We start from the raw sequence: 57671 nt of genomic DNA on the forward strand, positions 1-57671 counted from the left end.
TGTAGTGGTTTAATGATCCCGGACACCAAATTAGGTGGTAAAGTCTCCACCATAAATGAGGTGTTCCATGACAAAACGACAACGACGTACATTTTCTGCTGAATTCAAAATGGATGCTGCAAGCTTGGTGCTTGACCAAGGATATTCGGTACCTGAAGCAGCACGCTCCATGGATGTTGGTGAAACAGCTTTACGACGTTGGGTCGACCAACTCAAGATTGAGCGTGGTGGTACAACTCCGGCGGCCAAGGCCCTTACGCCTGAACAACAAAAAATCCAGGAATTAGAAGCCAGAATTAGTCGATTAGAAAGAGAGAAAGCCATACTAAAAAAGGCCACCGCTCTCTTAATGTCGGACGAACTCGAACGTTCTCGTTAATTGATCAGTTAAGGGAGCATGAGTCGGTCAAGATGCTTTGCGAACTGTTCAATGTGGCTTCTTCCTGTTACTACGAGTTTAAACAGAGAAAGCCGGACGCTAATCGCATTCGGCTAGCAAGCCGAATTAAAGAGCTCTTCAACATGAGCCGAGGTGCTGCTGGCAGTCGTGCCCTTGTATCCATGTTACGTTCAGAAAACATCGACATCGGGCGATTTAAGGTGCGGAAGATAATGCAAGAAGCCGGTCTGATGAGCAAACAGCCAGGCTCGCATCGATATAAGCAGGCCAAATCAGAGCGGTTGGATATCCCGAATCTGCTGAAGCGTGAATTCTCTGTGGTTGCTCCAAATCGAGTGTGGTGCGGTGACATTACTTATATCTGGTCAGGTTCTAAGTGGAGTTATCTCGCCGTGGTACTTGACCTCTTTAGCCGGCGCGTCGTGGGTTGGTCTCTATCGGATAAGCCTGATGCTAAATTAGCTTCTAAAGCCCTAGATATGGCCTGGGAGCAAAGGGGGCGGCCTCAGAACGTGATGTTCCATTCAGACCAGGGATGCCAGTACAGCAGTCGTAAGTTTCGTCAAAGACTTTGGCGATATCGCATAACCCAAAGCATGAGTCGTCGAGGTAACTGTTGGGACAACGCTCCAATGGAGAGGCTATTTAGAAGCCTAAAAACTGAATGGGTACCAGCAACGGGTTACTTGACCCAAACTCAAGCGAAGAAAGATATCAGCTACTATTTGATGGACTACTATAATCGGCAACGGCCTCATCAAGCCAATGATGGGCTGTCGCCAGTCAATGCCGAAAATCGGCTTAAATCTGTGTCCGGAATTTGTTGACCACTACAAAATCGGTTCTTGGCTTCCAATTTGTACTATGCTATTCGCGCCAACACCCACCCTATTGGATTTTGGTTGTATTCTCATTTCTAAACCTAGTCCCTCTGCATGATGCCTTATAGTTTCTCAAATGCAGATTTCCAAACTTCTTCGGATAATTTTTGATAGGGAAAAGAACTAGGAAAGAAGTGGGCAAGAGCTTTTGCTCTGAATTGTTTTGGGGCACAGGCTTTTCAACGGTGGAGAAAAGCCTTTGTGTGGAGAAAAGCCTGTATCAATGCCTCTAGCAGTCAGTTTGCTCTGAAAGCCTCAAAGCGTCTTCCAGTTCAACTCCAAGGTAACGAATCGTATTATCTAGCTTCGAATGCCCGAGTAAAATCTGTACCGCCCTAATGTTTTTTGTTCTGGCATAGATCAAAGTAGCTTTGGTGCGACGCATTGAATGAGTCCCATAATAGTCTGCATTCAACCCCAGTTTTACAGCCCAACACCTGATAATCGAACGATAAAATGAGTAACTGATAGGTTGCCCTTTGCGGCGACAACTTGGAAACAGAAAACTGCTTGCTTCTAAGGATGCAGAGTAGATCCATCGACTGATACTTTGCTGCGTTCTAGGAGTAATTTCATAGTGTACATCAGTGCCCGTTTTTTGCTGGATGCATTGAACCCTTTCATAAATCACTCCTTGCGAAGAAACATCGTATACGTGCAGCTTTAGTAAATCACTCGCTCTCAGCTTACTATCAATGGCTAGGTTTAGCAGAGCAAGTTGCATCAGGTCGTTCTCAAGCTCAAGTCTGGTCCTGATTCGCCAGATTTCTTCAAGCTTAAATGGCCTTTTTATACCGCTACATTTTCCTGAAGTTAACTTTCTCATGTTGACCTCCTCTTAGATGCTATTGGTCAACATAAAGTCTGGCTATAGACTACAACTGTTACAGTTTCGATCACTACCGGACAGGGCGTGTTGGAACACCCATGGACAAAAGTGAGTCAGTATCTTCACTAAGTTAGGAGCGCACGGATAACAATACGTCTTGTAATTTACATTGTGACGACCAAATTTCATTGCCCACTACTCTTTGGGAATGACTCTATAATTTCAGAGATACTCTGGTTCTCTTGGGAACCCAGGGATCACCTTTAGAGGAGAGGTAACATGAGGATTACTATAATTGCTCAATTCCTACTCTGGATAGGAATTGTTTTTAGTTCATTATCTGTTTCATTTGTCTTTGCTGAAGATGAACAGGTTCTTTATGGTCTGTCTAGCCATCAAGATTTGTATACTATTGATGCTCCTTCTGGCGCGATAACCTATGTCGGCAGCATAGGCTTAAATCAGAATAACGCCATTTCACTAGCATACAATCCTCTTGATGGTAGCTTACTCACATACGCTCGAGGTGGAGACCAATTTCTAACATTGTCCCCAACCAACGGCAATAGCTCTGTTTTGAGTTCGTCTAGTATAGATTGTGGCATTGGCGGTCTAGCTTTTGATAGCATGGGCGTTCTCTATTCGGTCGACTCCCTGCTAGATGCTTTGGCCATATTTGACCCTAGCACAAGCCTTCGAACATTTATTGGTAATAGCGATTTCCCATTTGGTGGCGGCTTGTCCTTCAATAGCAATGACGAGTTGTTTGTGATTGCCGAAGGTCGCGATCTACACCAGCTGGATTTAGATAATGGTGCCAGCACAGTTATCGGCAATATTAATGATGGCCAGCCCCATGCCAGTACATGGCTGGGCCTTGCGTTTGATGGGCAGGACGTTCTTTACACCACACGAAGAGAATTTACCCCCAATGGAGTAATTACCGACCTGTATACCATTGATTCGGCGACTGGTAATGCGACTTTCGTGAGCAACCTTTCAGGCTTTGTCACAGCGGGAGATTCAATTATCAGGTTGGTCTTTTTTGGTCAAGCATCGAACACTGTTGAGCAACAGATTAATATTCTTATTGAAGAAATAATTTCAATGAATATTAAGTCAGGCATATCTAATTCACTAGATGCAAAACTTAGCTCAGCCATACAAGCCCTAGATGATAACCTGGACAGCAATGATATCGCTGCTTTGAATTCGCTGTACGCATTCTGCAATAGCGTTAGCGCCCAATCCGGCGGCGTGATTTCTACGGAAGAGGCAGCAACATTGATTGCAAAGGTTAATGCTATCATTGATAACCTAGATGACGCCGCCGCGTCATGCGAGTAGGTTACTGTCTCGTAGCAATCGCCCACACAAGGTAGGCGGTTGAAGTTTGGTCCAGACCTTCTATTCGTAATCGGTTTTGTCTGATCCGAGCACCAACGCCTACCTTCCATAAGAAGAACCATATTAGGTGTGTAATATAAAAGAACTTGGTCCATTGTAATTCATCATTGTCGAACTATTCGAGATGAAACAATTTAATAATTTGAATTGTTCTTTTACTCGAAAGTGTAGGGGCAGCTTTGAGTTGCGCTGCCCTACTAGTACTTGTGCACTGTGAAGGCTCTGGACAAAGCCTCGTCAGGCCATACATTCAAACGCTGTCGATCCAAATGAAAAGTATCTTAAAACCTCAAATACTTGTTGTGTTCGTTATATTTCGTCAAATTTTAAGGAGTAAATGTACTTAGCTAGACGATGTAACGAAAATTATTCAATATAGTGCTAAAAAGTTGCCCTTTTCTCTGCTCTATTTGAAGCAGAAAACTACTTGCTTGCAAATCAGCAGTATATCCATCGAGTGATACTTTTGCTGTGTTCGAGAAGTGATCTCATAGTACACATCCATCCCCTCTTCTGTTGGATGTAATGAAACCTTTCGGATATAACTCCATATGAAGAAACTTCTCTTACATGTAACTTGAATAAAACGTTCGTTTAAGTTTGCTATCAATGCCTAGGTGCTGTATCGCACCTTTGGTCTTTGCCGCTAATTAAAACTCAACTTTCTTAACTCTTCGACTGTTACAACTCTAGTGTGAACAGACCGCCAAAGCATTTGCTGGAGCCCGCCCCTCCGGACGGTTTTACTCTTACGGAGGGGCAAGTATTTATTCCATCAATAGCCCATATAGGAGGCCGCCACCATCATTATCCAGCAAATGACGTACATGGGAACCATGATCGGCAGAATGACCGGTAGCCAGCGAGCGTAGGATACGCGCCCCAAAGCCAACATGGCCAGAATACCGCCAGCGGTAGGGATAAACAGATTGGTCAGGCCGTCGCCAATTTGGAACGCGGTGACCATCAACTGGCGACTCATGCCGATCAAATCAGCCACCGGGATCAAGATCGGCATAGTAACCAGTGCTTGTGCCGAGCCGCTGGGAATGAACAGGTTGATCACCCCCTGAATGACGCTGGTCATAACGGCAGCCAGAGCCACAGGTGTCCCTTCAAGGATGGAGCTCAGGGAGCTTACTATAGTATCGACAATGTGAGCATCGTTAAGAATGACCTGTATCGATGCCGCTAGGCCAATCACTAGTGCTCCCGAGGTCACGGATGCCGCACCGTCCATCATTTGACGGACTAATTGATTGGCGTTCAGACCTGAAGCGAGACCGATCACAATCGCCATCATCAAGAAAATTGCAGTGATTTCCTTAATATACCAGCCAAGCATGAATACCCCGGTTAGCATGATCGCCAGCCCGGCCAAGAATATTGCTAGAATGATCACATCCTGACGTGATATTCGGTACTCATGCAGTGCCTTGCTCATTTCTACCGGTTGATCATCATGGAACTCCATCTTGACTACACGGAAACAAATATAGGCCGACAGGATTGCCAGACAGGTCACGACCATCAGCATACGTAGCTCCCAGCCAGAGAAAAGCGGCAATTCACCTATGCTCTGGGCTACACCCACGGTATAAGGACTGATTGGCGACAGGGCAAATCCCACTCCGATCCCACCAACTGCCATGGTGACCCCAACCAGTCGTGAACAGCCAATGGCGGAAGCAATCAGCGCCCCTATCGGTACTAGAGCGATATTGTTTTCACCGCCTACCGCAACACCGAAAAAACCGTAAATGAAGGTCCCCAGAGTGAGAATTAGGTTACGGCTTTTGGTACTGTCGTTGGCCCCCAGATTATTGGCGGTCACACCGATCATATTTTCCAGTGCACCGGTTCCCTTGAGAACATGGAACATACCGCCGGCGATAAACACGATGAACAAAAACTGAGCTGCATTAATCATCCCTTGAGGAATAGCCAGGAACAATTGGAAAAAACTCAGCGTTGCAACGCCCTCCAAGTACTCGAAAGAGCCGGGAACCACCCGGTTGTAGCCATCCACTAGCTCTCGTGTGAATTGACCCGCCGGAATGATAAAAGTCAGTAGGTACACGCCGACCAGCACAAGAAAGATTAGAACCATAGGGTCAGGAAATTCGCTGAACCAGCGGCGTTTTTTGACGTATCCACCGTGCTGCGGCTGGGGTGATTTGGGGTTCATGGTGACCTCCTGGATGTCGGGTATAATCTTCATAATATTAATTTACGCTTAAGCGTGGGGGCTGTCGCTAAAATAGCGAGATACCAGGCCGACCAGGAAATTGGCCGCAGCTGCCATGCAGTCGTCGTTGAAATCATAATGCGGATTGTGCACGCAGCATGGTCCCGTCCTGACGCCGGCGTTGTGACCGTTGTCGCCGTTACCGACTAGGAAATAACACCCGGGCACTTGCTCCAATAGATAGGCACAGTCCTCGCTACCAGTTAGGGGGGGTATGGACGCATCGACACAGTCGTCACCGAATAACTGCCTGGCTGTATCGATAGCCAACCGGGTCATCTCTGAGTCATTTTTCAACACAGGATAGCCACGGTCGTATTCAACCTCACATTGGCAGTCGAATGCTTCAGCCTGTGACTGGGCTAGGGTGTGAATTCGGCGTTCGAGGGCATCGCGAACCTCGGGCGCCAAGGTACGGATGCTGAGCTCCAGCTCAGCCGTGTTGGGAATTACATTGGCCGAGGTACCGGCTTGAATCCGACCCACGCTAATCAGCGCCATCTGATTGGGATCTACATTGCGCCCAACAATACTCTGAAGCGCCAACAAGGTAGCAGCAGCAGGCAAGGTTGGATCCTGCGCTAGATGCGGTAGAGCAGCGTGCCCCCCTTTTCCGGTAAAGGTTAATTTGGCCGTGTCCGATGAAGCCATAAAGGCTCCTTCACGGAAACAGAGTTTGCCCGTGGGGATACCAGGGAAGTTGTGCAGAGCAAATAGTCCATCACAGGGGAAACGTTCGAACAGACCGTCCTCTATCATTCGCTCAGCTCCACCACTAAATCCCATCTCCTCAGCAGGCTGGAAGATTAAGTGAAGGGTGCCGCTGCCAGGTAACTGCTGAATACGGTGTAAGCGTGCGATTGTCTCGGCCACCCCTAGCAAGATGGCGGTGTGACCATCATGACCACAAGCATGCATTTTGCCCGCGACCTGGCTGGCCCAAGGCAGTCCGGTGGCTTCTTGAATAGGCAGCGCATCCATGTCCGCACGCAGTCCCAAGCGTAGTCCCGGCTCCTCTCCCCAGCGCAGTACACCTACTATTCCAGTACCCGCTATACGGGCATGGACCTCATAACCCCAGGCCTTAAGCTGCTCAGCCACCAGCTGACTTGTGGCGAACTCTTCAAACCCCAGCTCCGGGTACTGATGGATTTGGCGGCGCCAATCCCTCATCTGCTCAATATTTGGTGTGATTTTTGAGTGAGTTATCAAAATAACCACCTGTTAATATATATTTTCATCATCGTTGCGTAATAGTATCCGTCTATAGTGATAGTAAAAAGGCAGAAATTTTTGCCTGGTGACAACCTATGGTGTTCACATAATATGAAAGATCATCAGCTAAAAGCTTTATTGAAAGTCGCTGAAGAGGGCTCGATTCGCGCAGCTGCAAAAGCGCTTCATCTAAGCCAGAGCGCGCTAACCAAGGCCTTGCGTGAATTAGAAGCAGAACTGGGTGCACAGTTGCTGATTCGCAGTTATCGCGGTGTCGAATTCACCCCAGCGGGAAAAACGTTATTGACTCGGGCGCGCCTAGCGATATCAACCCTAGATAAAGCACGAGACGAGATACGCTGGTTACAGGGCGGCATCGGAATGCGGGTAAACGTAGCTGTGACCTCTTCCGTTGCCACAACCGCACTGGCAACGGTGCTGAATGAGTTTGAGAAAGAGTTACCCGATGTCAGCCTTAAATTTGTCGAGGGTATGCTGCCTACAGTGCTACCCGGCTTGATGGAAGGAGACCTTGACTTTGCCATTGCCGTCGCAGAGCCGGGGCAGTTACCATACGAGATCGTCTTCGAACCCTTGACCCAAATTTTATCTGAACCTGTGGCTCGGGAGGGGCACCCTCTACTAGGAGCCACTGACTGGTCGCAGATGTTAACTGCCCGGTGGGTACTCAGCCTCGCAACTGGCAGCTCGGCCCAGCAGTTGGTGAGCTGGCTTGAATCTGCAGGTGTGCCTTTATCACAGCGTATTGTCCACTGTGACTCTCCTTTCCTGATGACTGAACTTATCCGCCGCACAGATCTGGTGGGTTTTGGTCCCCGTATCTTCTTTACCGACCCCCTTTCCGGTTGTGGTTTGGCGGGTTTTGACGGATTGCCCACCTTTCCGTCGCATGCCTTGGGCTTGCTCAAGCTCAAGGGAACACCCCTGAGCCCGGGGGCTCAGAAACTTGCCAACCTGTTCCGGCGTCATATTAGCCAGTAGGCACTGAAGGTTTGAATGACATTTATTCTAAAGAACGTTGGGGGATAATTTCTTTACTGATGGCGCTATCCACATTTATTTTGTATCAATAGTAATTATTTTTTAGGGTCAAAGCCAAAAACTAACTCATGTTCAACATATCCACGTTGATTTGTATGCAAGTTTATTTATTCATTGCAATCATGATTGTGCCCATAGCACCAAACTGCAATTTTATTAACAATACTTTCAAACTCGCCCATAGTGTGACGCAAAAGCGGGAGCAAGTGGGCTTTCGAGGTATGAATAGCCACCAACTTGATAGACGTCTTTTAGTTAGGCATTAGCACAAGTAGGCCGATTAGTGGAAAGAGAAACGTGCCCTAACTCTATGTTTATCCATCATGTTAACGGCATCGAATGGCTTGTGATCACAGCTTTTGAAGAACTGAAAACTATATTTATCGAAGAAGCTGGTGCGATCCCCTTTTGCTTCTCTAGCTCCAGCGAATTGAACCTGATTGATCAAGCCAAGCGCACTTATAGATATTTACCTACACTCATCGGCGTAATCACCGATACCGGCAGTTTTCAAAGCCAGGATAACAAAGAAGACTTGAACCCACAGCTTGCCTGCTTAGTTGGAGGGCGTGGTCGGGTTTTTATCTATCACGGTGGCTTTTGTGGATGACGAGCAAACCTTTATTACCCAAATGGACTGAAAATCATTCAGTAAGTTAAAATCGGCAAATTGAATGGAGCCGGATATTAGCTTTTGGCTAGTCTGCGCCCTTGCCATTCGGATTATCTTCCCCTCAGTCGGGGCGATTCGGGGCTCTTTCAATCCGACGGGTTTGCCAGATTCGTTGGGCAAACAAAAAAAGAACCGCTAACTGCGGCTCTTAACTATTCGAGTTTTCTGTTGATACAACCATAAAGTGATATTTATGATTTCTTTAATATTAATGCATTAGCAAAAATACAAACATAAGTTGATATTTTTGTGACAATAATATTTAAGATTTCAAAGCGCAGTAAGAAACTTTCTTACAAGAAAATAGTTCCATCACTTCCCCTGGTAATATGTAAGTCGACAAAATCGGTTGGTAGTTAAGGTACGACAGAGTCGCTCACTTTCTTGATGAGCACAATAATTGTTGTGGTCTATACATTCGCTAACTGTCATAAACAGAAAACAAATACAAACAAAAGCCTGGCTACGTTCAACAACTCAATTCTATTTTTTACTTGGTATATCTTTCACTGTAACAGAACCAACACCTTCGTTGTCAGACAATTCCTTGGCAGGATCAAAATACACCACGGATCCCAATTGCATCCCAGCTTCGGCCATAGGGTTCTGAATAACCTGAATCACTAGTCCATCAGCTGGGCTGGTATATTGTTTGACAGCATGTCCAAAAGCATCATACTGAGTAAACATTAAGTCGCCTTTTTTAACCTTATCGAGTACCTCGATCTCCGGCACGACAAATCCACCGAACTCAGCCGTTACATCCAGCCATGCATTCGTATCTACGATGTCTTGATAGGTCTGGAACTCACCATCTATAACATCAGCGAATCGCAATAAGTTTATTGCCCCTTGCAGCGCCTTTTCTACCCATTCCGGTTCATATACTTCACGAGAGCCAATTTCCAGTGTAAATGCTGGTACGCCGATAGAATTATATGCGCCAGAAACGGACGTGGTTCCCGAACTATTGATCGTCGCATTAAGAGGGAACAATCGTGTCAGTTGTTTCACAGCAGGAATACTCAAATCTGAATAGGCAGCCAATGGAAATGTTGTCGGGTTAGCGGTATGCATATCTAACGCATAATCAGCATTATCTTTTAGCAAATGGTTCCAAAGTGTATATGAGTAACGTTGACTGCTGCTAATGACCGAGTCCAATGCAACTTGACGATTAAGATTACTGTTTACTTTTACTGGACCAGAGGGTACGTACTCACGAATATTATTTATCAAGCCAGGGATATTGTATTGATGAACGATTGTCACTGTTCCTGACATTTTTTCAGTATCGAGTTGTTGTTTGATTAAATTTGCCGTTAAGTAAGGGTTCATTTCGTTGGCATGTACCCCAGCGACAAACATAACAGCCTTACCTGGAAGCTTACCTTTAATCACAGTTACCGGAACATAATAATACTGGCCTGTATTAATTTGGTCGCCGGCCCGAAAAAACAGTTCTGAGACACTATTATTATCAAAATCTTTCACATCCAACTTTGTAATAACTTTTCGCCCTTGAATGACATCTCCGTTATAAATAGTTTCCGCCATTAGAGAAGTGGAAATAATGGCAGTCATTAATACTGTGAGCGATAATTTTTTCATTCTATCTTCCTTATAAAATTCCGTTTATGGAATAGGCATTGCTGTTTATATAAAAAAGCATCACTATTTTTATGTTAATAATTTAAAAACTTACCCATAGCCTTTATTAACCGACTATTTACGCAAATTAAAATCACTGAAATATTTAGGAATAAAAACTTATTCCTTCACCTTGAGTAATTCGAGTACCTGATTCACCATTAATCACTGCGTCCAACTGGTCTAACGCACCAATCGCTGCATCACCATGCCCCCGACTGACAAAGCGACATACTGCATCGATTTTTGGCCCCATAGATCCTGCCGGAAAGTCATAGTTTGATAGTTCTTTAGGTGTAGCACATTTAATAGCCTGTTGATTTTCCTTACCGTAGTTGAGGTAAACTGCACCGTCAGTCAGAATAATAAATAAGTCAGCTTCAATCTGTTCTGCCAGCAATTCAGCCGTTAAGTCCTTATCGATTACACATTCTACGCCAACCAACTTACCGTCTTGCGCTTCAAACACCGGAACGCCGCCACCGCCGCAAGCAATAACCGTGTTGCCGCTTTCTAGTAGACGGGTAATCTGTACCGACTCAACGATATTTTGAGGTTGAGGTGATGCTACAACTCGACGGTAGTAGTCGCCATCTTTCTTGTAGATAGCCGCAGGATTCTCTGCACGCAATGCTTCGATATCTTCGTCTTTATATACAGGGCCAACGAACTTGGTTGGATCGTCAAATGCACTATCTTCGATATCGACACATGTCTGGGAGAACATCGTTGTGATATGTAATTTATTATCAGCATTGAATAACTCTTGCTGCAACATATAACCAATCATACCGCAGGTTTGTGCACCCAACACATCCAATGGATACGCGGTCACTTCTGGCTTTTGTTGTTGATACTGGCTATTTTGTTCCATCAGTAAACCCACTTGTGGACCATTGCCATGAACAATAACGACTTCATGTTGCTTGGCAATTTCCGCTATCGCTGCGGCAGCTTTTTTTATATTGATACGTTGGTTTTCAGCCGTTAATGGTTGGCCGCGTTCTAATAAAGCGTTACCGCCTAGTGCTAAAACAATTCTCATTGGTACACCTCTACTGTTAGCCCCCATCAAGACATAGAACATGTTTAATGTTCTTATAATTAGCCAATGGGGATTGCGCCAGCGTCTTCACTGGCGCAGTCATTAAGTGTTATGGGACTAAGCCCCTATCTATTCTCTTAATTACATCTTATTGGCAAATGCGAGTAACGCTTTCTCAAAAGATTCGATTGGTGGGTTAGTGATACCACAACCGATCATGCCTACGCCTGGTTCTTTGTGAGCGATAGCGGTGTTGATGATAGGCAAAATGCCTGTTTCCAATACCTTACGCACATCAATACCAGACGAAATGCCTTTGAAATTAAGTAAAGGGATCGTGACGTTGGGGTTAGTGTCGGTCGTGATTTCATCCATTTGAATTGAGTAATCAATTGCTTCTCCCACTGTTCCACCAACCAAAGCAACGATTGCAGGTGCCGTTGCCATAGCAAAGCCACCAATGCCGTATGTTTCAGTGATCGCACTATCACCAATATCCAGGCCAGAGTCTTCAGGCTTGTAACCTGCAAATAGAGGACCAACCACTTTTTGCGCAGGCCCAGTAAACCAAGTAAAGCCAGGCATACCACTCATTCGAATACCAAACTCCACGCCGTTTCGTGCCATTGTGGTCACAATAGTACTGTTTTCGACACCGTGTCCCGCATCCAGTGCACACTTACACATTGCCATCCACGTAGGGCCAGAGAAGTAATCACTAGAAGCAATAAACTCAAATACTTCGCGTTTTTGCTCAGTTGTGAAGTTTGTTTGTAGAATTCGTGGCGTCAGTGCCTGAGCCAATAATGCCGTACCCGCGTTGTTACGGTTATGGCACTCGTCACCCATATGTAGTGCTTGTGCTAGCATCAGGCGTAGATCGATCGGCTCACCGATTTCCATTGCCGCTTTTAGCATTGGACCCAGTACTTCGCGCATCCAAATTAGACGCTCAACAACGCTCTCATCGTTTGCACCCATACGTAGGATTTTCGCCATCTGTTCACTGAGATTGGTGTACGCAATGTTACCGTAAGTTTGGTTCTTCACTACGTGCATGTACATAGATGCAGAAGTAACACCTGCCATTGAGCCAACACAGTCGTGCTCGTGACAAGGCGAGAAGGTAATCTCACCAGAACCAGCTAGCCTGAATGCTTCATCTAAGTTGCTCGCAAGACCTTCAAAAATCAGAGCACCAGTCACCGCACCGCGCATTGGACCATTCATATCTTCCCATGCAACCGGCGGGCCTGCGTGAAGGATTGTAGTTTTGGTCATGCCCGGAACAACATCGATCGCTCGCCCGTAACCTACCAACACTGGATGTGAATTAATGATGCGTGTTACCGCCTCTTCGTTTGCCGCCTCGATTTTGTCAGCGATTTCTGGCTGTGCCAATTTATCCAGAGCATCAATCACTGCTTTGTTACCACCAGCAATTGGCTGCCAGCTTACTTGAGTAACAGGCGCTTGTTGTTTCTGAATATCCTGTTTAAAAAATTCCAAACCTACGTTGATCACATTCAGATCTGAAAATAGTTGTGCTACTTTGCTCATTTTTATTCTCCTTTGCTCACAAAACCACGTGCCAGTAATCCGGTGTTTTGGCTACTGCTGGAGATAGTGACGCCCACTTGTGCCAGTTTCTCAATTTGTTCATTCATGTCTGGACTATCTAAATCCGTACCTAGAACATAACCAAGGATTTCTAAATGTTGGCCACGAGCTTCGGCTTTTTGTTTCGCTTCAATGATGGCAGGAATCGTCACACCGACTGGATCTTCGTGAGAACCGTAGCCAATCACAAAATCAAGAACGATAACGCCGACTTCTGGATCGTCAGCTTCTTTAAGCAAACGCTCGATGCGTGATGATGGATCAATCATTGGATGAGGACGACCATTAGTGAAATCATCGTCACCAAAATCAATAAAGGTATGTGCTTGGCTAACGTTAATATCAGTCAACCGTTGTTCTGGTTTTTTCGCGATATTGCTGTATACATCTGAGAAATATTCTCGTGCTAACATCATCGATTCTTCACACAGAGTACCGCCACAGAATAGACCGCGAATGTACTTTTGCTCTGGTTTCAGCTTCGCTTTGATTTCTTCAATTAGGGGGAGATTAAGCGTGCGTTTGTTAATGCCAGCTTCGTCGATGCCCGCAAGGATAACCGCTTGTAGCGCTGCTTCTTTGGTGGTTTTCGCAAAATGCGCTCCTGCTTCTACCACAGGCGCTTCATCGCCGCCAAGTAGACACACGACAACAGGTTTCGACATTGATTTCACCTGCTCAAGCACTTTGGCTTCAACGCTTTTCGCTGCTGGCTTAGAAACGATGAGTACAACTTCAGTGTTAGGATCGGCTTCAAGTGCACGTAAACCATCTAGCATCATGATACCACCAACGGCTTCGCTCAAATCACGACCACCGGTCCCCAGTAGCTGAGTAATACCGCCGCCAAAGTCATGGACTCGTGCTGCTACTTCCTGGCTACCTGTACCCGATGCACCAACGATACCAATTTTTCCAGTGCGTACTTTATTCGCAAAGCAAAGGCCCACGTTATTGATGATTGCAGTACCGCAATCAGGCCCCATCATCAACAAGCCCTTTTCATGAGCTAACGTCTTTAGCTCGACCTCATCTTCGACTGAAACGTTATCACTGAACATCAATACATGCAGATCATTATCCAGTGCCATTTTTGCTTCACGTTTAGCAAATTCGCCCGGTACCGAAATAATCGCAAGATTAGCTTCTGGCTGGTGCTTTAATGCACTTTTTAGAGTAGTAAATTTCTTTTCTTGCGAACCGCCTAATCCAGCAGTGGCGTTATCTCCACCTTTTAATAATTTTTCAACTTCTTCTAGCGTCTGTTCACAAACTTCTTCACTAACTGCTTTAATAACAACAAATAGGTCACCGCTGTTCGAACTGCGAATTTCATCGTCCAATAAACCTACATTGTCTAATACACCTTTATTCATGTCGGTAGCCATTGCGACAAACGCCTGCTCGACATCTTTTAACTCATTGACTTTTGTAGACAAAGCCATTAACGACACCGAATCAAAATACGTGTTTTTTTTGACTGTTACTTTAACGAACATATTCGCCTCTTTTATATCTTTACTTTATTTTTGCAATAGTGATACCAACTCTGTCACTATTGCCACAAAGTGTGAATAACGAAATAATTTTTTAAATTATTCCAATTAATAAATCGTTATTTATTAATTGAGTAGTTGACGTTTAAATTCCAATAATTCACTTTCATCATCACAAACATCAATTGCATAATTTACGAGTATTAATGCTTGTTGATTTTCGCCAATTAACTCGAACGACTTTCCTTTATGTAAATAATACAGAGCATTGGTGGAATCATGAGTAATTGCATTTTCGATCGCGCATATCGCTTCGCTATGTCGGCCTAATGAACGCAAGCTATTCGCCAAATGGAACGAGTAATCGTACCGATTTGGATCCGCCGCTAACAATTGACGCATCGTGTCGACGGCGACTTCATGCAAGCCTAACTCACGCAGGTAGTTCGACTTGTGATAACGCACAAACGATGAGTTAGGATCCGCTGCGATCCCTAGATCAAACTCCGCTAATGCTTGCTCACTCTGTTTTGCCAGTCGGTAGCTATTAGCAATATACAAATGAAATTCAGCAGGGTTATCACTCAACGGCAAAGCTTCGCGGTAAGCATCAACTGCTTCTTGATAACGGCCCAATTCCATTAGCACGTAGCCGTGGTAGTAGTGATAACCTACTTTGTCATAAAAGTCAGATGGGTTCGCAACCAATATACCTAGAGCTTGCTCGTATTCAAAAGCGGCTATATGTGCTTTGACTTGACGCAATAAGTCACTTTGGCGTTGACGCAGTGCTTCAGCGTCAGTCATTAGCTCGACAATTTTCGTTTGCTTTCGCGCATGTGCATGTTGTAGCGCACTAATACCGTCACGATCTTTAAGGTGTTGATCTGCGCCTGCACCTAATAGAACCTCAATCACATCACCATATAAATAACCACCATCACCAAGAATGACCGCTTCTAGCAACGCAGACCAACCGAGTTTATTTACGTGGTTGACCGGAATACCAGCCTCTAGGCTGACTTGTACAGTACGCAAAAAACCTTTTTCACTTGATGGTAGCAGCGGAGTACCACCAAAACGGTTAACACTAGTCACATCAGCACCATATTTGAGAGTTAGTGACAACAGCTCGTGAAAGCCATTTGCACCCGCACACAGATAAGGCGTTAGCATAGTCACATCGCGTGCATTAGCATCTGCACCCTTTTCCAAGAGCAACGCAGCCATAGCAACATTGTTATTTTGCACTGCAATCATCAGTGGCGTGCAGCCGTTGTCATCACGGGCGTCAATTAAGGCACCATTCTCTAACTGTCGCATCACATCGTTCGGTGAATCTGCTTTGACTAGGTCGTGTAGTGATATTGAAATATTACTGTTCATAATGCTTCCTTTACGCCGTTTCCGACTTTAATTTCTGTGCTTCTAATTCAGTTACATTTTCTTTCACGTTGGCAAAGTGCTTGATGCCGAACAGCCCAGCAAGCATTAAGTAGGAGTACACAAACATCATTGATTCGGGTTGAGCGAATCCAACACCATTTGCGTGAATGAAACCGATGATTGAAAGGAAGGCCGCGATCAGTGCCGCTACCACAGCGCGCAGAGGCGTGTTATTGATAGCAAAGACCACCATACAACCCCATAGCAAGCTGGCAAGCGGTGCACCGTTACCTAAGCCGACCATACCTTCGTAGTAGATACCTTTAGCTGCCAGTGCATCAATTCCCACTTCATACGCGTTCGTGCCTGCCGTTGCCAATGTATTTTTGAACATGGTAAGTGCCCAGTATCCAACCCAAGGAAACAAACAAACAAAGATAGCTGGAACTTCGAGTTTTGGTGACTCACGCACCACTTGGTTGGCAGTAACGATGCCGATGTAAACAAGGATTGGAGCTATAGCCGCACCTGGGATCAAGCTGAGTAGTAATGCGCCCAAACCAAGCAGAGACACCACAAACATGATCACGCCGTTAAACAAGGTGTAACCAATACCCGCGCCCATTTCTTTGTATGCCGCGTGCCCCACATATACCGTCACCGGGAATGGGTTACCTAAAAACGCACCAACCATTGAAGACAGGCCATTAACCGACATGACTTTACGTGTTGGGTACGCATCGCCTGCCGCATCCGCACTTTCAATGTTCTCCAAGTCAAATACATAGTTCGCCAGACCTAGCGGTACTGCTGATGCCAAGTAAGGCAGTGCATGAGGGATGCCTTCAATGAAATCATCTATGTGCAAACCCGGAGGGTTAAAGCCCATGTCAGACAACGACGCAACAATGGCTTCTGGCGACTGTAGACCAAATACCCAAGCCAGTACCGTACCGACAAGAATCAGTAGCAGACCAGTAGGAATTTTAGGAAACAGTGGCTTTGAGCCAAACCAGTTAATGAAAATCAAACCAAGAACCACAAACGAAACAACCGGAGTGGAAAACGCTTGCAGCATCGGGTTGAGAGCCAATAATGTTAGACCAAGGCCCGCAAGACAGGACAGCAAGACGGTGCGAGGCACAATACGGCGAATCGCATCACCAAAGAAAGAGCCTACGAGTAGGATCATCGCCTCGACAAAACACCAAACCAATGCAATCTGAATTGCAAACTGGGCATTTTGCGTGGTTTGGTATACCGGCATAATCACCAAGAAGGTCACAGTAAAAATAGAGGGAGCACTCGGACCAGAAGGAAGCGCCGTTACATCGTCACGCCCTGTTTCTTTTTTCAGCTTGTAAGCAAACCACGCGTAAAAAACACTCGCGCACATCACCGCAAAACCAAATGCTGGTGCCACTTGACCCATCACAAAATCTTTAGGTAAGCCAACCACAAAGAGCAGCAAGCCCATCATGGTTAATAAGTTAGTTAAGTTATTAGTAAATAGGCCAAAGAATGCAGCCCAATCGCCTTTTCGCCATATTTTTTTCATATCCATAGTTATTGTCCTAATGTTATTAACTGTTTTTTCATATCGTTAAAACAAGATTAAAACTACCAAGATTGGATAAGATTTATAAATTAATAAAATGGATGACGATTATCTAAACTTTTAATAGCAGCTCAAAAACACTACGCATTGACACAAACCGATAACAAAACCGGATTAAAATAGTGGATTTATGTGATAAGAGGCAAGTTATTCCTGATTTCTTAGAAGAATCTTTAACGTTATATTTATGAAGCTAATCACACCAGCATTACGATCTGTGCTTACTGGAATATTTAAAATACAAATAGGCACGATTCAATCACTGAATTGTTATCTATGTAAATTCAAGATTCTTGCTTATTTTCTAGAATATGGAACTTTGAACGATTAATTATCAGAAGCTGAAAGATATGAATTGAATTGAGATGAATACCCAAGTAAAACAGAAATCACTTGGGCATGAAAAGCGTTCAAGACAGCTGAGAGTAGAAGCTTTATGTAGCACGCTGACTTAATGATTGGGCTCTGGCTGATGTTGTCGCAATTTAGGTAGACGTAAACAGAGTAATGTTGCAAAAAATAACGACATGACTTGCATCGTCCAACCGCTGGAAAACTCCCCAGACAACTCAACGAAAAGGATAAAAACCAACGGAAATAAAGACGCCAATAAAAAGCCACCGCCTTGCATGATCACACTCAGCGCGTTGGAATGCTCGAGGCTTTGATACCGCTCCAAGGCCAATAACATACAAATAGAAAAACCGCCTCCCAACCCTATACCGCTAAGCGCAGCCCAAAAGTATGACAACGGCTGTGGCCAAAACATCACACCGAGCAACCCCAAAATTAACGACGCTAACATAGCCATCAGCCAAACACGCCGATCGCCAGATTGTTTGATTCTCATCGGCAACAGCAAGGCGCAGCACGCCTGTATTATCGACAACGCGAAGATCAAATGGCTGCTCTGCTCAGGAGCGAACCCTAGTTTCTGATAATACGGAGGCAACCAAGTCACAATTGACGCATACCCACCGTTAACAAGCCCGAACAAAAGCACCAATTCCCAAGTACTGATTTGCCGAAAAAGTTGTGTCCATTCGGTGCGACCGTTCGGTGATATATTTCTGCGCGGTAGTCCCACGCCAGCCAGTATCAAAGTCAGCAAACAGGGTAACGCCAACCACGCCATACTTCCACTCCACGATAGGCCTTCACCGATTAGCGTCTGGCTGACCAATGCCCCCAGCGCTCCACCAACCATTAGAGAAGCGGAATAACAACCGACGACGACTGGCATCTGCTTTGTAAAATGCTGTTTAATCAAGCGTGGGACACAAGACTGTATCAATGCCACCGCACCGCCACAAACAAATGTAGAGAGCAACAGAACCGAGCCGTTTTCAGCAAACAGTCTCAGCGAGTTACCTATCATTAACATCAGCAAAGCCAAAAGCAAATAATTGATCTTTTCTGCAAGAAACGGAAAGCGAGTGATAATTAACGCCCCAGCCCCCATTAGCGCCATTGGAATTAACGTCAGCAGTGAAGTCACCGAATAGCCTAGCCCCGTATCCTGGACTATTTGCTCAATAGAGGGGCCGATTGCCACTAAAAATGGCCTTAAATTCAGTCCAATTAATATCACTATCGCAAATACTCTGATCGACAGTATATTTTTCGTATATTTATCGTACATTTATCTTTAGCATCGAATAAATTATTTGAATAGAAAAATTTTACGTAGTCGCTGAGCAATAGTTAAATTAATCTTTTGAATCATAGTCATTTATAAATCGAATGATGGTTTACTTTCCATATTAAAGTGTTAGTTTTAGAATTAGTTGCTTGGTAATGGTTTAAATTAAGCACTTAATTTCATACGCCAAATTATTGATTAAAAATAATACGATTTATATGTGGATATTCGAGGAAATGAGTTAATGAAATTGATCCACCCCCAATTGCTACTTACTTATATTGCCGTTTGCGAAACAGGAAGCTTCACCCGAGCTGCAGACCGGATCCATAACTCGCAGTCCACCATCAGCCAACAGATCAACCGACTAGAATCGATCATCGGCGATACCCTGCTGATAAGAACGCCGCAAAAAGTCACCCTAACCGAAAAAGGCGAGTTTGTATTGCGCTATGCGCACCGCATCATTGAGCTGAACAGCACCATGTTGCACAACTTAAACGCCACTTCCGAACAAACCATTATTAAAATAGGTGTACCAGACGATCTTTCTGTCGACGTCACACGCGCCATTATACCCTTTCAACAAAGCGATAACGTTCTATTTGAATTTACTTCAGGTCTTAGTAACGATCTTTATCAATCCTACTTAACGGGAAAATACGATATTGTACTTGCCAAACAGCAGATCCTAGGCAACGCCTTTGCATTTCGCCACGAGCCTCTGCTTTGGCTAGATAGCGCTTCTGCGCCAGCTTTCCACCATCCCGTTGTTCCGCTGGTGTTATTCCCAACAGGAGCGTTGTACCGCGACCATATTCTGACTTCACTCGACCAACTGGGCTACAGCCACAGAATCAACTACTGCAGCAGCAATTTATCGGCGATCATGACCGCATCCGCGATTGGCTTTGGTGTGACGTTGTTGCCTCGCACCTGTAAGACACATGAGCATGTCATCGTTGAAGAGCTCCAATCTCTCGCTCCAGCCGACGACCTTTATTTAGGTCTCTATATTGCGGATATGCATAGCCCTGTCTTGCATAAAATCGCCACGACATTGGTTCGTTTATTTGAGCTTGAATACACGCACACTGGTAAATCACATATATAACAGTAGTCACAATTAGAATGGACGTTATTAAAATTTCACAGCCTCTCTTTAAAGCGTTAGAAGTTAAACCCCATATTTGTGTTCAAGTTCACTCCATATTTAATTCTGCGTGTAATTTGAACAGTGAGTTAGGGTTAATTTCCGTGATTAGTGAAACAAAAAGAATGAACCCACGCGCTTTAATGGTAAACGATACGAATTGGTTTCAATATTTGCAGCCAAATCATATGGTTGAACTTATTTTTAGTCAGCAGGAGTCTACCCCTCGACCATACCAACTAAAAATTAATCCGCAGTCTGTGATCCAATTTTCTCCATATTTGAGTCACAAAATCTCGTTAACCCAACAGATAAAGACGACGATCTACAACTATTTATACGCCCACCAGAAAGAAATGGGCATCTACCCTTTACTGTGCCTCAGTGAAAAGTTGGCAATGTCATCCACTGTCACTTACTACTCACCTATGCTGTCAGATTATTTTCTCCCTAAGCTATTTACGTTTATAGATGCGGTAGCGAGGCATTCTTTAGTCATTGATTTAACGTGCTTTGTTGGTTTTGGCTCAGGATTAACACCTTCTTCAGACGACTTGCTTGTTGGCTTACTTTCGGTATTGGATGTGCTTGAACATCCCTACTTTGCCACCTTGCAATCTGCTTGTCTCAACGCAGTGGACAGAACCACTGATGTAAGTCACGTCATGCTACAGTCAGCCTGTGAGCACCAATACAGTCAAGAGATAGTCGACCTATATTCCGCCATTAATAATGAAAAGCATATTGGAGAAGAAATTAGTCATTTATTAGCAATTGGACACTCTTCTGGGCACGATACCTTGTGCGGAATTTATATTGGCTTAACATTTTTCGCGTAATATATTCTAACCGTCTCTTTTATACCCAAGTAACCTCAGGATACTTGGGCCTGCTTTAGTCAGTAAATAAGAGGGACTATCTATAATTAGAATGCAAACAAGTACAACCTTCAGGGAAGATTGTGCTTGCGAATATCAGAGGCTAGGCAATTTAAATTACAACACCTTTTTCATCGCATGTTCTGCACAAGCAGCATCAAGATGGCCACTAGGTGCTCCGCCAACTCCGATGGCACCAACGACCTTGCCGTTAATTTCAATCGGTAGTGCACCTTCCAAAAACAGAAGGTTTTCATTCATATTTTGCAACGGTCGCATAATTGGTTTCTCAGCAATGCGCTTCATCAGGTTGCCCGTCGGCTGCCTCATACTCGTTGCGGTAAATGACGTGGTAAAAACTCTTGGTACGAAGACGTGGCAGAGGAAAAGCAGATTTCGTTGATAGTCAATACATCTGACAAGGAGGCTATTCAATCTGACCCAGATAAACTCACTCAAATACTGGTTAATTTAGTAGACAACGCAATCAAATACACTCCGGAGAAAGGCAAGGTAAAGCTTGATGTGCAGCCCCAAGGAGTTAACTCGGTTGCCATTTCGGTCACTGATACAGGTATTAGCGTTGATCCCAATGAGCATACACTTATTTTTAAGCGCTTATATCGTGTAGACAGCAGCCGTAGCAATACAGAGGGATATGGTTTAGGACTGTCACTCGCCGCCGCAATGGTGAACAACCTAGGTGGGAGAATAGAACTGTCTTCACATTTAGGCCAAAGCAGCACTTTCACGATCGTCTTGTAATAAGTCTTTTGGAGTTGAGCATTTCAATTAGTGGATAAAAGATATAAGTGCTAAGGGTAACGTTACCCCTAGCACTAAATGAAGAACACTTAATGATGGATTAAGCTTCCACTTCTTCGTTCAAGCGGCGGAACTCAGCCCAAATTTCAGCACAATCTTCACGACCTTCCTCAAGGTGGATCATATCCAACGTTGAAGTGTCTGTTCCGTCTAAGTAGCTTCTCAGATGTTGGTCTGAGAAGCCATGCTCCGCAGCATCTACGTGAGTAGAAGCGTAATAACAAGTTTTGATACCTGCCCACATCATCACTGCTACACACATTGGACATGGTTCACACGTTGCGTACATCACACAGTCTGATAGGTCTAGAGTGTCCAGTTTCTTACACGCTTCACGTACAGCAACCATTTCAGCGTGGCCAGAAATATCAGTATCTTTAAGCACTGTGTTGCCCACGGCACAAACAACCTCACCATTTCGTGTCAAAGTCGCACCAAATGGACCACCTGTACCTTGATTCATTCCTTTAAGAGTAGCATCACAAGCTAGGTGAAAGTAATCGTTCATGTCTTTATTGCCTTTTGTGTTACACATACTGTTTCTCCGTTTATTAAACTGTCTTAATCAAGTTAGTTAAGCGTTTTACGCGCACCTACTAGTAGATAACCAATAAATCCGATAGTTAGACCACTGAAGAATGCCCAACTGTTGATCGTGGCAAGGACTGGAATCGTTGGGAACACCTTACCTGCCATAGTAATGATGAAGCTGACAATCAATACGCCTACCGCACGTCGGTTCACACCACCTTCGTGACCACCATCGGTGTCTAGTTCTGGGTAAATAGCGTCAAGGTCTAGTTTTTGACGGCGTTCAAAGAAGTAGCTTGCCAACATAATCCCAGCGATTGGGCCAAACATTGAACCGATAAAGCTGTAGAAAAGGAATAACATGGTGGTATTTTCAACAAATTTCCAAGGTAGGATTAATGTACCCACTACGGCAGCAACGAGACCACCTGTTTTCACGTTAAATAGTTTAGGGAACTGTGCGGTAAGCTGCAGACCTGAAGGCATCATGTTACCGAAAACAACGAAAGCCGTTGCCCCCACATTCATCGCCAAAATAAGCAGCATAACGATATATGGGTTGCCAATTGAGTTAATTGCATCAACGAAGATGGTTGGTTTGTTCACATCAACTGCGCCGCCAGTAAGTACAGAGAGAGAAGCCATAAAGCTTACTGTAACCACAGCGAATAGAGTGTAAGAGACTAGCATACCGATTGGGAAACCTTTCATAGGCGCAGACATAGAGGTTGCGTTACGAGTGAAATCCCCTGTGTTGACGATAGGACCGGCCCAGTTAGACACAAGCATAGAAACGCAAGTAATAAAACCTACGACCGTCACTTCAGTCCCTGCTGCCGGATGGTAACTGAATACCTCACCTAGCCCACCAGCATTCCCAATAGCGAGGAACACACCAATCACCATCAAAACCCAAACAACAGGAGAAGCAAATTCAGAGAATTTATTAATAAGCGCTTGGCCAGAAAGGTAAAGAACAACAGTAATGGCGGTCATGATGGAATATGAAATCGCAGTCGGGATGGCAAGGCCGGCTATGGTGGCGCCTCCCCCGATTTCTAAGAATCCAGGGAACAATCGAGCTAAAACAATATCAAGTGCTTGCGCGGAAGCGATGGTAGTGAGACCAAAAAACACAAAACCCGCGACCAAACCACGGATCATTGCTGGGAAAGCGGCTCCTTTGATACCAAAGGTATCACGGATTTGCATCGCAAACGGAATGCCATATTTTACCGCAGCTCGACCGTTGAAAACATACCCTGCAGATACAATACATGCTGCAATGAGTATTGCCGCAACCACCTGCATTGCGTTGAGTCCGAAGGCAAAAAAACTGACGACTGTGAAATAGCTAAGAATGTTATGAATCGGTCCCATCCACACGGTAATAAAGTTCTTGGTTTCCCATGTACGTTGTTTTTTTCCAAGTGGTAATACTTCTTCCGCATAGCCTCGCGCAGAAAGCCTTTCTCGATCCTGATCTGTAAAGTCAGCAATATTCGCCGAGTGCGCGCCAAGCGCCATATTTTTTCCTATTTCCATCGCCTTGTCCTTTGTCATTAGAATACAGTTGCAACCTTTGATTTATGCTTAATCAAATTAGCAAGCAGAAAGGAGACGATGAAATTATTAAATTAAATCCTAGTTATTATAAACAGCAATAATGGCAAGAATTCCGAGAATAGGAGTAACAAAGGCAATAAAAAAAAACACGCGCGTTTATTTAAGTTATATAACTTTGACACCAATCAATAACCCTCACCGTTTAATCAAAAAACAATCAACTCAAAACTATGATAATCATCACACGACTTTGTTTCGTATTTCGGGTAGTAACCCAACCGATCTTAAATCGAGCAGTTCTCAGTCATTACAACGAGTTACAGACATACCAAGCCCTACTCGTTCAGCGCATGAACGTGGTAAGAATTTAGCCAACTTGTGCGTTATAAAATTGAACCGAAAGGTATTCTTACTGCCTCTTTTGTCACAGCAGAAGCGGAACAGATATTTACTTGCACCACTCACGTTTTAATGGATGCGCCTTAGTTAGAAGCGGTTACCGCAGGTTCTATCATGATCCAAAAATGACTTAGAAATTATTCAATTCCACGACTCAACATAGGCCCATTGCCCCCTATCTAATATCTTCTTTGCTAACAGAGATATGGGATAATGAAGTTCAAGTTGGCCCTGGTTCTTCTGTAGCCGCCTCTCCGTAGCCATGCAGATATCTCTATGACAATGCGCTACGCACACTTCGCACCCGATCCTTCATCTGAAGCGATTACCCGTAACCCTCTTAGCAATTTATAGCCTGTCGCCAAAAAATTCTTTATAGTTCTGTCGCCGATATCGACTGAGATAACGCTCAACGGCTCTCCGGGATTTGCTCAGCAAGGTAGCCGCGCTATTGATACTGATCCTGCCATCGATGACTTTGCTAATTATATCGACAGTGAATTGAGATTTTGAATCCATGTAGAACATCCTTAGCACCCTCTAAAGCTGATTTAATTACTTTAAAAGGTACGCTAATGAGTTCCGTCAATTTCCCTCGGTAGTTATTGCAATGACAAAGTCGCTTGGTAATTAAGGTACGACAGAATCGCTTGGTGATCACATACTGCTGTGAAGTATCGTAACTCAGAATTGGACAAAAGTGATTTATAGATATTGTTACTTCTGAGGAGCTTTGGATTAGAAAAAGTATCTTAAAACCTTAAACGATTGTATGCAATTTGATGTTAAATAGATTTTCCGTATCGCTTTTCTAGCAAAGTTTCTATGTACTCTATAGTAAACAAACTACTTGGTTTGAAATTTGCCTTAATTTTTGAAATTAATGATGAGTCAGCCCCCAAAAGCACAAAGTCTTGACAAGAGTAGTCAAGATAGATACCACACCAATCTCTTTTAGTAGGATAAAAATACATTCCGGCGAATGCAAATTGCCACTGAACTTTATCCGATTCTTTTACGTCTTCGACCGAATAGTTTTCAACCCAAACCGAACTAAAGTCACTGATATCCGCAAACATAGTTAAATAGAAATATAAACTATCTCCACCGGAACTATCGTCATACTTTTGGAGCTTTTCTAACCCCTCTAAGTTCATATCTTCATCAAACAGATACAATGGATCAACTAGGACATATTCCCAGCCATTTTGAAATACTTTAGGTAGTAAATTGATTTCATTTGTATATGCCAAATCAAACCATACACCTTCAATTTCTCCCCTTGGTAAATAATCCATTTCGTACTCCTGATGAATATTTTTGAAACACATAACGCTTTTCATGCTCCTATCATGCAGTCTTTCTAATCGCAGTTCAATTGATAATCAATAGGTTAATAAAAGGGAATGGATATTAGATTGCAATATGAATCATAATTATCAAAAGGCTGACTGTGAGGCTGCTATGGATAACTTTATGTAGGGAAAACTTGCATCCCAAAGATGTGGAATAACTTAAGTGTTAACACCAAATGGGGCACAAATGATTCAGCTCAAGCTGAATCGAAGATGGACAAAAACGTGTATCGAGTGGTCTAGTGAACGTCCGAAAATGGCATAGAATTACCGCCTTTAGCAACTAAATTTCTACTACGCTCTGCACCTGATAGTGATAGAATCTCCGCATCAAAATTATCGAGTAACTCTATGTTTATCCATCATGTTAACGGCATCGACTGGCTGGTGATTACAGCTTTTGAAGAACTGAAACCTATATTCATCGAAGACGCTGGTGCGATCCCCTCTTGCTTCTCTATCGACAGCGAATTGAACCTGATCGATCAAGCCAAGCGTGCTTATGGATATTTGCCTATACTCAGCGGCGTGATCACAGATACCGGCTCTTTTCAAAGCCAGGACAACGAAGAAGATTTGAACCCACAGCTTGCCTGTCTAGTTGAGGGGCGTGGTCGGGTGTTTATCTATCACGGCGGCTTTGTAGCTTTTGTGGATGACGAGCAAACCTTTATTACCCGAATGGACTGAAAAATATTCAGTAAGTTGAAATCGGCGAATTGGCATCCCTAGCTAGGAACGGGGCAAAGACTTGTCACAAATATTGTTCAAGCATCGTATCTAAAAACTCAATATCAGCCTTAAAGAAATCTTTTCGTGGGATATCGTTCAAAGCAAACCAATGGAAAGTTTGTTGACGCACAGGATCAACTATTTGCGGTGTAGCTTCTGATTGCGCGATAAAAACTACATAATGAATGGATCCACCAAATTCATTAACTGTAGAATGACTTCCAATTAAATCGACTTCTCTTACGCCTGTTTCTTCCCATAGCTCACGGACAGCAGCCTGCTCACCAGATTCACCTTTATCAACTGAGCCTCCAGGGAATTCAAATACCATTCCTTTATTACGTCGGAATCTCTCTTGTACAAGAATCTTTCCTTCCCTAACGACAACCGCCATAGCCAAATTTTTCAATCCTCAATTCCTTTTCAAGAGTTTGTATATTGACGTCTAGGAGCAGCCCATCAATAGTAAATAAAGCTCATATTAATACATAAGATAAATTAAGTCATATGGTGTTAAACCGCGTTCACACTAGTGATAGTACTGAGAAGGAAAGGGGCAAAGAAGAGTCAGCATAAAGCTGGACATTAAAGCTGGACATTTTGTGGACATTTATCAAAACTGGGTTGAATCCACCAATGAACATAACTTTGTCAGTGATTTTTCTAAATTAGAGGGAGCGTCGAGTATACAGGAGTTAATTATACTCGGTGAAATAACACAATGTCCTTGGCTATCTAAACTCAACGAATTTTGAACAATGAACAATTAGGATCGAGAAGAAAGAAATAACCTTATTCTTTAACAATAGGGTTCATAGGTAATTCTAAAAAAAGCTCCTAAAGTGATAACATTGCCATACCCCTCCCCCTCGGTAAAATATGACCCACTTTAAGAGCACACTACTAAGCGTTTCAAGCCTAAGCTTGAGATAGGCCAGAATGGAGTTAAACTGGCCTAGTAAGTAGTAAAATTGTAATCTCTATTGATTACCACCAAGCTTCAATTTGCACACCGTAGTTGATGGTGTCGTTGCTCTTATTGTTGTCAAAAGAGTCACCTTCATTGTCTTTCAAATAAGTCGCGAAGAATCGAATTTCTGGTCGAGCGAAGAACGACTCTCCCGTTGAGATAGCATGTGCAATAGTGAATTTTGTACCGCTAAACTTGTCTTCAGAGCCTGAATCCCAAGTTTTTTCTTGGTCAAAGTAGCCTACCTCTAACATGGTCTTGTTGTACGGCGACCAGTTGTAAGTTGGACGAGCTACAAATGAGAACAACTCTTCCTTATCTAACCAGTCACCATGATCTTTCACGTTACCGTAAGTTAGAACATGGTTGATCACGACATTTTCGCCTAAATTCAAATCACCAGTACTGATAAAACGGAACCCTTTTGCATCGCTGACATCACCACTCCAGATGTCATACCAGCCACCACCTTGTGAGATAGCGTTCTGTGCAAGTCCTTTGTCCATATATTGGAGCACAAACTTGTTGTACCCCAATGCGAAACTCTGACTAAGTTCAGCCGTTAACATCAAACCGTTATCGAAGTTTTCAGCGGCGTCTTCTTGCTCATCCGTTGGGTTAACCATTGCATAGTCAACACCGAACTCAGTCCAGGATCCTTCCCATGGGCTAAAGCCAGCGTAACGTAAATCTAAGAAGTAAGTATTCAGGTCTCCGTAACTCGTTTTATTGCCAGTATCATCCCACTCGGCCAACTCATTATCAGCTCGGATAACCGCTGCTGAAATCGCACCGGTATTTAACTTGATGTTTTCGATACCCACACCGTAGCCAGAAATATTCCAGTATTTGGTATCTATAATGTGGATATCATGACGTTGATAAAAGCGTTTACCAGCCCAGATAACCGCATCAGGAGAAGCAGGAATATAGCCCTTCGCTTGAACATTTAACTGTTTAATTCCAAAGTTAGCGCTGTCATCTTTACTATTTTCAGACTCTAGGTTCCCGTCCGATGACATTTCAAACATACTTTCAAAGTACATTGAACGACCTTCTGCATTGAATAACTCTTGGCCTAATCCAATTTCCGAATAAGTGTCAAACTCATTGCCCAAGCGACCCAATGTCGTTTTGTAAAACTCATCTCCTCCCTTGGTACCGCCTCCATCAGCACTGGCTCCCAAACCAGCACGTACGTAACCATAGAAATCGACTGCTGATACTTGAGTGGCGAATAAAGAACCTAAAATAGCGACTGTCAATGTTGCTTTTTTCATTTTAATTTCCTTTTGTATTACTTTTGAGTTATTGGCTGGGTAAATATCGCCATATCCTTTGTTTAGGCAATACTTACCCGTAAGATGAATTTCATCTTATTTTTAAATATTGTTATTCATTGCCCGCCTAAATAATCAGGCGGGAGAGTTATTTATTATTTTTGATAACGATGACTTGATACGGTTGAAGTGTAATATTCTCCTTAATATCGTCACCTGTATTTGCATTTATCCCATTCCCGTGCGGAACTTTCAAATCTCGCGGCTCATTCAAAAAGTTCATAATGAACAAATAGCGAGACTGTTCGTCTTCACGAGTTGCTACTGACACTCCGTAAGGCACGTTTTCAATTGGCTTGCGAATGCCATGTAAATTAGCAAGAGAGATGTAAAATAACTCGTTAAACTCTGTCTCTGTACGTGCAGCGATGTAGTAAGCACAACCTTTACCAAGCTGGTTCTTAGTAATGACTGGGCAAGCATCAAATAGGTCCTCGCGGTAATAAGCCAGAGCTTCTGCCGTCTCTAAATGAATATGTTCCATTAAATGCTTGGCCTTAAATTCACCACTGAAGCCAAAACCAGAATGCGTTTCCATTTCAAACAATACGCGTTCATGGTCATAGAGTGAGTCAATCTCTTCAGCCCAAATACCTAATGTGCGGCGCAATGGGCTGCCTTCTCCACCAGGGAAACCTCCCAGGAAGCACAGATCATTCTGATCAACGATGCCACTCCAATAAGTCGCGACTAACGTCCCACCCTGCTCCACAAACGCTTCCAGACGCTCTGCTACGCCAGGTTTTATTAAGTACAGCATAGGCGCAACAATGATCTTGTAAGGAGTAAAGTCACATAGCTGCTCTATGATGTCGCAGCTAATACCTTGCTGCCAAAAACCTCGATAATGGTCACACACGGTTTGTTCGTAGTGCATGCCTTCATTACGAGGACCTGAAGCATCATCCATTGCCCAACGGTTTTCCCAATCAAAAATGATCGCCACTTCGGCCTGCGTGCTCGTTCCCGCCACATCATTAATTTGTTTAAGATACTCACCGACGGCTGTCACTTCTCGACCAGTACGAGTATTTGCATGACCAACGTGGTCAATCACCGCACCATGAAACTTCTCTACAGAGCCGCGGCTTTTTCGCCACTGGAAGTACTGAACAGAGTCAGAGCCATGAGCCACTGCTTGCAATGATGAAAGCAGATGGACACCGTCTTTTTTGAGCTTAGTGATTGGCTGCCAGTTGGTTTGGCTTGGGGTTGATTCCATAAGTAAAAACGGCTGGTTTTTCAGTGTGCGCATCAAATCATGGTACATCCCGGTATAGCAAGCGAGCGCAACTTCATCGCTGTCACGGTGCCAAAGCGGATAGCTGTCCCAAGACACAACATCAATTGACTTCGCCAACTCCCAGTAGTTGTAGTCGTAAAAATACTCCATGAAGTTTGCCGTCGTAGGCAGATCAGGATTAATCGACTTGAGCGGTGCAATCTCGTGCTCACTGAAGTTCGAGACACGGTCAGTACAGAATCGTTTCCAATCCAACTTAAGTGCGTGAACGGAGTTCTCACCAATCGGAGATGGCGACTCAATTTGCTCCCAACTGGTGTAAGTATGACTCCAAAACGCACTCCACCACAGCTTATTAAGATTGTACAAGGAGCCGTATTTGTTTTTCAGCCACAAACGAAACTCTTCTTGGCAGTAATTACAGTGACAATCGCCGCCATATTCGTTTGAAACGTGCCAGCCTATCACCGCAGGATGTTGACTGTAACGTTCAGCCAATTTAGCGTTCATGATGCTTACTTTCTCACGGTAATTCGGTGAGCTGTAACAATGGTTATGACGTTCTCCATGCAGTTGTTTAACACGTGCGCTGTTGACTCGAAGGACGTCAGGGTATCGTTCAGACAACCAGGCAGGACGCGCACCACTCGGTGTCGCCAGGAATACAGAAATCCCATTGTCTGCCAAGTTATCCAGTACGTTATCGAGCCATTCAAACTGAAACTCACCTTCGACAGGCTCAAGAGCAGACCAACTGAAGATACCGACAGACATAACGTTACAATTCGTCTGCTTCATCAGTTCAATATCTTTCGCTAAAATATCTGGTCTGTCTAACCATTGCTCAGGGTTGTAATCTGCTCCATGGAGCAAGCCTTTTATCTTGGGAATGATGTGTTTTTTATTGTTCATTATTGACCTTTAAATACTTTCAATGACGGTAGTGCGTTACCTTCAAAATCAAACAGTGCTTGGTTCTCCCATGAGTTGCCCATGTCCCATTTGTCCCCGCTATAGTCCATGCCAGCGCCCGTTGACCAGGTTGCCCCATCGATTGGTAACCATGCAGGTTCCCAGTAATAAATCCCCAGACCTTGTTCATTAGGCAGTTCATTCAGCAGCGTCATGATGTCAGCCAGGTATTGCGCCTGGCCCTCGATTGACACACTGTACCCCTCAATCGGCCCCGCCTCGGAGTAGCTATTACCTAACGAATCACCATTTTCAGTGGTAAACGGGAAAGACGTTTCGACTAAGACGACAGGCTTGTTGTAGCGACTGATGACGTCATTCATATTGGCTTTTACTTTATCGATTGGGCCGTGCCACCACGGGTAGTAAGACATACCAATCACATCAAAATCGACACCACGCTGGGTGATTTCATCAAACCACCAACGGAAAAGACCGTTGTCACCCGCTTCAGCGAGGTGCAACATGACCTGAATGTCTTTACCACTGTCGTTGTCATGCACCGCTTGGATGCCGGTTTTTAAAAGAAGTGATAGGCGGTCGAACTCCTTACCATCTTGCCCCCAACTCTTACCCTCTGGCCAAAGCATACCGCCATTCAGTTCGTTACCAACTTGAACCATATCTGGCACGACACCCGCAGCTTGGTGCGCTTTCATCACCTCTGCTGTATAGTCGTAGACTTTCTGTGTTAGGTTCTCAAACGTAAGTTGATCCCACTCTTTTGGCTTATGTTGCTTCTTAGGGTCAGCCCAAAAATCGCTGTAATGGATATCTAGCAGGAATGACATACCGTTTTCTTGTGCGCGTTTACCAAGCTCAATGGAACGCTCTAACGTGTTATTGCCACCACCAAATACTTCACCAGTAGCTGACATCGGGTCTACCCACAAACGTGCGCGGATAGAATTAACCCCACTATCTTTTAATATTTTAATCAGATCTTCTTCATTGCCATCTTGGTAATATTTCCCACCCAATTTTTCTATTTCAGGCAACATGGAAATATCCATACCACGTATAAAATTAGACCTCAATTCTGGTAAAGTAATAATAATATCACTCATGCCAGGATTAATATTTGAGCTATTATCATTAGACGAATTCGAAGATTGACAGCCAGCCAAAGCCACTGCCGCACTAATAAGTGCAACCTTAAATTTTTTATTCATATCTTTCTCTCTAGTATTAGCCTTTTGTACTACCTGCAGTTAAGCCAGATACAAAGTATTTTTGTAGTGATAGATAAAGAAGCGCTACAGGTATTGAAATAAGCACAGCACCTGCTGCATATGTGGTATAGCTTGCACCCATTTTTTCTACGACCAAATTATATAAACCGATAGGTAACGTATAATTTTCAGGCGTTCTTAAAATGGTTGTCGCGAGAATAAAATCGCCTAGCGGTCCCGTGAAAGAAAATAATGCCACTACTGCAATAATTGGTTTTGAAATGGGTAATATAATTTCAAGGAAAATACGAATATTACTTGCGCCATCCATTTTTGCTGATTCATCGAGGTCCTTCGGTATCGCGTCCAAGTAACCTTTCATTAAATACGTGTTCATCGGGATCATACCACCAACATAAACCAGTACTAATGCAAGATGGCTATTAATCAACCCCAACATCTGCGCTAGGACAAATATCGCAATTAGGGCGGAAAATTGAGGGATCATCTGCAAAAGAAGGAACAGCATTAGACCATTTTTTCTGCCTTTAAAGCGAAAGCGTGAAAACGCATATGACGTACATGACACACTGATCAGCGTTAGCACCATGGTCAAAAAGCTGATTTTCAAACTATTCCAGAACCAAGTTAGGTAAGCCACTTTGTCATTAGCAAACAAAGTGGCATAGTGACTCAGAGTCGGGTTCTCAGGGAAAATGGACTCACCCATAATACTGTTACCCGGATAGAACGACGCACCAACCGTCCACACTAACGGGTAAATAATGATCACTGATACCAACAAAATCAGGCCGTAACTCAACGTCAATCTGATGCGATTACTACGTTTAATACTCATATTGTTATCTCGCTTCTTCTTTGAATGACTTGGTCATACGGAATTGCCAAAGAGCAATGCCCACAACGAAAATCGACAATAATAAAGTGATTGCAGATGCAATACCGTATTGCGATGAGGACATCGTCAGTTTGTAAATCCATGACACCAAGATATCGGTGCCGCCCGCGTTGCTACCAATGACAGCAGGACCACCATTGTTAAACAGATAAATAATATTGAAGTTGTTAAAGTTAAACGTATATTGAGTAATCAAAATTGGAGCGATTGAGTACAGAACCAGAGGTAAAGTGATGGTTCTTAACTGCTGAAATTTGCTGGCACCGTCCATCGTCGCAGCTTCATAAAGATCATTAGGGATCGCCTGTAGAACCCCCGTTGTCATGGCGAATACAAATGGGAAACCTAACCAGGTTTGGATCATGATGAGCGCGACTTTCGTCCAGAATGGGTCTGTCAGCCAAGCTTTGGGCTCAATACCAAAGAAGTCGAGAATCACATTGTTGATGACACCAAAGCTGTCGTTAAACATCCCGGTAAAAATAAGGATGGTCACAAAACCAGGTACCGCCCAAGGAAGAATAAAGATAGTACGGATCAGAGGCTTAAATTTAAGGTCTTTCTGGTTAACCAGAATCGCCAACATAACCCCGACTGTGCATTGCAATGTTGATGCAACCAATGTCCAAACGACTGTCCACTGCAACACATCGATAAAGGTGTTACGCCACAAGTTAATTTGGAAAATGTTGAAGAAGTTCTTCAATCCAACCCAGTCAACCAGCTTCGCAGGTGGTGAGTTGTACAGGTTGTAGTTGGTAAAACCAATCGCAAAACCAAAGATGATCGGAAACACAACAACAAAGACTAAAAGGATAAAACCCGGACTTATCATCAGATACGGGAAGCCAGCATTGATAACATTGCGATACTGAACACGAAGTGAGTTCAGTGGGCGGCCTTCATCAAGCCGTTGACCGTTTTTGTAGGCGTCATTAATGCTGAGTACATAAACCGCTAAACCAAATACCACCACTAGCGAAGCAATAATACCTTCTGCGAGTAGGAAAACTGAGTTGTCCTCTGGTAGGTTTTCGCCAAGTGTTACAAGCCCCCACATACCGTGGGAAATAAAATCACGAGTTACTGCATAAAAACTTGTTAGCAAGATGAAGAACATCATGCCTTTCACAAACTGTCGGTTATAAAACTGGCCAAAACCAGGAATTACTGCAAGTAAGGAGGCAGTAAACCGTTGGGATCGATATAGCCCCGAGTTATGCTCAAAATGTTCACTCATGTCAGACATCACTTACAACTCCATTTCGGAAAACTTCTGGCGTCTGTCAGCCCCAGACCAAGATGGTTATATAGGGCCGACAATTGCTTTCGCCAGAACAATATCTTTAAATTATTGACCCATCATTGCGTGGTTAGCTTCGATTTGCATATTGATGCTGTCTACCGCAGAGTCGAGTGCACTTTTCGCATCTTGTTTATTCGTTGCGATCAACTGAAGAGCGCTGTTCGCAGGGCCCCACACTTCATTCATTTCGGGAATGGAAGGCATAGACGTAGCGTGAATGGATTGCATCGCTACAGCACTTGCACCTGGGTCATTTTTGATAACAGGATCGTCCACCAATTTTGTCACTGCCGGAACCTCACCAGTTAGCTCAAAGCGGCGCTTGGCATTATCATAATTATTGACGAACGTAATAAACTCTTGCGCTAAAGGTTTGTTTTTAGAGAAAGTCGAGATGCTGTAGCTCTTCACGCCCATAAATGAACCCATTTGCTCACCAGATGGCAATTTTGGAAGAGGTGCTACACCGTAGTTGATCCCTGCTTCTTTGTAAGGCTGGAGCGCCCACGGACCGGTTTGAACAATCGCTGCTTTACCCGACGTGAATAGTGAATCGATAGCATTGAGCCCATTATTACCAATAATGCCCGTAGGGAATACTTTAGAGTCATAGAACTTCTGAATGAATTTTGCGCCTTCTACTGCTCCTGGAGTATTCAGTAATATCTTATTTGGGTCATAAGAGCCGTCGTCTTTTTTAGCGAAAACATCACCACCCATACCGTTTAAAATTCCGTAGGTGTAATAAAGCTCATCCCATTTTGCCAGCAAACCGTATTTATTTTCTTCGCGAAACTTCTTAGACAGCTCGAATATTTCGTCCATCGTTTCTGGCAGCTCAGAAATAAGGTCTTTGTTGTAAACCATAAATACGGTTTCAACGGATTTTGGCAAGCCGTATAGCACACCATTGTAAGTCAGTGCGTTAATAGAAGATTGACTAAATGTATCGGTAACGGCTTTTTCGACCTGAACTGGAGCAAGTAAACCTTGGATAACCGCCCCACCAATCTGATCATGTGGAATCAAGACAACGTCAGGCCCAGTGCCCGCTGGACCGTCCATGCGTAGCGATTCGACCTGACCGCCATATGGCATTTCAAGCACATTCACTTTAACATCATGTTGTTTTTCAAACGCTGCAACCGCTTCTTCATTACCAAAAGACTTTTGAATGTCTTCCCAGACTAATAAGGACTGCTGCGCCAACGCCATTGGCGAACAAAATAGAGCAGTAACTGCGATAGCAGTTAATTTTTTACTAAATTTATTATTATCCATAAAATTTCACGCCTTTCGTTTTTGGTAAAAAATAAAATTTATGGTGCAAATATGCTCCTTTGTGTTATTTTTTCCATACAGGTTATTCATTGATGTGATTTCAATCACTATAGCTAGCAGTTATTGTGATAAAACAAACAAGTGAAAATAAAATTTACTAAATAAAAGACGAATTAGATCACACACTTTATTTATTATCATTTAAGAGGAATTTAAAATGTCTTCGATCCAATTATCCAATGTCGTAAAACGTTTTGACGATACCCAAACCATTCACAACGTAAACTTGTCGATAGAAGAAGGTGAGTTTGTGGTGTTTGTTGGTCCTTCGGGCTGTGGAAAATCAACGCTCTTGCGTATGATTGCCGGTCTCGAAGACATCAGTGATGGTGCAATATCTATTTCGGGCAATGTCGTTAACGACACTCCCCCATCAGAACGAGGGGTGGCGATGGTGTTCCAGTCTTATGCGCTGTACCCGCATATGACTGTTGCAGAAAATATGGGTTACTCACTAAAAGTAAACAAAGTGCCAAAAGAAGAGCGAGATAAAAAAGTGCAGTTGGTTGGTAAAGCACTGCAGTTAGAACATCTGCTTGATCGTAAACCAGCCCAACTGTCAGGCGGCCAACGTCAGCGCGTTGCTATCGGTCGTGCTATCGTGAGAGATCCTAAAGTATTTTTATTTGATGAGCCTCTGTCAAACCTTGATGCAGAATTACGTGTGGATATGCGTCTACATATTGCAAAGCTACACCAAGAACTTAAGTCAACCATGATCTACGTAACGCACGACCAAGTCGAAGCCATGACATTAGCAGATAAAATCGTCGTGCTTCGTGATGGTAAAGTTGAGCAAGTTGGCTCACCAATGAATCTCTACCATAACCCTATTAACAGATTTGTTGCCGGATTTATTGGCTCGCCTAAAATGAATTTTCTTCCTTGTACCGTTGAAGCTTGGGATGAAACGAGCTTAACAGTGAGTCTAGATGTGGGTCATTCAATCACTTTACCGATAAAAACAGCTCAGGTTGAAATAGGTAAAAATCTAACGTTAGGTATTAGACCAGAACACCTCACGACAAATCCAGATATGATCACACTTGCATTCCAATGTGAAGTGGTCGAGAGACTGGGAGGCATGACTTACATCTTTGGCCAATGTGGCGGCGTGGATGACTTCAAATACCTTCATCATGGGGACACACAAGTACAGCCTGGTGAGTCAATTTCGCTATTTACATCACCTTCCCATTTACACATTTTTGAACCTGATGGAAACGTCATTACATTTGATTCTGTACAATCAACGCATTAACGTTTTAACGCCAAAGAGCATTCAAAATGCTCTTTGGCATGATAGAGCTGTCCGATAAAAACAATATAGGGTAATCTTTTGGCTACACTTAAAGACATTGCACAAAGAGCGAAGATTTCTACTTCCACTATTTCTCGCTTTCTTAACGACGACCCTACTTTGTCTGTAAGTGAAGACAAAAAACGGGCCATTTTGGAGGCAGTAGAGTCTCTTGGCTATCAATCCCCTAAACGCAGTAAAAAACAGTTTGTTCATCATGAAGTAACCAAAACGAATGAGCCAACTGGCGTACGTGATGTTGTTATGTTGAACTTTTTGACTCCGACACAGGAAATAGACGACCCGTATTTCACTTCTATTCGTGCTGGCATTCAAAATCGTTGCTTAGAAAAAGGCGTCGATTTAAGAACACTACATTTAGACCAGATTGATACCAATATAAATCTAATAGAAAACGCTCCGGCCGTCATTGCAGTCGGACATTTCTCCAAACATGTTGTAGATACCTTATATCAAGCTAACCACAATATTATATTTGTTGACTCAAATCCTTTAGGTAGCAAAACCGATGCAGTCTTAATTGACCGGTTGGCGTTGTCCAATGACGTTATGCAAAATATACTAAAAAGCCGTTGTAAACGACCTGCTTTTATTGGCAATAACGAGGAGCGCTTACATACTTTTCGTAAAATCACCAAAGAAAATAGCTTGTACCACGATGCGCTTTGTAAAGTGAGTAAAGAGTATTGCATCGAGTCGGGGTATCAAGCAATGAAAGAAATGCTACAATTCGATGAGCTTCCCGACGTTGTCTACGCTGCGACAGATATGGTAGCCGTTGGTGTTTATCGCGCCATTTATGAGGCTGGGTTAACCATTCCAGGGGATATACAAGTCATCGGCACCAATGATATCTCTTCAGCCCGACATATGAGTCCAAGCCTTACTACGATGCGACTGTTTCCATTTGAAATGGGAGAAGTTGCCATTGATATGTTTATTGAAAAAATGAGTGGTCGGAAATATAACAAGACCGTTTTATTTGGTCATGAATTCATATGGCGAGACAGTTTTAAAATTAACTAACTGCGAGCTAATTTATGATTCTTCAATACATCACGGATGATAAGATTGACTTAATAAATTTGTAGATGGATCATAATCACAATTATCTAAGTAAATTTACTTAGATAATTTATCCAAAATCACAACTACGTAAATCACCTTATAAAAATAATCACTAACACTTTTATATATCACCTCAACACTAAAATCGGTTGCTATATTATTTACGTTTAAAAATAATCAAAACGTGAATATATAAAGACGGTGAAACGATGAACAATACCCTAAAAACACTAGCTATCTTCGGCTCATTAGTGACCTCAAACTATTCTCACGCTTTTATTAAAGGTGCGGATATTAGTTGGATAACTCAGATGGAAGACAGTGGCTACGAGTTCTACAACGATTGGGGCTATCGACAAGATGTCCTTTCAATATTACGAGACCATGGCATGAACGCAGTGCGTCTTCGTGTCTGGGTTAATCCCAGTGATGGTTATTACAGCTCACTGAATGATGTAATTGTCAAAGCGCAGTGGGCCAAAGACGCGAATATGGATGTGATGATTGACTTCCACTATAGCAACACTTGGGCCGATCCAGGCAACCAATGGAAACCAGCAGAATGGCAACAACTGAGCTTCGAAGATTTAATGGGACAGGTATGGTCATACACTAGAGACTCACTCAACACCTTAAAAGCTGCTGGTATAACACCAAAATGGATTCAAGTCGGAAATGAAACCAACAACGGAATGCTATGGAATGAAGGAATGGCTTCAAGCAACATGCGTAATTATGCATGGTTGTTTAATAGCGGACGCAACGCAGCCAAAGAAGTATTCCCAGATGCTAAGGTCATCGTCCATTTAGCCAACTGTCACAACAATGCTAATTTCCGATGGATTCTTGATGGCTTACAATCCAACAGTGCTTGGTGGGATGTTATTGGCGCATCTTCCTATCCCAAGAATGCTACTGGCCTTACTTGGCAAGAAGCAAACAATCAATGCCTCTCTAATCTCAATGATATGGTCGAGCGCTACGGAACGGAAGTGATGATCACTGAAATTGGTGTGCCTTGGGATGAGCCTCAAGCAAAGACTATCGTTGCCGATATGATCCAAAAAGTACGTAGTGTTAATCAAGATAAAGGCATTGGGATTTTCTATTGGGAGCCACAGGCATATAGTTGGCAAGGTTATACCTTGGGTGCATGGGATCCAAATACGCGCCAGCCTACTCAAGCGCTTGATGCTTTTCTTGAGTAACTATGGACTTATCTAACTTTTCATTACTCGTATCTTTTCTCACGCACCAATTGATTTTTTTCCTTAGTGCTAACGACAACGTGCCAAAAGCAAAAATTGCTAGCCATAAAATATGGCTAGCACAAACGTTAAATACGATTTTGTTAAAAATCACTTTTCAAGTGCAGACTGAATTGCATTCCAGTCTGCAATCTTAAAGTTCTGATTTTCATACTCATAACCAGCATTAACGTTGAAGCCATCCTGAGCAATGAAAAATCCTTTAGGGAATCGATCACCTACCGAGCTTGAAACTGCGTGAATCCCATCCGTCTCGCTAGCTCCATCCAAACCATTCTCGTCGTCAGCCACCAGCGCGAAACTACCAGCGTATTGATAAGCTTCATCAATGTTGTATACCGCGTAAGTGTGATTGCCCTGACTCGACACAATCAAATAGTTCACTATGCCGTTGTTGTAGATGGTGATGCCTTCTGCGTCAGCAACAAGTTGCTTTCCATCCACTTCAATGACCATCTCACCGTCAGTTGCCGCAGATTCATCGGCCGAGAACTTCCACACACCAACATCTTCTTCTCCAACATACAGTGTTGCCGTTGTAGCATCGACAACACAGCCTTCTGGTTGGCTATCGACTTTGAGTCGACGAACAATACGACCTTCAATGCCAGAGTCCTGAACTGTCAAACGCCACTGTTCAATATCTCCGCTCTTGCCGTTAACAAACACATATGGCGTACCGTCTGAAGATTGATAAGTACACAAACCATACACTTCGTTAAGTTCAGATTTGAGCTGTGCCACCTCTTGATGTGTGTTCTCACCTACTACATCCAGAGCTACAATCGGGTTCTGGCTCTCCGTCGGTTCTTGGATTTTGTACAGCGCGATGGTATTAAATTCACGATTGCTCGCCGCTGCTAATGCAAAGCTACCACCATTTGTATCCGTCACAGACTGGATAATATCGACATTGTTTGGCTCCCCTTCATTGAGATATTGAAGTTCTGCACCATTCAGGTCGTAAGCCATTAAACCACCCTGCTTATTGGTCGCAATAATTAGGCTGTTCTCCGGCGCGCTTTGATTGAGCCAAAATGCGGGATCATCTGCCGCATCGCCATCATCGTCCACAGGATCGGTTTCACTGACTACTTTAACCAATGCAATACCCGTCGAGCTTAGGTTTTCTGGGCTCAGTACCTGAGAGATTTGAGTATCACTCATCGAATTTGCTTGATTAAGCGTTTCATAGCTTAGCTTCTCGTAAACCGGCTCACCGGCTTCTGAATTCGCTACCCAAAGACCATCATCTGCAATGCTAAGCGATTTAATCTCAGCTACGCCGTCTAGATGGATATTGGCAGCAAGTTGCCAGTCATCACGGCGATACAGCATCATTCCTTTGCCTTCATCACCAACGACCAGATAACCATTACCGTCAGCCATGTACAAAAGGTCTAAAGCTTCTATTTCTTGCAGATTACCCAGAGGCTCAATACCATCGACCATGCGTCGAGAGTTAATATCTTCAGGATCCGCACCATAAGCCCACACGCCAACATCTTGTTCGGCAACGTACAAGGTCGCGGTTTCATCATCGACAATACAAGCACTTAACTCACCACCCACATCGAGCTCACGTACTGCGATAGGTGTGCCATTATCATCGGTCAGAACACTTTTGATCTCGCCATTTTCGTACTTTAATTTGTACTGCAGTGCCACGCCGTCTTCAGTAACGCCCGTGAGCAACAGCTCGCCATTGGTTGTATTTTTATGCAGACAAACTCCTTCGGCAGAATACTCTGTCGAAAGCGTACCAACCTCGTCAAGAACTACACCATCATCGTAACCAATCGAATAAAAGCCAAAACTGTTGTCATCGGGTAGTGCCAGCGCGAGCAAATCGACCGATTCACCGTTATCATCGCTGATATCGTATCGGATATCCGCGCCAGTGATCTCCAGCCCTTCTAGCTTTTCTATCTCTATGCCCGAGGGGTTATAGACAGCAAGTCCATCACCTTCCAGCGTGACAAACAATAGGCTGTTTTCACGGTTGTCACTATTAATCCAGTAGGCTGAATCACCGATGTCGTCGTAACTAGTGTTAGAAGTTGCTGATGTTGTTAACAACTCAGCTTCTATTGCACCAGCACTCTGAGCTTCGACATAAACGGTTTCGGTATCTTCCAAGTCACAGCCACTTAGCAGTGCAGCAACGATGATTGAACTCAGTATTGAACGACGCATTTTTCTCTCCATGTATTTAAGTCAGGAGAGAATCTAGGAGGAACGCGTGAAAGATTTATGACAAAAAATAAAATTACAATTTAATATCAATGGGTTACATAAGCCCACCTGAAATGATGAGCTTTTCGGACTAAGAATAACACTACGTAATGTCTTACTGCTTCTATCAATAATTTGTCACATTGATATGGGAAGATAGGTCACCTGAGCTTTTTGGACTTTTATCAATCTGCACGCCTAAAATGCGTATTTTACTGACCTGCACACTCTCGAATGAAAATAAAAAACCTAATTACACAATTCAATTACCGACTCTTCGATATCTTTTACGGACTCCGCTGCCACCGATTTTGGCTAGTGATACTGGTTATGTCTCTCACTGCTCTGTTCGCTTTTAACTACGTCAATGGGTATGTAAAACCGCAATCTCAATTAGACTGGCTAGACATTATCGGCGAAGGTTCTTCGACCATCATGGTACTGGTGTGGGTGCTCGTTATCCTCTCAACCCGAGCTCCGGGAAAGATTACCAACTATTTTTCGGTTGGCTTTATCTGTATTTTGCTATCCCTGTCTCAAGATTTCATCGACGAATTTATCAGGCTTGAGTCTTATACAATTGTCGGTAACTTAATGGAATGTATGTTCATTGGCTTAGGCATAGTGACGTATGCTTTCTGGCAATGGCGCAAAGAGCTTTTGGTCATCAATAATTATATTTCTCAACGACGCAAGCTCAATCCAAGAACGCCCATTCATGCTGAGCATTATCGCCTTCCTGATGTTCGCCATCTGCACCAGGCTTTAACCCGTACCAAGCAGATCCCCACGCATAACGAGACCACTTTTCTGTTAGCTATTCATTTAGTCAATGAACGCCAACTCATTCACTCCTTATCGCCAAATGAAGTAAGTAGGTTAACTATCTCAATCTCAGAACTGTTATTTATCACGGCCCGAAGTCATGACTTAGTGTGTCATTGCGTTGCACATCGTTACCTGATTCTGATGGAAAATTGTAATGAAAGTGAGGCATCACAATTCGCCCGGCATTTAGAAGGGTTACTGAATAGTTTTGTCTTCTATCGTGATTCCGGTGGTTTCATTGAACTTAAGTGGCAATGGAGCCTAACCCCAAGTCACGCGCCTACCCATACACCGCAGTCCGCTCAAAAACTGATTCAGGACTCGATGAAACCCTTTAATCAAGTACAAAGTATCTAAAGGTATCTGCGTGAAAGGAAGTCATGCTCATGTACCGCAATGGACTGAGCGAAATGATAAAGTAGTGCCAGCAAGACACCATATCGCTTTGTTGCTTGATCTGCTCAGCAACAGAGGGGTCAATATGCACTACGCGCTACGAAATACAGGCATCTTTTACCAAGACTTGATTGAGCGTGATTTAATGGTGAGCCCCACCCAACTTGCTCGCCTGATTCATAATATGACCAAACTGGAGCAGTTTCCCGACTTGAGTTTTCTGTCTGGACAACAGCTTATTCCCGGCGCTTTTTCAGATTCGAGTCACCTTATCGTCCATGCAGCAACGGTCAGAGAATTGATTGGAAATTTCGTGGCTTATTCTGAGATTTACTTTCCGCTGCTCAAACTTCGGGAACGCGTGGATGAAACAGGTCTCTACTTATTTGAAGAAGATCCTTTTGGTGAAGCCAGTTCATTGAGTTCCGGGGCGCGCATCACTTACCGTCGGTGGTTAATTGAGTATGTCTTTACATCCATTATTTCTGTCACCAATTGGCGCGCAGATCAAAATCTACCCTGGTCTGTAAAAGTAGACTGGAGCGCCCCATGCTGGCAGGAGCAGTACGATGTTTACTGGGGCAAAGTGGAATTCAGGCAGTCAATGGCTTCAATGCACCTTCCCAAAGAATGTCTGGAATTAACCATATCGGATCGATCTTCAACACTTTACAAGGTCGCTCAACAAACAACATCCCCACGACCTTGTGGCTTGCTGAGTTTTATCCGTGATCAACTTCGACAAGATCATCTGCAGGTTCCATCTCTCAATGATCTGTCTGAAATGATGAATATGAGCCCTGCGACCCTGAAAAGAAGACTCAAAAATCACGGTAGTACCTACCGCTCACTTTTGGGAGAGATAAATCGCCAACACGCCATTTATCTGCAAGAAATGAAGAAGTTGGATGATGTCCAAATTGCAAAGAAAATGCAGTTCTTCGATGTTAGTAATTACCGAAGGGCAGTTAAACGTTGGAAAATAGTTTAGCTTGAAGTGCAAAAATCATATCATCTATAGTGTGAAATACTTCCTTAAGGCTGTTTCCATTAAGAATCTACTCTAAATTACGATTTTATATCCTCAGTCTTTAACTCGTTATTATTCAATTTAATTTTAATTCTTAAACTCTTTTCGACTGCAGTAACGCAGTTGCATTCAGAATCGCATCTTTGGTACTAACGTCTATCACTTTGAGCTTTTGGAAACGTTCGGGCTCTTTAATCGCGACATCATGAGCAAATATAACAAACTTCGCTTTCTCGATATCTTTTTGTGTAATTCGATTGATTACACCGTTCGCTCCTTGTGTCTCAATCTTAATTTTAACTTTAAGAGCATATGCTGCTTTCTCTAAAGACTTAGCGGCCAGAAATGTATGAGCTACGCCAGAAGGACAAGACGTCACAGCCAAAACATCAGCTTCACCTTCGCCTTGGACAGAAAAACACGCCAAAGAACGACTAAAATCACTTTCGTCTTCTGTCACTTTCTTCTTCAACGCAATAACAACAAGAGCAGTCGTCAATGACCCAGCAATTGTTCCGATGGTGTAACCAATTTTTCCATCAACTACTGGCAATACGATCCATCCACCCCACGGAGCATGATTCGCAACATGAAATATAAAACCAATCACGTTACCAACAATACCACCAGCTACAATAGCAGGTATGACGCGAGCAGGGTCAGCGGCAGCAAAAGGTATCGCTCCTTCACTAATACCTATTATTCCCATGATACCAGCAGCTTTACCAGCCTCTCGCTCATCCCTTTTGAATTTACTTGGTGATAAGAAAGTAGCGAGAGCCATTCCGAGCGGAGGAGTGCAAATCGCAATTCCGACGCCCCCCATCAGCCAGGGTTGCGTGTTAACTTGTGTCTGAGCAAACAACGTTGCCACTTTGTTAATCGGGCCTCCCATATCAAATGCCGTCATAGCTCCTAATAGCGTCCCGAGCATTATCTTTCCGGATCCCGCCATTCCAGTAAGAACATCATTCATTGCTGTCATTGCGATAGCTATCGGTGATCCAATTACCCACATTACTGTGCCGCAAGTGACAAACGTACCTACTAACGGATATATGAATATAGAGCCAACTGAACTCATGCTATCTGGCAATTGAATTTTCTTTAACAACCAAACAACAAAGCCCGCAATAAAACCAACAACTATTGCTCCCAAAAAACCAGTATTGTAATGACTTACTGCGATCCAAGACCCTATCATCCCAGGTGCAAGGCCTGGCTTGTCAGCAATTGAATAAGCGATGTAAGCGCCAAGTACAGCATTAAACAGCGTCAGGCCAGCAATCCCCATCTGAGCAACATCAGCTAGTATGCCCTCTTGTGGCACTGCCGCGTGTCCAGAGATCATTACAGATAGAGACAACAATACGCCTCCGGCGACAATGAATGGGATCATGTGTGAAGTGCCAAACAGCAGGTGCTCTTTAATTCTCCCTAGCTTATATGCCCAGGGGCTTAAAGGTTCATAAACAGGTTCGAATGACTTTAGTTGAGAAGATTCTGATTGAGATTGAGTATCGGTGAGCATCTCATATACTTCTTCTCGCGATTCAGCAGATTTTAGTTTCTCTACAAAATCATCTTCAATGATTTTCGTAGATATCTGTGCCAGAACTTCTATGTGCTGATGTGCATCACCTTCAGGTGAAGCAAGCATAAAAAACACATCTGATAACTCTCCGTCTTCTGAACCATAGTCAATACCTGTTCGACTAATTCCTACTGCGACTGCTGGCTTTGAGACTGCGTTACTTTTAGCATGTGGAATAGCAATACCATCGTCAAACCCAGTGTTTCCGATCTCTTCTCGCTTCCAAACGTCAGATAAAAACAGTCTTTTGTTATTCAACTTACCTGCAGCTTCTAACATACAGGCAAGCTCTTCAAGAACTTGTTCCTTGGTTTGAGCTTTTAGTTCTAAACAAATCGTTTCCAGCTCTATCAGGTTTGTAATGTCCATTATTTTACCTTGCAGTATTCGCGATCAAATATATAACGAAGAGAGTTGTCGATACAGCACCTTAAGTCGTTTTCGGCACACTACGTGTTCGAATACTATTTTTACAAGTTACACGTAGTACACTGAGTATTAGATTAGTTAGTTACAAGATCAGGATATATAGGACTAAAGGGGCATTAACTGGATTAATGTAACATAAGACGTAAACTGTGATAGGACTCTTTCGTTTATCCAACTTAAATCAATTCAACCAACTGTGGCTATGTTAATATTCGCAAAAAAGAGAATGGAAAAAACATGAAAATAGTTGCGGTAACAGCATGCCCTACTGGCATCGCACATACTTACATGGCTGCAGATGAATTAACAAAAGCTGCTGCTAAGCACAACGTGCAAATTAAGGTCGAAACTCAAGGTGCAATGGGAATAGAGAATCTACTTACCCCTCACGACATAGCTCAAGCTGATCGTGTGCTAATTGTGTCAGATATTGAGATTGAACAGCCTGCCCGCTTTAAGGGGACCAATCACATTCAAATACCAATCGAAGATGTATTACTCAATGTGGACAAAGTGTTCCTTCTCCACTGCCGAGATTAATTGGCCTAATGAACGAGTACCAAATTACATTCTTCGTCAACAACACAAATGCGAGTGCTTACGTTGCACAACCATTGAGTCGGGTTGCAAAAAAATTCAAAAGTGCCCTACACATCATTAACATCACGCAAAATCGCAGCGCTAATTTGACTAAGTCGCTGGCCGTGTTTCAAGTTGGTTTACAGCAAGGCGATTTGTGTCAGATAACCGCTATTGGTATTGATGCAGAACTGGCGTGTTTCGTGATTAAAGACATCATTGCAGAACAGTTCACACTAGTTGGCTCTAATATAAATTATGAATTCTCTAGCAAATTGGCAAAACGCTTACCGCAACTCTGTCCACCTTGTGAAATTCAATGGCATTATGCAAAGGCTCATACTGAACTTACAAAGTTTGAGTGCTTAAAAGGACTAGCTCAGTTAATTCATCCTGCTCATCCAGACGAACTTATCCTTGCATTCATAAAACGCGAGGAACGTTCGTCAACTTGCGTTGCACAGGGAATAGCCTTGCCTCATGTTATGTTTTCTGGAATCGAGCATATATCTATTGCAGTAATATCAAACGAAACTCCAATGAACTGGGAGTCAAAACTAGGAAACGTCGACATTGCTATAGCACTGGTAATTCCCGATAAGCCAACTCGCGACCAAATAGTAGCGGCGACCAACCTCACAAGAAACTTGCTCAACGATAGAATGGCAGAACGTTTACTCCTCACCAAGAGTAGCATCGAATTACAAGCGCTTCTGATGTACGCCACATCGAGACTTTTCACCTAATTAATCTAGGTAATGCCACTATATGATTAGACAGACCCTCGATATTCCGTTGGTGTCCTGCCAGTGCGATTTTTAAACACGCGGCAGAAATAATTTACATCTTTAAATCCACAACGAAGTGATACCTCACTTAGCTTAAAGTTGTATTTTTTCAACATAAACTTGGCACGGTCAACTCTTACCCAAGTGATGTAGTCCGCCAATGTCATGTGCCCTTGCTGACGAAATAAGCGGGACAGGTGATTAGCCGAAATACTGAACCTCTCTGCAATACTGTCCCGAGTTATAGGGCGATGAAAGTTCTCTTGAATGTAGATACAAATTCCCTGGTAGAGATCTTGAACGCGATTGTGACACGGCTTTTCTTCTGGAGCATCCAACATAGTTTTGGCGTACTGCAGTAATGCTTGTAACAATAACTCATCCATTGGCTTTTTCGTATTTTCACGAGCTAAAGCGCTGAGTGCTTCGAGAATGTTATCAATCGCAAATCCTGACCGAGTCTGAATACTGTACTTTTGAATATCGTAGAAACTATCTTCACCTTTCCGTTTACTAACTAAGCTCAAGCCTAATTGGCGCCGACCAAACAGAATACTTAATACTGAACAATCAGTATCCCAATCTGGTTTATTCCAACAGTTTGGCGGAATAAAAATAGCGTCACCTTTATTAGCAGTTATGAGAGTAATTTTCCTGTTATGACTTTCCATTTCATTAATATAGTTTCCATCTAGAACCAATTCTAAACGAGGAAAGTTAACTTGATAGCTAAATTGGGGTGGAGTATGAAAATCACCAGCAAACCAAATACTATGAAACGGTTCTCTTTCATTTAATACAGCAGTAATTAAATCATGGAAAATCATTTTCATATACCCAACAAATTGCCTCTTACATTACTTAACCTAGATATAAACCATACTGGACTTTTGTGCTATTGAGAAAAATCACATTTCGAAAACAAGGTTACAATAATCCAGTAATCGAATCAATTGTCCAGTTAAAAGGCAAAGTTGAAATCGTGTAACCCTCAAAAGACAAAGGCTAAAACTTGGGAACCACCTGCCTTACAGGCAAGAAAGCCAGGTCAAACTTGTACAATAAAAATTAAAGATATGACGATCTAAATCACACTACAATTAGTCAGTTACAATAGTCCAGTAAATGCATTTTTTCTTCACTACAGTCTTCTTCTCGATAGTTTCAAAATACCTCTGAAATAAAAACTATATTCATAGGGGTTCAAAAATGATCACCAAATTAATAAATGAAGACTTAATAAAACTAGACCTTAAAGCAACTTCAAAAGAAGAAGTTTTTAAAGAACTAGTTTCTATTTTACATTCCCAAGGACGTATTTCTGATAACGAAAGATTTCTAGAAGATATTCATGCTCGCGAAGCGCTAGGTAATACCGGTTTTGAAGATGGTGTTGCTATTCCACATGCCAAGAGTGCTGCTGTAATTGAACCAGCAGTTGTAATAGGTGTGAGCAAATCAGGGGTTGAATATGGCGCTGAAGATGGATTGCCTTCTAAATTATTCTTCATGATCGCTTCACCTGACGGTGGCGATAATCATCACATTGAAGTGCTTGCGGAACTTTCCTCCAAGCTCATCGAAGATGGATTTATAGAAGCATTTCTAAATACGTCAACAAACAAGGAAGCACTGGACCTTCTTCTTGCGAAAGAAGATGAACCACAAGCGGCAATTCAAGCAGATCAGGGATTCATCATTGGCGTCACAGGTTGTCCTGCGGGCGTGGCGCACACGTATCTAGCAGCAGAAGCACTGGAGAAGGGTGCTGCGGCAATGGGATATGAAATAAAGGTAGAAACTAACGGTTCTATTGGTGTCAAAAACTCGCCTACAGTAGAAGAAATCGAACGTGCCGATGCCATTGTTGTTGCGTGTGATAAGCAAGTAGACATGAGTAGGTTTGCAGGTAAGCGCGTTGTAAAGACAAACGTTAAAGCCCCTATCCGCGATGCACAAGGAGTGATTAGAGAGGCGTTAGAATCACCTCAATACGATGATGAAGCGGGTAGCAATTCTAAAGTATCTGCTGCAACTAAGGCTTCTCAAGCTCGTTCTGATTTGTACCGATACTTGATGAATGGCGTCTCACATATGATCCCATTTGTTGTGACTGGCGGCTTGTTGATAGCACTTGCTTTGGCTATAGGTGGTGAACCAAGCGAAACAGGCATGGCTATCCCAGAAGGCAGTATGTGGAACCAGATCTTAGAAGTCGGAGTAGTCGCCTTTACACTGATGATACCTATCCTCGCTGGTTATATAGCTTACGCAATCGCTGACCGTCCAGCACTTGCTCCAGGCTTAATTGGTGGTTGGATTGCCAATAACGGTTCTTTTTACGGTGCAGACGCAGGTACTGGCTTCATTGGTGCCATCATCGCAGGTCTTCTTGTCGGTTACTTTGTGAAGTGGATTACATCAATTAATTACCACAAGTTTGTCCAACCGTTGGTGCCAATCATGATCGCACCAATCACAGGATCTTTGTTTATCGCAGGCCTCTTTATTTTTGTTATCGGCGCTCCAATCGCTAGCCTTATGGATGGTTTAACCGCACTGCTTACCAGCTTAAGTACGGGTAACGTTGTTCTACTGGGCATCGTACTAGGTGGTATGGCTGGATTTGATATGGGCGGGCCATTTAACAAAGTCGCATTCCTCTTTTCCGTCGGCATGATTGCTAGTGGTCAAACTCAGTTTATGGGCGCAATGGCATGTGCGATTCCTGTGGCACCGTTAGGTATGGCAATCGCGACTGGTTTAGGACGAAAGTTAGAACTGTTCGAACCATCAGAGCTTGAGACTGGCAAAGCGGCTGGAGCTATGGGCCTCGTAGGCATATCAGAAGGTGCAATCCCATTCGCGGCTCAAGATCCAATGTCTGTGATTCCTGCAAACATACTTGGCTCAATCGTGGCGGCAGTAATGGCCTTCTCATTCGGAATCACTAATAGCGTAGCTCATGGTGGACCAGTTGTTGCTTTGCTTGGCGCGATGAATCACCCATTGCTCGCACTATTTTGTATGGCTGCAGGCGCAACAGTTACCGCTGTTACATGTGTTGCCCTTAAGAAGATCCGCAAAGCCAAACTGATCGCAGCATCAGCTTAACCTCCCTTATCTCTTCTCTCCTGGTCTGAGTAATCCTCAGGCCAGAATTTTCATCCGAGGTAAAAAACTATGTCTGACTTAACGTTGTCCGATACTCGAAAGATTAAAGTCCAAACCGCACGTCCTAAATTCTTCCTAATGAACAATATGATTCAAGAGTACGCTTGGGGGAGTACAACTTCCATTAGCCAATTGTTTGCAGTTGCCAACCCAACCGGCAAGCCTCAAGCCGAGATTTGGATGGGCGCTCATACAAATGGTTGTTCTATGGTGACGGTAAACGGCGAGGAAACTAAACTTTCTTCATTAATCGCAAGCGATATGAATGCTTTTTTAAGCAAAGAAGTCGCGACGCGTTTCGGGGAACTACCGTACCTATTCAAAGTGCTTGCTGCCGAAAAAGCGTTATCTATTCAGGTACACCCAAACAAATCTCAAGCTGAACAAGGATTCTCTAAAGAGGAAAAAAAAGACATCCCTTTGAACGCTAAAAATCGTAACTACAAAGATCCTAATCACAAGCCAGAACTCGTTTACGCACTAACTGATTATCAAGCAATGAACGGATTTCGTCCCATTTCCGAAATCATTAAAAACTTCTCCAGCCTCGCTATACCCGAGCTAAACCGGTTATTAGCTTATTTAGTCAAAAACCAAAACTCTGAAGGACTAAAAACTTTTTTCGCAGGTTTGTTGTCTCTTGAAGGTGAGCAAAAAGAAATGGCATTGACCATGTTACTACTTAAAGCTCGTATTACAGATTCAGAAATATTTAACGTCATCTTAGAGCTGGAAACCCAATATCCTGATGATATCGGCTTATTTTCACCTCTCATATTGAACGTAATTACCTTACTGCCGGGAGAAGCAATGTTCCTGAGCGCAGAAACACCTCACGCTTATTTAAAAGGTACTGGTCTGGAAATAATGGCAAATTCGGACAATGTACTACGAGCCGGTTTAACACCAAAATACATCGACGTTAAAGAGCTCATTTCTTGTACTAGATTTGAAGAAAAGCCGTTCTCTACTCTATTACTAGAACCAGATGAAAAGGATGAAATATTAGAATACCCAATTCCAGTCGATGACTTTAACTTTGCGATCATACCGCGTTCAAATCAGCGTGTGCTTGATGTTCAAACAGCCGAAATTTTACTGCCATTGGACTCTGATTTACTGCTGACCCATAAGAGTGGCGAAACCTGCAGGGTGAAAATGGGAGAATCAGTATTCATCCCTGCTTATGCAGAACACTACACAATGAATAGTGAAGGACGTGTGGCCCGTGCTTATTGTTAATATCTAGGAGGTAGCAATAGAAAGCACCATAGTATTTTTTAACCAGTAATTATGTTACTGGTTTTTTCATTTAACCATACTCCCGCCACACCCTCATCGACGTTCAGCCTTTACCTTGAAATCTAAAAAATTCAATCAAGTATACATTTTCACAAAAACTAATTTTTTAATATTGTCGTTTTACACGAGAAATATCCTCTAGCTTCGTAGGTGCATCTTTCACAAAAAGGATATAAATCACATTTCAGAATAGGTGTTACAAAAGTACAGTATTTGTGTGTTTTTTACTATTTAAGAAAAGTGAAACATTAATTAAATTTAATACATTAGTTCAGTACCAATAAATTAAAAATAATTACAAAACTAACTAACGTCGGCTTAATAAATAAAACCTTTAAATAAACAGATAATAAAGATTTTTAAAGAGTTATCTCAGGTATTATTTGATAACAATAGTGAGCAGTAGTAGCATTTTTAATAGGCTTAAACTCACGTAAAGCTCTAAGCATCGCTTATGTAGTTGAAAAAGGCACCAAGCCAACTGCCCTCTAAATGATAGTGGCTTCAAATAACAGTACTGAACATCATATTCAAGTCCTACAAAAATCATTCAGAAAAATTAACAAATAGTTAGTTAAAAATATTCACCATGAGAAAGAAAAACATCAAAAATTGGACATTTTAATTAATCCATAAGGCGTGAAATCATGAGTACTATAACAGTTCAAGATACAAGCAATGGCGATTTAAAAAAACTTCTGAGTACATTGAAAGGCCACCTTTTATTTGGGACCTCTCACATGCTCCCTTTTATTGTTGCAGGCGGTGTACTACTGGCTTTAGCAGTAATGGCATCAGGTAAAGGTGCAGTTCCGGATGACGGTCTGCTATCAGATATTTCAAATATCGGAATTAAAGGGTTGGTATTATTCCCAATCATTCTTGGTGGCTTCATCGGTTATTCGATTGCAGACAAACCTGCGCTTGCTCCAGCGATGATTTCTTCCGGTATCATGGCAGACATGGGGGGTGGATTTCTAGGCTGTATCGTTGCGGGATTCATCGCGGGTGGCGTAGTATACCAACTCAAAAGGATCCCTCTTTCGGCCAACATGACTGCACTTGGTGCTTACTTTATCTACCCTCTGGTAGGCACGCTCATTTCTGCGGGTGTCGTTTTGTGGGGAATAGGTGAGCCAATAAAAATATTCATGGCTTCGATGAACGAGTTCCTTGCATCCATGGCTGGAGCATCTAAAGTGGTTTTAGGGTCGATTCTTGGAGGCATGACTGCTTTCGATATGGGCGGCCCAATAAACAAAGTAGCAACGCTATTCGCTCAAACCCAAGTTGACACCCAGCCTTGGTTAATGGGTGGGGTGGGTATTGCTATCTGTACGCCACCACTTGGTATGGCACTAGCTACGTTCCTATTCAAAAAGAAGTTCACTAAACAAGAGCAAGAAGCAGGTAAAGCAGCAGCCATCATGGGCTCGATAGGAATCTCTGAGGGCGCTATTCCATTCGCAGCAAACGATCCTTTACGCGTGCTTCCTTCAATTGTTGCAGGTGGTATCGTTGGCTGTGTATTCGGTTTTTTAACTAACGTACTACTTCATGCGCCCTGGGGTGGCTTAATCACAGCACCAGTTTCAAGTAATATCCCAATGTACGTTGTAGGTATCGCGCTAGGCTCCCTAACGACAGCACTCATCGTCGGATTCTGGAAACCAGCTGTGGAAGAAGAGCTTGAAATGATCATAGAGCAAGCGGCTCCTGCTCAAATTCATGCAACACCATCAACTGGTGAAGGCGAATACGACATCGTTGCGGTTACTTGTTGTCCATCAGGCGTTGCACACACATTCATGGCAGCAAAAGCACTAGAAAAAGCAGGTGCGAAGGCTGGATTCAAGATCAAAGTAGAAACTCAAGGTCAGAACGGCATTCAGAACCGTATTTCTGATTTAGATATTGCCAACGCGAAACTGGTGATACTTGCTCACGACATTCAAGTGAAAGATGCTTTCCGCTTCAAAAATGCAAGAGTAATTGAATGCTCTACTAAAGAAGCGATGCGCAACGCATCAACTCTGATTGAAGCTTAAAACCTTAAGCTCCTGCCCCCAAGAGCCCTTCCCCCGAAGGGCTCTTTTTTTAAAACTCTCCCAACCTCAAACCTTAGCTAACTATCGCGTGTAGATTGCAAGTCAAAATGCTCATGGGCGTCTTATAGGCTACAAATTTTCAAATCAAACGCAGAGGTACCGAATCAGTCTCTACTCTCACTTATGAAAACCAAAAGCCAATACCCTAAAGATTCTCCGCCTAAAACAGGAAAACCTATATCTAACCTTTCTATTATTGTTATTTTATTACCATTATGAAATTTAAATTAAATTTTAAAGGCTAAATTGACAACCAATGAGATCCAATCTAGATTAAAAATATATTAATGTAATTTAGTTTCACAAGGAGTGAACTATGCTACCAGCAATAAAAGAGTTGTTTGTATCTGAAAAGGACTATGCAGGTCGAGACATCGATGTTGTGATCATGCGTCTAGCTCGACAAACGAGAACAGATCCGCTTGTTTGGTCATATATCCGAGAGTTATCCGTATACGAAAATACCTCAAATGGAATGAGAGTTTACCCTCATGAGTTGAAGAAGTACGCCTCTTAATTTTATCATTTAAAGCAGTTGAAATTGGAAGCCGAAAGTCCGATGTAATACCATTACGTGAATACCGTTATTTTTCATATAGTTACTCTTTTGCTAACAGCTCCCCTAATGATAGAGCTTCGTGTAACTGGGCTATTCATAAGAATGTCGTAACAAACAAGGTTATACTCTAACGGTAGAAATAATTTGCTGCATGACCAAATCACTAACTAACACCGAGCTATCACTAAAAAGTGATACAAAACCACTAATCAAATGGCTATATACAAAGAAGCAAAAGTCGTCTTTAAAAATATAATGGATGAACATATTCTTTAGCTTAGAACGAATTAAATTTGGGAGAGTTGTGTGGATAGTTAGTTGGATTGGACTTAGGCGTTTAGGTGTATAGTTAGCTAGGCAGTTAACTCCCTAACATTTCATGGAAAGTCGAACACAACACTGGTCCGCTGCGTTCCAATATATCTTAGAAAAAAAGATGGGGCCTCCCCCGTTAAAACTCAGGCCCCAAAAGCAGTAAGTGCTATTTTCTGCTAAGAATGAAATTATAAAAAAGCTCGCAGTCGTATAAGGTTTTACTTCATTACGCGTTTTTTGGCTCGGTTCCAGCGAGAGTCTAATTTTTCAAGAGCTTCTTCGAAGTTACGTGATGTCATTACATCTTGGATGTAACCACCAGCGTAGAAGTCAATTTTAGAGCGGTTGTTAACCTCAATAAACGTAGATGAAGACACCGGTGTTTGAATTACAATAGGCTCGTAGCTCATATATTCATTAAGCTGTGCTAACGAAGGTTGCTTGGATTTCAAAGTTGGGATAAAGCCAGCAATTTTGTCAAAATCCGATTCTTCAATAAGGAACTTCAAGTAAGCTTTCGCTGTTTCTTTGTTTTTTGAGTGATGGCTAACGGCATACGCCCAATCATGATTCATTTGCGCTTTTAAAACGCCGGAGTCGTCTGCTGGGATTGGCATAAATCCGATATTCTCAGACTTCGCGCCACGTTCAATGACTTGAGGAATAACCCAATTCCCTAAGTAGTACATAGCTGCATCACCTTTCGCAATTGCATTTTTAGAGTCTTCCCAGGAGTTAGTCATCAGATCTTTTTCTGTGAGACCTTCGTCAATTAATCTCTTAAGAACACTAAGTGAGGTATTGTAGGCAGTATCACCTGAAAACGGCTTGTCTTGCTCCAACATTTTCTCATACACATCATCACTACCTTCGACAACTAATGGAAATTTATCCCATTGCTGAAGTGGCCACTGAGCGCCAAAGTTAATATAAAGTGGAATCTGGCCATTTTCCTTGATCTTCTTAGCCGCCTCGAAGAAACCAGATAAGGTTTTAATTGGAACTTCTACACCTGCCGATGCGAGTACTTCTTTGTTATAAACTAACCCTTCCACTGAGTTACCCATGGACACACCATAGGATTTCCCATCATTTTCCCAAGCATCAAAGAAGTAAACTTCATCACCCGAGTAAATATCGTTTAGTGGTTCGTAAAAGTTTCCATACTGTTCTGATGGCACTGAAGGAAGAATTAATAGCAAATCACCATAATCACCTGTGTTCATTCGTGGTCGAATACCACCTTGGTAATCCGCAAATGCGAACACATTCACTTTCGAAACGTTCGGATAAAGTTTCTTAAACTCCGCTTCATATCTATCGTATACACCAGCCTCTAGTAGATCTGTTCGATTGGTATAAAAAGTAATCTCACCTTTAACTTGCTCAACCTTAATCCCATCGGTTACCGCAGCATTAGCCACGCCATAAAGACCAAATAAAATCGATCCGGCAATGAGTGTCTTTGAAATCGCAGGTACAAATTTTTTCATTCTTCTTCTCCGTATTAACCCCAGTGATATCTAGGCATTTTTGTTTCAGTACCAAAATAATAACGTTACGGTTTTAAATTGACAATTAAGATTACCATGAACGTGATAACAATCACTGTAACATTTAAACAGAAAGCAATTAAAAATCACATAAAACTTTTAATATCAATATATTATAATAGTTTAATCAACAAAAAATCTCATGTTAAGTTAAAGTGATACTAATCACATTTATACAATAACCTTGCACTAAAACACAAAATCGAAACGTTACCATTATCTAGTTGGATTATTTAATACACAATGGATTGGACATAAAAAACACAAAAAAGGACACCCTGAATATGAAAGCGATCTATTACGCCCTACCATTCGCTCTAGGTTTATCAGCCTGTAATTCAACACAAGTGAATCACTCTACCGAGCAGCCTTTTCTCTTGGATTCAATGGACAGCTTTGTCGTTCAAGAAGGCACGCAACTTACCTTAAATGGTCAGACATACCGTTTTGCAGGAACCAATAACTACTACATGCACTACAGGTCAAACGACATGATTACCGCTGTGTTGGATGATGCAAAAGCAATGGGGCTTAACTCTATACGTATATGGGGTTTTATGGAAGGTGTCAGCCACGAGCATACCATGCAAGCAAAGCCATACGTGTATACGGCACCAAATAATGTAAATAACGCGCTTGAAAGGCTGGACTTTACCATTGCAGAAGCGAAAAAGCGGGGTATTCGCGTTGTGATTGCCATGACCAATAACTGGGGTGATTTTGGCGGAATGCAACAATACGTTGATTGGTTTAATGGAACACATCATGACGATTTTTATCGTAGCAAAGAGATTAAAGAAGCTTATAAGAGCTACGTAAAACACCTTATCGAACACAAAAACCAGTACACAGGTATCGCAAACAAAGATGAAACAGCGATCATGACTTGGGAACTGGCGAATGAACCGAGAGCTCAATCAGACACCAGTGGTGATCTGCTATACCAATGGACTAAAGAGATGAGCGATTACGTTCGCTCGTTAGCACCAAACCAGTTAATCGCATTAGGCAGTGAGGGATTCTTTACAAGAAGCGGCGAAGAAGATTGGACATATAACGGTAATGAAGGCGTAGACTGGGAACGCATTATCACTCTACCGAATATTAGTTATGGCACCTTCCACCTCTATCCAGAGCATTGGGGAAAACACGACGCAGAGCAATGGGGAACAAAGTGGATCCAAGACCATGCAGCAGCAGCACAGGCAGCTAACAAGCCAGCGGTTCTTGAAGAGTATGGTATTGGAAAA

42 protein-coding genes and 5 pseudogenes (1 of these 47 running past the window's edge) are annotated in these 57671 nt (G+C 43.0%); 21 read left to right on the forward strand and 26 right to left on the reverse strand.

Annotation, left to right across the window (positions count from 1 at the left end; all coding sequences use genetic code 11):
• Nucleotides 1–67: 67 nt before the first annotated feature.
• A protein-coding gene (locus WJM94_RS04285; protein ID WP_444492974.1) for an IS3 family transposase occupies nucleotides 68–1227 on the forward strand; the annotation gives its coding sequence in 2 pieces (ribosomal slippage) (nucleotides 68–326 and nucleotides 326–1227; 1161 coding nt in all).
• Nucleotides 1228–1510: 283 nt separating this feature from the next.
• Here WJM94_RS04285 and WJM94_RS04290 read toward each other — a convergent pair.
• Nucleotides 1511–2107, reverse strand: a complete 597-nt coding sequence (locus WJM94_RS04290; RefSeq protein WP_444493010.1) for a tyrosine-type recombinase/integrase — start codon at nucleotides 2105–2107, stop codon at nucleotides 1511–1513.
• Nucleotides 2108–2389: 282 nt separating this feature from the next.
• On the opposite strand from WJM94_RS04290, the gene WJM94_RS04295 reads away from it, so the two are divergent.
• Nucleotides 2390–3457, forward strand: coding sequence for a hypothetical protein (locus WJM94_RS04295; protein WP_444493011.1), 1068 nt, complete (start codon nucleotides 2390–2392; stop codon nucleotides 3455–3457).
• An 835-nt stretch (nucleotides 3458–4292) separates the two neighbouring features.
• On the opposite strand, the gene WJM94_RS04300 is transcribed toward WJM94_RS04295, so the two are convergent.
• Nucleotides 4293–5705, reverse strand: a complete 1413-nt coding sequence (locus tag WJM94_RS04300) for a YfcC family protein (protein ID WP_444493012.1) — start codon at nucleotides 5703–5705, stop codon at nucleotides 4293–4295.
• 48 nt (nucleotides 5706–5753) lie between these two features.
• A complete protein-coding gene (locus WJM94_RS04305; protein ID WP_444493013.1) occupies nucleotides 5754–6986 on the reverse strand; it encodes a M20 aminoacylase family protein in 1233 nt (410 codons plus the stop codon).
• A 105-nt stretch (nucleotides 6987–7091) separates the two neighbouring features.
• Between WJM94_RS04305 and WJM94_RS04310 the strand changes: the two genes are divergently transcribed.
• Together WJM94_RS04310 and WJM94_RS04315 are read left to right on the forward strand one after the other, a co-directional pair.
• Nucleotides 7092–7982, forward strand: coding sequence for a LysR substrate-binding domain-containing protein (locus WJM94_RS04310; protein WP_444493014.1), 891 nt, complete (start codon nucleotides 7092–7094; stop codon nucleotides 7980–7982).
• Between the two features lie 370 nt (nucleotides 7983–8352).
• Nucleotides 8353–8683 (forward strand): annotated as a pseudogene (locus WJM94_RS04315) (cytosolic protein).
• Between the two features lie 515 nt (nucleotides 8684–9198).
• Here the strand turns inward: WJM94_RS04315 and WJM94_RS04320 are convergent.
• The 7 genes from WJM94_RS04320 to WJM94_RS04350 all read right to left on the reverse strand — a co-directional run bounded on the left by WJM94_RS04320 (nucleotide 9199) and on the right by WJM94_RS04350 (nucleotide 19085).
• Entirely contained in the window at nucleotides 9199–10326 is a 1128-nt protein-coding gene (locus WJM94_RS04320; protein ID WP_444493015.1) for a succinylglutamate desuccinylase/aspartoacylase family protein, read from the reverse strand.
• Between the two features lie 145 nt (nucleotides 10327–10471).
• Complete coding sequence (locus tag WJM94_RS04325; protein ID WP_444493016.1) at nucleotides 10472–11410, reverse strand: carbamate kinase; 939 nt, start codon at nucleotides 11408–11410, stop codon at nucleotides 10472–10474.
• 141 nt (nucleotides 11411–11551) lie between these two features.
• A complete protein-coding gene (locus WJM94_RS04330) occupies nucleotides 11552–12970 on the reverse strand; it encodes an oxamate carbamoyltransferase subunit AllG family protein (protein ID WP_444493017.1) in 1419 nt (472 codons plus the stop codon).
• A 2-nt stretch (nucleotides 12971–12972) separates the two neighbouring features.
• Nucleotides 12973–14529 (reverse strand): acyl-CoA synthetase FdrA, encoded by a 1557-nt coding sequence (fdrA, locus tag WJM94_RS04335; protein WP_444493018.1) that lies wholly within the window; start codon nucleotides 14527–14529, stop codon nucleotides 12973–12975.
• A 123-nt stretch (nucleotides 14530–14652) separates the two neighbouring features.
• On the reverse strand, nucleotides 14653–15912 hold the full coding sequence (locus WJM94_RS04340) for an ankyrin repeat domain-containing protein (RefSeq protein ID WP_444493019.1): 1260 nt from the start codon (nucleotides 15910–15912) through the stop codon (nucleotides 14653–14655).
• Nucleotides 15913–15922: 10 nt separating this feature from the next.
• Entirely contained in the window at nucleotides 15923–17476 is a 1554-nt protein-coding gene (locus tag WJM94_RS04345; RefSeq protein ID WP_444493020.1) for a xanthine permease, read from the reverse strand.
• A 505-nt stretch (nucleotides 17477–17981) separates the two neighbouring features.
• On the reverse strand, nucleotides 17982–19085 hold the full coding sequence (locus WJM94_RS04350; RefSeq protein WP_444493021.1) for an MFS transporter: 1104 nt from the start codon (nucleotides 19083–19085) through the stop codon (nucleotides 17982–17984).
• A 331-nt stretch (nucleotides 19086–19416) separates the two neighbouring features.
• Between WJM94_RS04350 and WJM94_RS04355 the strand changes: the two genes are divergently transcribed.
• On the forward strand, nucleotides 19417–20286 hold the full coding sequence (locus WJM94_RS04355) for a LysR family transcriptional regulator (protein WP_444493022.1): 870 nt from the start codon (nucleotides 19417–19419) through the stop codon (nucleotides 20284–20286).
• Nucleotides 20287–20303: 17 nt separating this feature from the next.
• A complete protein-coding gene (locus WJM94_RS04360) occupies nucleotides 20304–21164 on the forward strand; it encodes a DUF2877 domain-containing protein (protein WP_444493023.1) in 861 nt (286 codons plus the stop codon).
• A gap of 156 nt (nucleotides 21165–21320) precedes the next feature.
• Here WJM94_RS04360 and WJM94_RS04365 read toward each other — a convergent pair.
• A pseudogene (locus WJM94_RS04365) lies at nucleotides 21321–21551 on the reverse strand (GlcG/HbpS family heme-binding protein); the annotation flags it as partial.
• 12 nt (nucleotides 21552–21563) lie between these two features.
• Here WJM94_RS04365 and WJM94_RS04370 point away from each other — a divergent pair.
• Nucleotides 21564–21968 (forward strand): annotated as a pseudogene (locus WJM94_RS04370) (sensor histidine kinase); the annotation flags it as partial.
• A gap of 100 nt (nucleotides 21969–22068) precedes the next feature.
• On the opposite strand, the gene WJM94_RS04375 reads toward WJM94_RS04370, so the two are convergent.
• Together WJM94_RS04375 and WJM94_RS04380 are read right to left on the reverse strand one after the other, a co-directional pair.
• A complete protein-coding gene (locus WJM94_RS04375) occupies nucleotides 22069–22563 on the reverse strand; it encodes a nucleoside deaminase (protein ID WP_444493024.1) in 495 nt (164 codons plus the stop codon).
• A 35-nt stretch (nucleotides 22564–22598) separates the two neighbouring features.
• Entirely contained in the window at nucleotides 22599–24104 is a 1506-nt protein-coding gene (locus WJM94_RS04380) for a cytosine permease (protein ID WP_444493025.1), read from the reverse strand.
• A gap of 681 nt (nucleotides 24105–24785) precedes the next feature.
• Here WJM94_RS04380 and WJM94_RS04385 point away from each other — a divergent pair.
• Nucleotides 24786–24878, forward strand: a pseudogene (locus WJM94_RS04385) (integrase); the annotation flags it as partial.
• 18 nt (nucleotides 24879–24896) lie between these two features.
• Here WJM94_RS04385 and WJM94_RS04390 read toward each other — a convergent pair.
• A pseudogene (locus WJM94_RS04390) lies at nucleotides 24897–25052 on the reverse strand (ISNCY family transposase); the annotation flags it as partial.
• Between the two features lie 257 nt (nucleotides 25053–25309).
• Complete coding sequence (locus tag WJM94_RS04395; RefSeq protein ID WP_444493026.1) at nucleotides 25310–25822, reverse strand: hypothetical protein; 513 nt, start codon at nucleotides 25820–25822, stop codon at nucleotides 25310–25312.
• A 408-nt stretch (nucleotides 25823–26230) separates the two neighbouring features.
• On the opposite strand from WJM94_RS04395, the gene WJM94_RS04400 reads away from it, so the two are divergent.
• Entirely contained in the window at nucleotides 26231–26569 is a 339-nt protein-coding gene (locus WJM94_RS04400) for a cytosolic protein (protein ID WP_118121004.1), read from the forward strand.
• Between the two features lie 64 nt (nucleotides 26570–26633).
• Here WJM94_RS04400 and WJM94_RS04405 read toward each other — a convergent pair whose 3' ends face one another.
• From WJM94_RS04405 to WJM94_RS04435, 7 genes are all read right to left on the reverse strand, one after another.
• Nucleotides 26634–27020, reverse strand: a complete 387-nt coding sequence (locus WJM94_RS04405; RefSeq protein WP_065303806.1) for an NUDIX hydrolase — start codon at nucleotides 27018–27020, stop codon at nucleotides 26634–26636.
• Between the two features lie 578 nt (nucleotides 27021–27598).
• Nucleotides 27599–28861 carry a maltoporin gene (locus WJM94_RS04410; RefSeq protein ID WP_444493027.1) on the reverse strand — a complete coding sequence of 421 codons (1263 nt, stop codon included), beginning with the start codon at nucleotides 28859–28861 and terminating at the stop codon, nucleotides 27599–27601.
• A gap of 148 nt (nucleotides 28862–29009) precedes the next feature.
• Nucleotides 29010–31076, reverse strand: coding sequence for a beta-galactosidase (locus WJM94_RS04415; protein ID WP_444493028.1), 2067 nt, complete (start codon nucleotides 31074–31076; stop codon nucleotides 29010–29012).
• A complete protein-coding gene (locus tag WJM94_RS04420) occupies nucleotides 31076–32308 on the reverse strand; it encodes a glycoside hydrolase family 53 protein (RefSeq protein ID WP_444493029.1) in 1233 nt (410 codons plus the stop codon). Before WJM94_RS04420 ends, WJM94_RS04415 begins: the two co-directional genes overlap by 1 nt.
• A gap of 16 nt (nucleotides 32309–32324) precedes the next feature.
• Nucleotides 32325–33167, reverse strand: a complete 843-nt coding sequence (locus WJM94_RS04425) for a sugar ABC transporter permease (protein ID WP_110176712.1) — start codon at nucleotides 33165–33167, stop codon at nucleotides 32325–32327.
• Between the two features lie 4 nt (nucleotides 33168–33171).
• Nucleotides 33172–34476, reverse strand: coding sequence for an ABC transporter permease subunit (locus WJM94_RS04430; RefSeq protein ID WP_444493030.1), 1305 nt, complete (start codon nucleotides 34474–34476; stop codon nucleotides 33172–33174).
• Between the two features lie 102 nt (nucleotides 34477–34578).
• Complete coding sequence (locus WJM94_RS04435; RefSeq protein ID WP_317388456.1) at nucleotides 34579–35814, reverse strand: extracellular solute-binding protein; 1236 nt, start codon at nucleotides 35812–35814, stop codon at nucleotides 34579–34581.
• A 217-nt stretch (nucleotides 35815–36031) separates the two neighbouring features.
• Between WJM94_RS04435 and WJM94_RS04440 the strand changes: the two genes are divergently transcribed.
• From WJM94_RS04440 to WJM94_RS04450, 3 genes are all read left to right on the forward strand, one after another.
• Nucleotides 36032–37135 carry an ABC transporter ATP-binding protein gene (locus tag WJM94_RS04440; RefSeq protein WP_444493031.1) on the forward strand — a complete coding sequence of 368 codons (1104 nt, stop codon included), beginning with the start codon at nucleotides 36032–36034 and terminating at the stop codon, nucleotides 37133–37135.
• A gap of 78 nt (nucleotides 37136–37213) precedes the next feature.
• Nucleotides 37214–38221, forward strand: a complete 1008-nt coding sequence (locus WJM94_RS04445; RefSeq protein WP_444493032.1) for a LacI family DNA-binding transcriptional regulator — start codon at nucleotides 37214–37216, stop codon at nucleotides 38219–38221.
• Nucleotides 38222–38472: 251 nt separating this feature from the next.
• Nucleotides 38473–39471 (forward strand): glycoside hydrolase family 53 protein, encoded by a 999-nt coding sequence (locus tag WJM94_RS04450; RefSeq protein WP_444493033.1) that lies wholly within the window; start codon nucleotides 38473–38475, stop codon nucleotides 39469–39471.
• A 150-nt stretch (nucleotides 39472–39621) separates the two neighbouring features.
• Here WJM94_RS04450 and WJM94_RS04455 read toward each other — a convergent pair whose 3' ends face one another.
• Complete coding sequence (locus WJM94_RS04455) at nucleotides 39622–41727, reverse strand: phytase (protein ID WP_444493034.1); 2106 nt, start codon at nucleotides 41725–41727, stop codon at nucleotides 39622–39624.
• A 369-nt stretch (nucleotides 41728–42096) separates the two neighbouring features.
• On the opposite strand from WJM94_RS04455, the gene WJM94_RS04460 reads away from it, so the two are divergent.
• Nucleotides 42097–42951, forward strand: a complete 855-nt coding sequence (locus WJM94_RS04460; protein ID WP_444493035.1) for a hypothetical protein — start codon at nucleotides 42097–42099, stop codon at nucleotides 42949–42951.
• 10 nt (nucleotides 42952–42961) lie between these two features.
• The gene (locus WJM94_RS04465; protein ID WP_444493036.1) at nucleotides 42962–43981 is read left to right on the forward strand and encodes an AraC family transcriptional regulator ligand-binding domain-containing protein; all 1020 of its coding nucleotides are present in this window, start codon (nucleotides 42962–42964) and stop codon (nucleotides 43979–43981) included.
• 133 nt (nucleotides 43982–44114) lie between these two features.
• Here WJM94_RS04465 and WJM94_RS04470 read toward each other — a convergent pair whose 3' ends face one another.
• Nucleotides 44115–45983, reverse strand: a complete 1869-nt coding sequence (locus WJM94_RS04470; RefSeq protein ID WP_444493037.1) for a fructose-specific PTS transporter subunit EIIC — start codon at nucleotides 45981–45983, stop codon at nucleotides 44115–44117.
• Between the two features lie 297 nt (nucleotides 45984–46280).
• Between WJM94_RS04470 and WJM94_RS04475 the strand changes: the two genes are divergently transcribed.
• Together WJM94_RS04475 and WJM94_RS04480 are read left to right on the forward strand one after the other, a co-directional pair.
• Nucleotides 46281–46583, forward strand: coding sequence for a PTS fructose transporter subunit IIB (locus WJM94_RS04475; RefSeq protein ID WP_065301436.1), 303 nt, complete (start codon nucleotides 46281–46283; stop codon nucleotides 46581–46583).
• 8 nt (nucleotides 46584–46591) lie between these two features.
• Nucleotides 46592–47368, forward strand: a complete 777-nt coding sequence (locus WJM94_RS04480) for a PTS sugar transporter subunit IIA (protein WP_444493038.1) — start codon at nucleotides 46592–46594, stop codon at nucleotides 47366–47368.
• A 26-nt stretch (nucleotides 47369–47394) separates the two neighbouring features.
• Here the strand turns inward: WJM94_RS04480 and WJM94_RS04485 are convergent, their stop codons facing one another.
• Complete coding sequence (locus WJM94_RS04485) at nucleotides 47395–48237, reverse strand: helix-turn-helix transcriptional regulator (protein WP_258519870.1); 843 nt, start codon at nucleotides 48235–48237, stop codon at nucleotides 47395–47397.
• Between the two features lie 382 nt (nucleotides 48238–48619).
• Here WJM94_RS04485 and WJM94_RS04490 point away from each other — a divergent pair, with 382 nt between their 5' ends.
• From WJM94_RS04490 to WJM94_RS04505, 4 genes are all read left to right on the forward strand, one after another.
• Nucleotides 48620–50524: a PTS fructose transporter subunit IIABC gene (locus WJM94_RS04490; protein WP_444493039.1), complete on the forward strand. Its 1905-nt coding sequence runs from the start codon at nucleotides 48620–48622 to the stop codon at nucleotides 50522–50524.
• Nucleotides 50525–50593: 69 nt separating this feature from the next.
• Complete coding sequence (gene manA / locus WJM94_RS04495; RefSeq protein WP_444493040.1) at nucleotides 50594–51826, forward strand: mannose-6-phosphate isomerase, class I; 1233 nt, start codon at nucleotides 50594–50596, stop codon at nucleotides 51824–51826.
• A 707-nt stretch (nucleotides 51827–52533) separates the two neighbouring features.
• Nucleotides 52534–53934 (forward strand): fructose-specific PTS transporter subunit EIIC, encoded by a 1401-nt coding sequence (locus WJM94_RS04500; RefSeq protein ID WP_444493041.1) that lies wholly within the window; start codon nucleotides 52534–52536, stop codon nucleotides 53932–53934.
• A 376-nt stretch (nucleotides 53935–54310) separates the two neighbouring features.
• Entirely contained in the window at nucleotides 54311–54511 is a 201-nt protein-coding gene (locus WJM94_RS04505) for a hypothetical protein (RefSeq protein ID WP_065301442.1), read from the forward strand.
• A gap of 575 nt (nucleotides 54512–55086) precedes the next feature.
• Here the strand turns inward: WJM94_RS04505 and WJM94_RS04510 are convergent.
• Nucleotides 55087–56361, reverse strand: coding sequence for an ABC transporter substrate-binding protein (locus WJM94_RS04510; protein WP_444493042.1), 1275 nt, complete (start codon nucleotides 56359–56361; stop codon nucleotides 55087–55089).
• 344 nt (nucleotides 56362–56705) lie between these two features.
• Between WJM94_RS04510 and WJM94_RS04515 the strand changes: the two genes are divergently transcribed.
• Nucleotides 56706–57671 carry the start of a cellulase family glycosylhydrolase gene (locus WJM94_RS04515; RefSeq protein WP_444493043.1) on the forward strand. The gene runs 1044 nt beyond the window's last position, so 966 of the gene's 2010 nt are visible here — the first part of the coding sequence; it begins with the start codon at nucleotides 56706–56708; its stop codon lies beyond the right edge, outside the window.

The organism is Vibrio sp. YIC-376 (assembly GCF_052353105.1).
Lineage (GTDB): Bacteria > Pseudomonadota > Gammaproteobacteria > Enterobacterales > Vibrionaceae > Vibrio.

Excerpts from the sequence above, each read along its gene's own strand:
- WJM94_RS04290 (WP_444493010.1), bottom strand. The coding sequence starts at position 2,107 with ATGAGAAAGTTAACTTCAGGAAAATGTAGCGGTATAAAAAGGCCATTT.
- WJM94_RS04295 (WP_444493011.1), top strand. The coding sequence starts at position 2,390 with ATGAGGATTACTATAATTGCTCAATTCCTACTCTGGATAGGAATTGTT.
- WJM94_RS04300 (WP_444493012.1), bottom strand. The coding sequence starts at position 5,705 with ATGAACCCCAAATCACCCCAGCCGCAGCACGGTGGATACGTCAAAAAA.
- WJM94_RS04310 (WP_444493014.1), top strand. The coding sequence starts at position 7,092 with ATGAAAGATCATCAGCTAAAAGCTTTATTGAAAGTCGCTGAAGAGGGC.
- WJM94_RS04320 (WP_444493015.1), bottom strand. The coding sequence starts at position 10,326 with ATGAAAAAATTATCGCTCACAGTATTAATGACTGCCATTATTTCCACT.
- WJM94_RS04325 (WP_444493016.1), bottom strand. The coding sequence starts at position 11,410 with ATGAGAATTGTTTTAGCACTAGGCGGTAACGCTTTATTAGAACGCGGC.
- WJM94_RS04330 (WP_444493017.1), bottom strand. The coding sequence starts at position 12,970 with ATGAGCAAAGTAGCACAACTATTTTCAGATCTGAATGTGATCAACGTA.
- fdrA (WP_444493018.1), bottom strand. The coding sequence starts at position 14,529 with ATGTTCGTTAAAGTAACAGTCAAAAAAAACACGTATTTTGATTCGGTG.
- WJM94_RS04340 (WP_444493019.1), bottom strand. The coding sequence starts at position 15,912 with ATGAACAGTAATATTTCAATATCACTACACGACCTAGTCAAAGCAGAT.
- WJM94_RS04345 (WP_444493020.1), bottom strand. The coding sequence starts at position 17,476 with ATGGATATGAAAAAAATATGGCGAAAAGGCGATTGGGCTGCATTCTTT.
- WJM94_RS04355 (WP_444493022.1), top strand. The coding sequence starts at position 19,417 with ATGAAATTGATCCACCCCCAATTGCTACTTACTTATATTGCCGTTTGC.
- WJM94_RS04360 (WP_444493023.1), top strand. The coding sequence starts at position 20,304 with ATGGACGTTATTAAAATTTCACAGCCTCTCTTTAAAGCGTTAGAAGTT.
- WJM94_RS04375 (WP_444493024.1), bottom strand. The coding sequence starts at position 22,563 with ATGTGTAACACAAAAGGCAATAAAGACATGAACGATTACTTTCACCTA.
- WJM94_RS04380 (WP_444493025.1), bottom strand. The coding sequence starts at position 24,104 with ATGGAAATAGGAAAAAATATGGCGCTTGGCGCGCACTCGGCGAATATT.
- WJM94_RS04395 (WP_444493026.1), bottom strand. The coding sequence starts at position 25,822 with ATGGATTATTTACCAAGGGGAGAAATTGAAGGTGTATGGTTTGATTTG.
- WJM94_RS04400 (WP_118121004.1), top strand. The coding sequence starts at position 26,231 with ATGTTTATCCATCATGTTAACGGCATCGACTGGCTGGTGATTACAGCT.
- WJM94_RS04410 (WP_444493027.1), bottom strand. The coding sequence starts at position 28,861 with ATGAAAAAAGCAACATTGACAGTCGCTATTTTAGGTTCTTTATTCGCC.
- WJM94_RS04415 (WP_444493028.1), bottom strand. The coding sequence starts at position 31,076 with ATGAACAATAAAAAACACATCATTCCCAAGATAAAAGGCTTGCTCCAT.
- WJM94_RS04420 (WP_444493029.1), bottom strand. The coding sequence starts at position 32,308 with ATGAATAAAAAATTTAAGGTTGCACTTATTAGTGCGGCAGTGGCTTTG.
- WJM94_RS04425 (WP_110176712.1), bottom strand. The coding sequence starts at position 33,167 with ATGAGTATTAAACGTAGTAATCGCATCAGATTGACGTTGAGTTACGGC.
- WJM94_RS04430 (WP_444493030.1), bottom strand. The coding sequence starts at position 34,476 with ATGTCTGACATGAGTGAACATTTTGAGCATAACTCGGGGCTATATCGA.
- WJM94_RS04435 (WP_317388456.1), bottom strand. The coding sequence starts at position 35,814 with ATGGATAATAATAAATTTAGTAAAAAATTAACTGCTATCGCAGTTACT.
- WJM94_RS04440 (WP_444493031.1), top strand. The coding sequence starts at position 36,032 with ATGTCTTCGATCCAATTATCCAATGTCGTAAAACGTTTTGACGATACC.
- WJM94_RS04450 (WP_444493033.1), top strand. The coding sequence starts at position 38,473 with ATGAACAATACCCTAAAAACACTAGCTATCTTCGGCTCATTAGTGACC.
- WJM94_RS04455 (WP_444493034.1), bottom strand. The coding sequence starts at position 41,727 with ATGCGTCGTTCAATACTGAGTTCAATCATCGTTGCTGCACTGCTAAGT.
- WJM94_RS04460 (WP_444493035.1), top strand. The coding sequence starts at position 42,097 with ATGTCTCTCACTGCTCTGTTCGCTTTTAACTACGTCAATGGGTATGTA.
- WJM94_RS04470 (WP_444493037.1), bottom strand. The coding sequence starts at position 45,983 with ATGGACATTACAAACCTGATAGAGCTGGAAACGATTTGTTTAGAACTA.
- WJM94_RS04475 (WP_065301436.1), top strand. The coding sequence starts at position 46,281 with ATGAAAATAGTTGCGGTAACAGCATGCCCTACTGGCATCGCACATACT.
- WJM94_RS04480 (WP_444493038.1), top strand. The coding sequence starts at position 46,592 with ATGAACGAGTACCAAATTACATTCTTCGTCAACAACACAAATGCGAGT.
- WJM94_RS04485 (WP_258519870.1), bottom strand. The coding sequence starts at position 48,237 with ATGATTTTCCATGATTTAATTACTGCTGTATTAAATGAAAGAGAACCG.
- WJM94_RS04490 (WP_444493039.1), top strand. The coding sequence starts at position 48,620 with ATGATCACCAAATTAATAAATGAAGACTTAATAAAACTAGACCTTAAA.
- manA (WP_444493040.1), top strand. The coding sequence starts at position 50,594 with ATGTCTGACTTAACGTTGTCCGATACTCGAAAGATTAAAGTCCAAACC.
- WJM94_RS04500 (WP_444493041.1), top strand. The coding sequence starts at position 52,534 with ATGAGTACTATAACAGTTCAAGATACAAGCAATGGCGATTTAAAAAAA.
- WJM94_RS04505 (WP_065301442.1), top strand. The coding sequence starts at position 54,311 with ATGCTACCAGCAATAAAAGAGTTGTTTGTATCTGAAAAGGACTATGCA.
- WJM94_RS04510 (WP_444493042.1), bottom strand. The coding sequence starts at position 56,361 with ATGAAAAAATTTGTACCTGCGATTTCAAAGACACTCATTGCCGGATCG.